51 protein-coding genes, 1 tRNA gene and 2 pseudogenes (1 of these 54 cut by a window edge) are annotated in these 55586 nt (G+C 71.4%); 20 read left to right on the plus strand and 34 right to left on the minus strand.

Features of this window, described 5'->3' with window-relative positions; translation table 11 throughout:
- Nucleotides 1–287: 287 nt before the first annotated feature.
- Nucleotides 288–1205, minus strand: coding sequence for an RNA polymerase sigma factor SigJ (sigJ, locus tag AB0E02_RS01100; RefSeq protein ID WP_362134601.1), 918 nt, complete (start codon nucleotides 1203–1205; stop codon nucleotides 288–290).
- A 100-nt stretch (nucleotides 1206–1305) separates the two neighbouring features.
- Between sigJ and AB0E02_RS01105 the strand changes: the two genes are divergently transcribed.
- Nucleotides 1306–1698, plus strand: coding sequence for a hypothetical protein (locus AB0E02_RS01105; RefSeq protein WP_362134603.1), 393 nt, complete (start codon nucleotides 1306–1308; stop codon nucleotides 1696–1698).
- Nucleotides 1699–1956: 258 nt separating this feature from the next.
- On the opposite strand, the gene AB0E02_RS01110 is transcribed toward AB0E02_RS01105, so the two are convergent.
- Both AB0E02_RS01110 and AB0E02_RS01115 read right to left on the minus strand, forming a co-directional pair.
- On the minus strand, nucleotides 1957–2430 hold the full coding sequence (locus tag AB0E02_RS01110) for a hypothetical protein (RefSeq protein WP_362134605.1): 474 nt from the start codon (nucleotides 2428–2430) through the stop codon (nucleotides 1957–1959).
- A gap of 49 nt (nucleotides 2431–2479) precedes the next feature.
- Entirely contained in the window at nucleotides 2480–3409 is a 930-nt protein-coding gene (locus AB0E02_RS01115) for a LysR family transcriptional regulator (RefSeq protein ID WP_362134607.1), read from the minus strand.
- Between the two features lie 90 nt (nucleotides 3410–3499).
- On the opposite strand from AB0E02_RS01115, the gene AB0E02_RS01120 reads away from it, so the two are divergent.
- Nucleotides 3500–4996, plus strand: coding sequence for an MFS transporter (locus AB0E02_RS01120; protein WP_362134609.1), 1497 nt, complete (start codon nucleotides 3500–3502; stop codon nucleotides 4994–4996).
- A gap of 195 nt (nucleotides 4997–5191) precedes the next feature.
- Here the strand turns inward: AB0E02_RS01120 and AB0E02_RS01125 are convergent, their stop codons facing one another.
- On the minus strand, nucleotides 5192–5725 hold the full coding sequence (locus tag AB0E02_RS01125; protein WP_362134611.1) for an AAA family ATPase: 534 nt from the start codon (nucleotides 5723–5725) through the stop codon (nucleotides 5192–5194).
- A gap of 139 nt (nucleotides 5726–5864) precedes the next feature.
- The gene (locus AB0E02_RS01130; RefSeq protein ID WP_362134613.1) at nucleotides 5865–6533 is read right to left on the minus strand and encodes a TetR/AcrR family transcriptional regulator; all 669 of its coding nucleotides are present in this window, start codon (nucleotides 6531–6533) and stop codon (nucleotides 5865–5867) included.
- Nucleotides 6534–6620: 87 nt separating this feature from the next.
- On the opposite strand from AB0E02_RS01130, the gene AB0E02_RS01135 reads away from it, so the two are divergent.
- Together AB0E02_RS01135 and AB0E02_RS01140 are read left to right on the plus strand one after the other, a co-directional pair.
- Nucleotides 6621–8042: an MFS transporter gene (locus AB0E02_RS01135; RefSeq protein WP_362134615.1), complete on the plus strand. Its 1422-nt coding sequence runs from the start codon at nucleotides 6621–6623 to the stop codon at nucleotides 8040–8042.
- A complete protein-coding gene (locus AB0E02_RS01140; RefSeq protein WP_362134618.1) occupies nucleotides 8039–8434 on the plus strand; it encodes a cupin in 396 nt (131 codons plus the stop codon). Before AB0E02_RS01135 ends, AB0E02_RS01140 begins: the two co-directional genes overlap by 4 nt.
- A 127-nt stretch (nucleotides 8435–8561) precedes the next feature.
- On the opposite strand, the gene AB0E02_RS01145 is transcribed toward AB0E02_RS01140, so the two are convergent.
- From AB0E02_RS01145 to AB0E02_RS01165, 5 genes are all read right to left on the minus strand, one after another.
- Nucleotides 8562–9194 carry a maleylpyruvate isomerase N-terminal domain-containing protein gene (locus AB0E02_RS01145; RefSeq protein ID WP_362134620.1) on the minus strand — a complete coding sequence of 211 codons (633 nt, stop codon included), beginning with the start codon at nucleotides 9192–9194 and terminating at the stop codon, nucleotides 8562–8564.
- Nucleotides 9195–9379: 185 nt separating this feature from the next.
- Complete coding sequence (locus AB0E02_RS01150) at nucleotides 9380–10153, minus strand: class I SAM-dependent methyltransferase (protein WP_362134622.1); 774 nt, start codon at nucleotides 10151–10153, stop codon at nucleotides 9380–9382.
- Nucleotides 10154–10282: 129 nt separating this feature from the next.
- A complete protein-coding gene (locus tag AB0E02_RS01155; protein ID WP_362134624.1) occupies nucleotides 10283–10615 on the minus strand; it encodes a helix-turn-helix domain-containing protein in 333 nt (110 codons plus the stop codon).
- Nucleotides 10616–10743: 128 nt separating this feature from the next.
- Nucleotides 10744–11649 (minus strand): NADP-dependent oxidoreductase, encoded by a 906-nt coding sequence (locus tag AB0E02_RS01160; protein ID WP_362134626.1) that lies wholly within the window; start codon nucleotides 11647–11649, stop codon nucleotides 10744–10746.
- Nucleotides 11650–11745: 96 nt separating this feature from the next.
- Nucleotides 11746–12816: an alkene reductase gene (locus tag AB0E02_RS01165; RefSeq protein ID WP_362134628.1), complete on the minus strand. Its 1071-nt coding sequence runs from the start codon at nucleotides 12814–12816 to the stop codon at nucleotides 11746–11748.
- A gap of 359 nt (nucleotides 12817–13175) precedes the next feature.
- Between AB0E02_RS01165 and AB0E02_RS01170 the strand changes: the two genes are divergently transcribed.
- The 5 genes from AB0E02_RS01170 to AB0E02_RS01190 all read left to right on the plus strand — a co-directional run bounded on the left by AB0E02_RS01170 (nucleotide 13176) and on the right by AB0E02_RS01190 (nucleotide 18685).
- On the plus strand, nucleotides 13176–13748 hold the full coding sequence (locus AB0E02_RS01170; RefSeq protein ID WP_362134630.1) for a MarR family winged helix-turn-helix transcriptional regulator: 573 nt from the start codon (nucleotides 13176–13178) through the stop codon (nucleotides 13746–13748).
- Between the two features lie 495 nt (nucleotides 13749–14243).
- A complete protein-coding gene (locus AB0E02_RS01175) occupies nucleotides 14244–14939 on the plus strand; it encodes a hypothetical protein (protein ID WP_362134632.1) in 696 nt (231 codons plus the stop codon).
- Nucleotides 14940–15282: 343 nt separating this feature from the next.
- Entirely contained in the window at nucleotides 15283–16074 is a 792-nt protein-coding gene (locus AB0E02_RS01180) for an IPT/TIG domain-containing protein (protein ID WP_362134634.1), read from the plus strand.
- Between the two features lie 158 nt (nucleotides 16075–16232).
- Nucleotides 16233–17747 carry an IPT/TIG domain-containing protein gene (locus tag AB0E02_RS01185; RefSeq protein WP_362134636.1) on the plus strand — a complete coding sequence of 505 codons (1515 nt, stop codon included), beginning with the start codon at nucleotides 16233–16235 and terminating at the stop codon, nucleotides 17745–17747.
- A gap of 323 nt (nucleotides 17748–18070) precedes the next feature.
- Nucleotides 18071–18685 (plus strand): DUF3995 domain-containing protein, encoded by a 615-nt coding sequence (locus AB0E02_RS01190; RefSeq protein ID WP_362134638.1) that lies wholly within the window; start codon nucleotides 18071–18073, stop codon nucleotides 18683–18685.
- A gap of 139 nt (nucleotides 18686–18824) precedes the next feature.
- Here AB0E02_RS01190 and AB0E02_RS01195 read toward each other — a convergent pair whose 3' ends face one another.
- Nucleotides 18825–19454 carry a TetR/AcrR family transcriptional regulator gene (locus AB0E02_RS01195; protein ID WP_362134640.1) on the minus strand — a complete coding sequence of 210 codons (630 nt, stop codon included), beginning with the start codon at nucleotides 19452–19454 and terminating at the stop codon, nucleotides 18825–18827.
- Between the two features lie 290 nt (nucleotides 19455–19744).
- On the opposite strand from AB0E02_RS01195, the gene AB0E02_RS01200 reads away from it, so the two are divergent.
- Nucleotides 19745–20209 carry a hypothetical protein gene (locus AB0E02_RS01200; protein WP_362134641.1) on the plus strand — a complete coding sequence of 155 codons (465 nt, stop codon included), beginning with the start codon at nucleotides 19745–19747 and terminating at the stop codon, nucleotides 20207–20209.
- Nucleotides 20210–20260: 51 nt separating this feature from the next.
- Here AB0E02_RS01200 and AB0E02_RS01205 read toward each other — a convergent pair whose 3' ends face one another.
- The 3 genes from AB0E02_RS01205 to AB0E02_RS01215 form a co-directional block, all read right to left on the minus strand.
- On the minus strand, nucleotides 20261–20533 hold the full coding sequence (locus AB0E02_RS01205) for an acyl carrier protein (RefSeq protein WP_362134643.1): 273 nt from the start codon (nucleotides 20531–20533) through the stop codon (nucleotides 20261–20263).
- Nucleotides 20526–21764, minus strand: a complete 1239-nt coding sequence (locus tag AB0E02_RS01210) for an SDR family oxidoreductase (RefSeq protein ID WP_362134645.1) — start codon at nucleotides 21762–21764, stop codon at nucleotides 20526–20528. The genes AB0E02_RS01205 and AB0E02_RS01210 overlap by 8 nt, the downstream gene beginning before the upstream one ends.
- Nucleotides 21765–21995: 231 nt before the next feature.
- Entirely contained in the window at nucleotides 21996–23222 is a 1227-nt protein-coding gene (locus AB0E02_RS01215; RefSeq protein WP_362134647.1) for a beta-ketoacyl-[acyl-carrier-protein] synthase family protein, read from the minus strand.
- A gap of 491 nt (nucleotides 23223–23713) precedes the next feature.
- Between AB0E02_RS01215 and AB0E02_RS01220 the strand changes: the two genes are divergently transcribed.
- The gene (locus tag AB0E02_RS01220) at nucleotides 23714–23878 is read left to right on the plus strand and encodes a hypothetical protein (protein ID WP_201806114.1); all 165 of its coding nucleotides are present in this window, start codon (nucleotides 23714–23716) and stop codon (nucleotides 23876–23878) included.
- A gap of 49 nt (nucleotides 23879–23927) precedes the next feature.
- On the opposite strand, the gene AB0E02_RS01225 is transcribed toward AB0E02_RS01220, so the two are convergent.
- The 3 genes from AB0E02_RS01225 to AB0E02_RS01235 all read right to left on the minus strand — a co-directional run bounded on the left by AB0E02_RS01225 (nucleotide 23928) and on the right by AB0E02_RS01235 (nucleotide 25989).
- Nucleotides 23928–24278, minus strand: a complete 351-nt coding sequence (locus AB0E02_RS01225) for an MmcQ/YjbR family DNA-binding protein (protein ID WP_362134650.1) — start codon at nucleotides 24276–24278, stop codon at nucleotides 23928–23930.
- A gap of 39 nt (nucleotides 24279–24317) precedes the next feature.
- The gene (locus AB0E02_RS01230; RefSeq protein ID WP_362134652.1) at nucleotides 24318–24716 is read right to left on the minus strand and encodes a potassium channel family protein; all 399 of its coding nucleotides are present in this window, start codon (nucleotides 24714–24716) and stop codon (nucleotides 24318–24320) included.
- Between the two features lie 229 nt (nucleotides 24717–24945).
- Nucleotides 24946–25989 carry a trypsin-like peptidase domain-containing protein gene (locus tag AB0E02_RS01235; RefSeq protein ID WP_362134654.1) on the minus strand — a complete coding sequence of 348 codons (1044 nt, stop codon included), beginning with the start codon at nucleotides 25987–25989 and terminating at the stop codon, nucleotides 24946–24948.
- Nucleotides 25990–26150: 161 nt separating this feature from the next.
- Between AB0E02_RS01235 and AB0E02_RS01240 the strand changes: the two are divergent.
- From AB0E02_RS01240 to AB0E02_RS01250, 3 genes and pseudogenes are all read left to right on the plus strand, one after another.
- Nucleotides 26151–26420: pseudogene (locus tag AB0E02_RS01240) on the plus strand (XRE family transcriptional regulator); the annotation flags it as partial.
- Between the two features lie 203 nt (nucleotides 26421–26623).
- Entirely contained in the window at nucleotides 26624–28459 is a 1836-nt protein-coding gene (locus AB0E02_RS01245; protein ID WP_362134656.1) for a glycoside hydrolase family 15 protein, read from the plus strand.
- Nucleotides 28460–28587: 128 nt separating this feature from the next.
- A pseudogene (locus AB0E02_RS01250) lies at nucleotides 28588–29977 on the plus strand (cytosine permease).
- An 18-nt stretch (nucleotides 29978–29995) separates the two neighbouring features.
- On the opposite strand, the gene AB0E02_RS01255 reads toward AB0E02_RS01250, so the two are convergent.
- Together AB0E02_RS01255 and AB0E02_RS01260 are read right to left on the minus strand one after the other, a co-directional pair.
- Nucleotides 29996–32302, minus strand: a complete 2307-nt coding sequence (locus AB0E02_RS01255) for a hypothetical protein (protein ID WP_362134658.1) — start codon at nucleotides 32300–32302, stop codon at nucleotides 29996–29998.
- A gap of 3 nt (nucleotides 32303–32305) precedes the next feature.
- Nucleotides 32306–32377 (minus strand) — tRNA-Pro (locus AB0E02_RS01260).
- Between the two features lie 177 nt (nucleotides 32378–32554).
- Here AB0E02_RS01260 and AB0E02_RS01265 point away from each other — a divergent pair.
- Nucleotides 32555–34918, plus strand: a complete 2364-nt coding sequence (locus AB0E02_RS01265; RefSeq protein ID WP_362134660.1) for a DUF4132 domain-containing protein — start codon at nucleotides 32555–32557, stop codon at nucleotides 34916–34918.
- 372 nt (nucleotides 34919–35290) lie between these two features.
- Here AB0E02_RS01265 and AB0E02_RS01270 read toward each other — a convergent pair whose 3' ends face one another.
- From AB0E02_RS01270 to AB0E02_RS01285, 4 genes are all read right to left on the minus strand, one after another.
- Nucleotides 35291–35614, minus strand: coding sequence for a hypothetical protein (locus AB0E02_RS01270; RefSeq protein ID WP_362134662.1), 324 nt, complete (start codon nucleotides 35612–35614; stop codon nucleotides 35291–35293).
- Nucleotides 35615–35756: 142 nt separating this feature from the next.
- Entirely contained in the window at nucleotides 35757–36317 is a 561-nt protein-coding gene (locus AB0E02_RS01275) for a DinB family protein (protein ID WP_362134664.1), read from the minus strand.
- 284 nt (nucleotides 36318–36601) lie between these two features.
- On the minus strand, nucleotides 36602–37981 hold the full coding sequence (locus AB0E02_RS01280) for a M64 family metallopeptidase (RefSeq protein ID WP_362134666.1): 1380 nt from the start codon (nucleotides 37979–37981) through the stop codon (nucleotides 36602–36604).
- Between the two features lie 222 nt (nucleotides 37982–38203).
- A complete protein-coding gene (locus AB0E02_RS01285; protein ID WP_362134668.1) occupies nucleotides 38204–39118 on the minus strand; it encodes an NADP-dependent oxidoreductase in 915 nt (304 codons plus the stop codon).
- A gap of 135 nt (nucleotides 39119–39253) precedes the next feature.
- On the opposite strand from AB0E02_RS01285, the gene AB0E02_RS01290 reads away from it, so the two are divergent.
- A complete protein-coding gene (locus AB0E02_RS01290) occupies nucleotides 39254–40513 on the plus strand; it encodes a LuxR C-terminal-related transcriptional regulator (protein WP_362134670.1) in 1260 nt (419 codons plus the stop codon).
- A 30-nt stretch (nucleotides 40514–40543) separates the two neighbouring features.
- Here the strand turns inward: AB0E02_RS01290 and AB0E02_RS01295 are convergent, their stop codons facing one another.
- Together AB0E02_RS01295 and AB0E02_RS01300 are read right to left on the minus strand one after the other, a co-directional pair.
- Nucleotides 40544–41260, minus strand: a complete 717-nt coding sequence (locus AB0E02_RS01295) for a hypothetical protein (protein ID WP_362134672.1) — start codon at nucleotides 41258–41260, stop codon at nucleotides 40544–40546.
- A 163-nt stretch (nucleotides 41261–41423) separates the two neighbouring features.
- Entirely contained in the window at nucleotides 41424–42611 is a 1188-nt protein-coding gene (locus tag AB0E02_RS01300) for a Xaa-Pro peptidase family protein (RefSeq protein WP_362134674.1), read from the minus strand.
- A 133-nt stretch (nucleotides 42612–42744) separates the two neighbouring features.
- Between AB0E02_RS01300 and AB0E02_RS01305 the strand changes: the two genes are divergently transcribed.
- A complete protein-coding gene (locus AB0E02_RS01305) occupies nucleotides 42745–43083 on the plus strand; it encodes a hypothetical protein (protein ID WP_030409900.1) in 339 nt (112 codons plus the stop codon).
- Nucleotides 43084–43135: 52 nt separating this feature from the next.
- Here AB0E02_RS01305 and AB0E02_RS01310 read toward each other — a convergent pair whose 3' ends face one another.
- Entirely contained in the window at nucleotides 43136–43978 is an 843-nt protein-coding gene (locus tag AB0E02_RS01310) for an endo alpha-1,4 polygalactosaminidase (RefSeq protein ID WP_362134677.1), read from the minus strand.
- A gap of 177 nt (nucleotides 43979–44155) precedes the next feature.
- Between AB0E02_RS01310 and AB0E02_RS01315 the strand changes: the two genes are divergently transcribed.
- Together AB0E02_RS01315 and AB0E02_RS01320 are read left to right on the plus strand one after the other, a co-directional pair.
- Nucleotides 44156–45217 carry a CoA ester lyase gene (locus AB0E02_RS01315; protein WP_362134679.1) on the plus strand — a complete coding sequence of 354 codons (1062 nt, stop codon included), beginning with the start codon at nucleotides 44156–44158 and terminating at the stop codon, nucleotides 45215–45217.
- A 4-nt stretch (nucleotides 45218–45221) separates the two neighbouring features.
- On the plus strand, nucleotides 45222–46097 hold the full coding sequence (locus AB0E02_RS01320; RefSeq protein WP_030409903.1) for a CoA ester lyase: 876 nt from the start codon (nucleotides 45222–45224) through the stop codon (nucleotides 46095–46097).
- Nucleotides 46098–46211: 114 nt separating this feature from the next.
- On the opposite strand, the gene AB0E02_RS01325 is transcribed toward AB0E02_RS01320, so the two are convergent.
- Nucleotides 46212–47441: an aromatic acid exporter family protein gene (locus AB0E02_RS01325; RefSeq protein WP_362134681.1), complete on the minus strand. Its 1230-nt coding sequence runs from the start codon at nucleotides 47439–47441 to the stop codon at nucleotides 46212–46214.
- 159 nt (nucleotides 47442–47600) lie between these two features.
- Here AB0E02_RS01325 and AB0E02_RS01330 point away from each other — a divergent pair, with 159 nt between their 5' ends.
- Nucleotides 47601–49214 (plus strand): N,N-dimethylformamidase beta subunit family domain-containing protein, encoded by a 1614-nt coding sequence (locus AB0E02_RS01330; RefSeq protein WP_362134683.1) that lies wholly within the window; start codon nucleotides 47601–47603, stop codon nucleotides 49212–49214.
- A 23-nt stretch (nucleotides 49215–49237) separates the two neighbouring features.
- On the opposite strand, the gene AB0E02_RS01335 is transcribed toward AB0E02_RS01330, so the two are convergent.
- From AB0E02_RS01335 to AB0E02_RS01365, 7 genes are all read right to left on the minus strand, one after another.
- Nucleotides 49238–49897 carry an NAD(P)H-dependent oxidoreductase gene (locus AB0E02_RS01335; RefSeq protein WP_362135532.1) on the minus strand — a complete coding sequence of 220 codons (660 nt, stop codon included), beginning with the start codon at nucleotides 49895–49897 and terminating at the stop codon, nucleotides 49238–49240.
- A gap of 114 nt (nucleotides 49898–50011) precedes the next feature.
- Entirely contained in the window at nucleotides 50012–50269 is a 258-nt protein-coding gene (locus tag AB0E02_RS01340) for a WhiB family transcriptional regulator (RefSeq protein ID WP_362134685.1), read from the minus strand.
- A gap of 146 nt (nucleotides 50270–50415) precedes the next feature.
- Nucleotides 50416–51510 carry a prephenate dehydrogenase gene (locus AB0E02_RS01345; RefSeq protein WP_362134687.1) on the minus strand — a complete coding sequence of 365 codons (1095 nt, stop codon included), beginning with the start codon at nucleotides 51508–51510 and terminating at the stop codon, nucleotides 50416–50418.
- A 91-nt stretch (nucleotides 51511–51601) separates the two neighbouring features.
- Nucleotides 51602–52549 carry a DMT family transporter gene (locus AB0E02_RS01350; protein ID WP_362134689.1) on the minus strand — a complete coding sequence of 316 codons (948 nt, stop codon included), beginning with the start codon at nucleotides 52547–52549 and terminating at the stop codon, nucleotides 51602–51604.
- Nucleotides 52546–53865, minus strand: coding sequence for a PLP-dependent aminotransferase family protein (locus tag AB0E02_RS01355; protein WP_362134691.1), 1320 nt, complete (start codon nucleotides 53863–53865; stop codon nucleotides 52546–52548). The genes AB0E02_RS01350 and AB0E02_RS01355 overlap by 4 nt, the downstream gene beginning before the upstream one ends.
- On the minus strand, nucleotides 53862–54779 hold the full coding sequence (locus AB0E02_RS01360) for a phytanoyl-CoA dioxygenase family protein (protein ID WP_362134693.1): 918 nt from the start codon (nucleotides 54777–54779) through the stop codon (nucleotides 53862–53864). Before AB0E02_RS01360 ends, AB0E02_RS01355 begins: the two co-directional genes overlap by 4 nt.
- Nucleotides 54776–55586 carry the 3' portion of an alpha-hydroxy acid oxidase gene (locus AB0E02_RS01365; protein WP_362134695.1) on the minus strand. 401 nt of this gene lie beyond the right edge of the window, so 811 of the gene's 1212 nt are visible here — the last part of the coding sequence; its start codon lies beyond the right edge, outside the window; its stop codon occupies nucleotides 54776–54778. The genes AB0E02_RS01360 and AB0E02_RS01365 overlap by 4 nt, the downstream gene beginning before the upstream one ends.

The raw sequence follows: 55586 nt of genomic DNA on the forward strand, positions 1-55586 counted from the left end.
AACGGCCGAAAGCTCCGAACCTGCCTCTGAGATGAGCCGCGTGCACTGCGAAATGGACCTTGAAGAGATCACCGTGCGCTTCCGCCGGCAGCTCGGCGTGCAGTGCGCGGACCCGGTCCGGTCAGCTTCGGGTAGAGGGTGGGGCCGGGGCGGCCTCGCCGCGGTGTCGGTGGAGGGCGGCCTGATCGCCATGGCCGCCTGGGCCGGCCGTGGTGCGGCAGGTGGGGCCGGAAGCGGTGCTGCTCCCAGTCGATGGTGCCGTTGAGATATGGAGGTACAGACCCCAGCTAGCCCTCCCGCGCCCACGGCCGCAGTTTCTCCGGGTTGCGGACCACCCAGATTCGGGTGACGCGCCCGTCGGAGACGTCGAACGAGGCGACGGTCACGACGACCCCGGCGCGCTGGGCCACCAGGCCCGGCACCCCGTTGACCGACCGCTCCAGGAGTTCGAGTTCCGGAGCCTTGTCGGCAATGGCGACCATGTACTGGGCGATGCGCGCGCCGCCCTCGACCGGGCGCAGGACGGAGCCGACCATGCCGCCGCCGTCGGCGGTCATGACGGCAGCGGGGTTGAGGAGACCGACGAGGGCTGTGATGTCCTTGGTCGCCCAGGCCTCTTTGACGTGCCTGACCACGTCGGCCTGGCCGGTCGCGGTCGCCGGAGCGCGGGTGGCGCTCACCCGCCGCCGGGCGGAGGACGCCAACTGCTTGCAGGCCGCGGGGGTCCGGCCGAGAACGTCGGCGATCTCGGCGAACGGGTACCGGAAGACCTCGTGCAGGACGAACGCCACCCGCTCGGCGGGCGTCATCGACTCCAGGACGACGAGGAAGGCCATGGCCACCGACTCGTCCAGAACGATCTGGTCGGCGGGGTCCGCGGGACCGGTGAGGTCGGCGCCGCCCGCGTGGTCCCACTCGTTGCGGTCGGGCAGCGGCTCGGGCAGCCACGCGCCGACATAGCGTTCCCGGCGGGCCCGCGCCGAGCCGAGCAGGTCCAGGCAGATGCGGCTGGTCACCGTCGTCAGCCAGGCGCCGGGGGACAGGATCTCCTCCTGCCGGCTTCGCGGCAGCCCGTACCAGCGTGCGTAGGCATCCTGTACGGCGTCCTCGGCCTCGGTCACCGAACCGAGCAACCGGTACGCCACATTGATCAGTTGGCGTCGCTCGCCGACTATCTCATCGGCGCCGGTCCCGACAGTCCCCATGCTTTCGGCCGCCCCTCGCCTTACCTTTTGCCGGCCCGCGTCGTCGGGCTGGTGAGACCTTATCGATCCACTGCCCGAGGGCGGAAAAGGGGACTGTGTCATGGTCACTCAGGTGACGGCGACGGTGACGGCGACAGCGGCGGGGAACACCCAGCGCAGCTTCTCGTTCCTGCAGATCGCGATCGCCCTGCAGACCCTGACCATCTTCGTCCAGGCGGTCTCCGCCGGACTGCTGCTGACCTCGTCGTACGGAGAGACGCTGCACGGTGTCGGAGCCCGGGTGATGTACGGGGCCACGATGCTGTATGTGCTCGCGGCGGTACTGGCGTGGAAGCCGGGCGGCGGCTCGGCCCGGCCTGTCTGGCACGCGTCGGGATTCCTCGTACTCGCCTCGGTCCAGGTCGTGCTGGGCATCGCGCACGTCCCTTCGGTCCATCTCCCCTTGGGTGTCTTGATGTTCGGTCTGAGTGTGCTGGCGCTGGCCCGGCGCTGAGGTCCGATCGCGCACTCAGCGTGCCTTCCAGTGAGGGGTGCGGCACGGCAGGTACGAGAGGCGCCAGCCGGCGTCTGCGTCGTCGAGAGCCCGGTCGTACTCGGCACCCCCCGTCCCGGCGCTGGGAGCACGCCCAGGTCCTCGCGGCCGGTGCCATGGGACTGCTGCGCCGCTACGAGGAGGCCCGCGCCGCCGGAGCGGTCCTGGTCATCCGTTGTCGGAGTCCGCGGCCGAAGCACGAGTCGGCGCGTCACCCCGTCACTGGTCATCGAGGGATGACTGTCGGGCGAGGAACTCCTCGAACGCCGCCTTCTGCTTCGGATCCATGAAGCCTTGGCGGACATTGCGGGCCCGCTCTTCGAGCCAGTGCGCCTCGTCGGGGTTCAGGAGCTCGGCGACCACCACGCCTCCGCGGGCGACCGCCGTGCGCCCTCCCACGCGACGACGAAAGAGCGTGAACGGGCCGAATTCCGCCGGGTGGGCCAGTTCCGGCTTTTCCGTTTCAGCCCGGTTCTCGTCCCCGGCGTCACTCGTCGGGTAGGCGGTGGGGGCCCAGTGCTCCCAGAGCGCCAGCGTGGCCGCGGGCACCAGCACGGCGTGCTCCGCCTCTTGACGCCCTTCCCACATGAACCTGACTCTGACGGGCTCGCCGACCGCCTCGGCCAGCCCGAGCACCCGCTCCATCTCATCGTTGATCGGGTAAGCCGCCACCACATCGATCTGAATTCCCATGGTGCCCGAGGCTACTGGCCGCTTCCGACATACCGGGCCCGCTGCCCGGTCACGAAGCCTTCGCCGCACGTGCCGTGTCGGTGGCCTCGGGCAGGGGGTCCGCGCGGCGGGCCACGCCGAGGAGAACGCGCAGAGTGTGTTCGGCCGGTCCCAGCCGCGGCCGCCACTGGGCGACGATGCTGACCGGGCGGATCCGCTCCGCCAGGGGCAGCGTCACCAGTTCGCCCTCCTGCAGCTCCCGGGTCACCGCCAGTTCCGGCAGGAGCGACAGCCCGTGCCCGTGCCCGGTCAGCCGCAGCAGTGCCGACAAGGACCCCTGAATCATGGTCAGTTGGGCTCCGGCCAGCAGATCCCGCCCGAAGCGGTCCACCAACATCTCCGAGGTGCAGCCCGGCTCGGCCACCAGGAAGTCGTGGCCCAGCAGCTGTTCCGGCGTGACCTCCTCCTCCCGGGCCAACGGATGACCGGGCCCCGCCACCACAACCGTCCGGTCGTGTCCCACCACCGCATGCGGTCCGAGCGCACGCATGCCGTTGTCGTACTGGAAGACCACATCCAACTCGCCCGCACCGAACGCCTGCTCCAACGCACGCCGGTTGGCAACCGTCAACTCCACGTCCGCGCCGGCCTCCGCGCCGCCTGCGCCGTACTCCCACGCGGCCAGCACCTCCGGCATCCACACGTGCGCCAGCGACTCCTGCGCCCCGATCCGCAGCCGCGGCCGACCACCGCGGGCCACCCGGCGCATCTGCTCCTCCAGCTCCAAGGCCTCGCGCGCGTACGGCAGAAGCCGGGCGCCGGCCTCGCTGAGCACCGACCCCGCGCCCTGGCGTACCAGAACGCTCACCCCGAGGTCCGCCTCCAGCCGCTTGAGCTGGGCGCTGAGGCTGGACTGGGCGTATCCCAACGCCTGGGCTGCGGAGGAGATGCCACCATGGTCGGCGACCGCGACGAAAGCGCGCAGATAGCGGGAGTCCACGACAGCAGCATAACTCCCATCGGACTTTCCGATGGGGGCATCGGAGGTACGACGTCGCAGGCCAGCGGCCCGCCGGGGGAGGCTGCCGCCATGACTACCGCCGATCCCCTTTCCCGCCCTTCCGAGCTCGCCGGGCCGGGCCAGAACCCACCGACCGCGCCGACCCCACCTACTGGACCGACCACACCGTCCGGACCGACCGCGCCGGCCCAGGCGCCTGCGCCGACCCCACCGACCGCGCCCGCCCAGGCACCCGCGCCGTCCAAGCGTCACTCCAAGCTGACGTTCGCCGGTATCGCCACCGGCAACCTGCTCGTCCTGCTCGACACCTCGATCCTCAACGTCGCGGTGCCCGACGTGCAGAAGTCGCTGCACCCGGCCACCGCCGCCCTGCCCTGGGCCGTCGACGCCTACACCGTCGTCTTCGCCGGACTGCTGCTGGCCGGTGGTGTCATCGCCGACCGTTGGGGCGCACGCCGCGTCTACGCCACCGCGCTCGGCCTTTTCGCCGCCCTGTCCGTGGTGTGCGCCTTCGCGCCGAACGTGGGCGCCCTCATCGGCGGCCGCGCACTGCTCGGTGCCGCCGGCGCCGGCCTGGTACCCGCCTCCCTGGCACTGCTGATCCACCTCAACCCCGACCCCGCGCGCCGCACCCGTGCCATCGGCGCCTGGACCGCGCTCAGCGGCCTGGGAGCCGCCGCCGGACCCGTGCTCGGCGGTGCCCTGGTCGAACTCGGCGGCTGGCGGCTGGTGTTCCTGGTCAACCCGCCGATCGCGTTGGCCGCTCTGCTGCTGGCCCGCCGACTGCCCGTGCCGCCCCTCCGTGCCACCCGGGCTCTGGACCGCCCCGGTCTGGCGCTGTCCACCGCCGGACTCGCTCTGCTCACCTTCGGCCTGGTCGAGGCCGGCATCGAGGGCTGGGGCTCACCGCGCGCCCTGATTCCGATCGTCGCCGCGCTGCTCTGCTTCGTCGCCGTGGCCGTCGTGGAACGCCGGGTGGCCGCCCCGGTCCTGCCGCCGGCGCTGCTCACCCTGCCGAAGGTCCGGGCCGCCATGGTTGCCGCCGCGGTGTCCTGCTTCGCCTACTTCGGCGGGATGTATCTGTTCGCCGTGTGGCTGCAGCACACCTATGACCTGACGCCGTTCAAGGCCGGCCTCGCCTCCTTGCCGATCGCCTTCCCGGTGTGCGTCATGCCGTTCTTCACCGGCCGGCTCGTCGCCCGCTACGGCGCGCGTCCGATCCTGCTGGCCGGCATGTCCGCCTCCGTGGTCTCCGGTGTGTTGCTTTCCTTCTGCACCGGCCATCACCCGCCGCTGCCGCTGATCCTCGCCGCCGAGCTGACGTTGGCCGCGACCGGCACGCTGTCGATCCCGGGCGCCGCCGCCGCGATGGCCGTCTCGGCACCGCCGGAGTACGCGGCAACCAGTCAGGGCGCCCTGAACGGCATCCGGCAGGCCGGCTCGGCGCTCGGCGTCGCAGTACTGGGCACCCTCGGCACCCTGACCACCTCGGGTTACGTCCTGATCTGCATCGGTCTGCTGGCGGTGCTGCTGGTGGCCAAGGCGACTGCCGGGCCGAGTGCCTGACGAGGCATCAGTAGGGAGTATCAGCAGCCGGACACGACACACAGAGCCCGACGCCCCGGGGAATCTCCGTTCCTACGGGGCGTCACGCGTGACCAGTCGCCGGGCGCCAGGCGCAGGTCGTTGGGCGCCGGTCACAGGCCGGAGTTCGCAGTCCGGAGTTCGCCAGCCGGCAGCCGACGCGGCAACTCGCCCGCCTCACGGTCGTGTCATTGCTCGGTCGAATGCCTGGCGGACCTGAGTCGCGATGCCGGACGGATCGGTCGGGCGAGTGGTGTCCACCGTGATGACCGGGCCGTAACCGAGCGGCCGATCGTACGGGGCCAAGGCCTCGGGCGACAGTTCGCGAACCACATGGACCGGGTGGGCGGTGGCCGCTCGTGCGGCGTAACGACGGGCAGCCTCGGCCGGCGGGCACCAGCAATGGACCTCGACCACGTGCGCGGACAAGGAGTCCAGGTGGGGGCGGGTATCCGGGTGGTGAGGCAGGAAGTTCGCCTCCAGGACGGCCTCCGGGCATCGCCCGGCAAGTGCCCAGAGCAGCCGCATGGCCGCGGCGCCCAGTCGGCGCGAGGACGCCAGGTCTGCGGGGGCGTCCAGCGAGTCGTGCAGGGTCTCCTTGATGTGGTCCTTGGCCAGCAAGGGGAAACCGAGTTCTTCCGACAGCGGCAGCGCCAGAGTGGTCTTGCCAGCTCCGGGAGCTCCTGAGACGAGCACGATGCGGCGGGTCACATCCCTGATGATGCCCGGTGCACGGCCACCGCGTCCCACAGAACTCCTTGACGGCTGTGACCTCCTGCTCACCGGCGACAGGCAGCGTGCCGGATGTGCTTCGTCGGCCCCACTCCGCCCAACTGCCAGGTGTGCATGGTCAGCGGCTGGCGAGAAGACCGTCCACCAGGGCCCGGAGCCCGTCCAGGTAGGTGTCCTGGGCGGTCAGCGGCGCCCAACGGTCCGCGATTTGTGCCAGGCGGGGTAGCTCGTTCGGATCGAGGTCGGCGAAGACCTGCTCCCGGTAGGTCGCACGGTCATCGTCCGCGCGCCGCCGGGCCGCTGTCGTCCTGACCACGATCTCTCCGGCGGTGTAGTACCAGATCGCGCGGTAGCCGTGGACGGCCTGTTCGGGGGAGAGGCCGCACTCGACCAGGCCGTCGACGATCTGCTCGACGAACCACAGCGCGGACGTGGACATCAAGTCATCGGCGGTCAGCACCTCGACGATCCAGGGGCAGGCGGCGAGCGCCTCGTGGATCGCGGTGGTGGCGACGACGATCCGCTCGCGAGGGTCGGCGGGCAGTTCGGGCCGGCGCAGCGTCCGTGTGGCGTAGTCGTCCAGCAGCAGGACGAGGAGTTCTTCCTTGTCGCGGACGTGGTGGTAGAGCGCCATCGGCGTACTGCCGACTTCCGTGGCCAGGCGCCGCATGGTCAGCCGGTCCACGCCTGCCTCGGTGACGATCCGGCGGGCTGTCGCGACGATCTCCTCGCGGGAGATACGGGGAGGTCGGCCCAGGTTTTTGCGCGGTGCGGACGGTTGCGGCATGCCCCCATCATCCCCCAGGTGTCGACAACGGCGACACCTGACGCTAACTTTTCTTACATGTATAGAAACTCTCGAGGGAGACCCGGCATGGTGCTGGCGGCAGCCGCCGTCGCCCAGTTCGTCGTCGCCCTGGACATGTCCGTGGTCAACGTCGCCTTGCCCGCGATCCGCATCGCGTTGGGATTCGCGCCGCTGGACCTGTCCTGGGTGGTGCACGTGTACGCGCTCACGTTCGGCGGGTTCCTGCTGCTGGGCGGCCGCGCCTGCGACCTGTACGGCCGGCGTCGGCTGTTCGTACTGGGGCTGACCGTCTTCGGACTGTGCTCGCTGGCCGGCGGGCTGGCCCAGGCACCCTGGCAACTGATCGCCGCCCGCGCCGGACAGGGGCTGGGTGCCGCCGCAGCCGCGCCGGCCGCGCTGGCGATGCTCACCACCACCTTCGCCGAAGGCCCCCGGCGCGTCCGCGCGCTCGGAGTCTGGAGCGCAGTCAATGCCGCGGGCGGCGCACTGGGCGTGCTGGCAGGTGGGCTGCTGACCGAGTACGCGGGCTGGCGTTGGGTCATGCTGATCAACCTGCCCATCGTCGCGGCAGCTCTCGCGCTGGTCCCCGCAGGGGTGCCCGCCGGAGCGCAACCCGCCCGGCACGAGAAGCTGGACGCGCTGGGCGCCGTCCTGGCGACCGGCGGAGTCGGGCTGCTGGTGCTCGGTGTCGTCCGCACCGACATGCTCGGCTGGAGCTCCCCGCTCACGTGGGCGACCCTCGCCACCGCAGCCGCGATGCTGGTCGCCTTCCTCTTCGCCGAGTCCAGGGCCAACGCACCGCTGCTGCGCCTCGGCCTGCTGCGCGGCCGCTGGATCGCCGGCGCCAACCTGCTCGTGTTCCTGGCCGCGGCCGGGCAATTCACCGCGTTCTACTTCGTGTCCCTGTACATGCAGCAGGTCCTGGGCATGGGGGCGGCAGCGACCGGCACCGCATTTCTGCCCTTCTCCCTGGGCCTGGTCGTGGGAACCGTCGTCGCGACCCGCATCACCGCGGCACGCAACCCCCGTGCGTCCCTGGTGCCGGGTGCCCTGCTGGCCGCCGCGGGCCTGGCCTGGTTCGCCTTCATCAGCCCCAACGGCAGCTTCCTCACCGACGTGCTCGGCCCGTCCCTCGTCACCAGCGTCGGCGCCGGACTGGTCCTGGCCCCGGTCGCCGCCGCCGCGACCACCGGCGTCGCCGCGCATGAGGCCGGTATGGCCTCCGGCCTGATGAACAGCTCCCGCCAACTCGGCGGCTGCATCGGCCTGGCGGCCCTGGCCACCATTGCCGCCCACCACACCGGCACGGCCACCGGCCCCGCCGCGCTCAACGACGGCTACGCCCTGGGCCTGGCCGTCACCGCCGTCCTTTTCCTGCTCGCAGTGGTCGTGGCGATCGGCGTGCTGCCGCGCCACCGCGCCGTCCCCCCTGTCCCGAAACCCACCACCACCCCTGCAGACAACCAGTTGGAAGGAACACCATCATGACGACCACCACCGTCGACCTGTTCGCCTCGGCGTTGCACTTCCACCCCGACGGCGATGTCCAAGCCGTCGAACGGCAGATGACGAGCAGCGGCTCCGGCGCCTGGCAGATCGCCACGTTCCATGTGGAGACCGACGCCGAGGTGCACGCCGACCACTGGGAGATGCACCCGGAGGCCGAGGAAGCGGTGTGCTGCCTGACCGGCGGTGTCCGCCTCTACTTCCGACCCGACAGGCCCGGCGGCGCCGAGGACATGGTGCAGCTGCAGCCAGGCAACGCCGTCATCGTCCCCCGCCGCCGCTGGCACCGCCTGGAGCTGGCCGCCCCCAGCGACCTGATGTCGATCACCCTTCGCCACGGCACCCGCCTCGAAAAGCGCACCGACACCGACTGACGGGAAGGTGGCCCGGCGGATCGCTGCCGGGCCACCACCAACCTTCCCCGAAGACTGGGCGGTGCCCGGTTCGACGTGAGATGTTCCTCGCGCTCGCAGGCGACATCACGCCCCCTTCTCAAGCCACTCAGTCAACCCGGCCGAGCGGCGCACCGTGCCAGCGCCAGTCCGTCCGGCGGGGGCGATCAGGCGTCTCCAGGCGACCGGTGGCCCACAGAAGAGTGAGCCACGGGGTGTCGACGACGGGGACGTCGGGGAACAGTCGCGCGAGGACGCGCTCACTCAGGTCCTGCGGTGGCTCCCAGGTGTGGTTCAGTCCCTGGGCGATGTCGTGGGTGTGGACCAGGGTCTCGACGATGCCCATCGCTGCGAAGCCCTCGGGGTCGGAGGCGCCGAAGACGTGGGGGGCCAAGGCGGTTGCGTCGGTGGTGTCGACGACCGCCGCGAGCAGTCCACCGCAGGCCTCCACGACGGTCAGCAGCCCTTCGGGCCCCGCCGCGTGGTCCCCGAAGATGACATTGGCCGGACCGTCCGGTCGATCACTGGAAACACGCAGGGGAACCCGCGGTACGGCGATGGGCTGCGCGAGCCCGAACCGTAGCGCGTACGTGAGCAAGTCGTCCGCGAGGTGTTCAAGGGTCTCCCAGCACGACCACTCCAAGTCGCCGGCCCGACCGTGCCATTGGCCAGCCGGAACGCCTTTCAGAACGTCGACGCAGTGGGCGACGGCCTGACGCACGTGCGCTCCGCCCACTGGCATGCGCGGCTCTCGGTCTGTGGCATGCGGAGAGCCTACAGTCGTCGGCGTCCGCGTCCTCGACCTCGATCTGCGCCGTCGGGCGGTGGCCACAAGGGTCGGCACAGACGCCTACGTCTCCCATCGTCCAACGACACCGTCATCGTCGCCTCGATCCCACTCTGGCTCCGCACACGTTCCGCGACCGGCTAGTCCTCCGAGTCCGCAGTCGACGGCGGTACTTCGAGGACGAAGAACAGGAAACAGGTTTTGGTCGCAAGGTCATGGAAGCCGTCGGGGAACAGCTCACGGGCGGCCGGGTCGGGCTGCGGCTCGCTGATGACGGAAAGGCGGAAGCCGGCGGTGGTGAACGCATCGGTCATCGCGTGCAACGGCCTGCGCCAGAACTTCATCGGGACGGACTGCCCGTTGAACGTCCAGTCGAAGGTATAGCTGGTGGTCGCGAAATAGTCGGGCCGAGGATCCTCGATGGTGTAGGCCACGAAAGGGTGCTCCACCGATGCGATCAGCCGGCCGCCGGGCCTGAGCACTCGCCGCAACTCGGCCAGCGTCGGCTCCCAGTCCTCCAGGTAGTGCAGGACCAACGACGCGACCACGTCGTCGAACGCACCGTCGGCGAAAGGCAAACGATCGCGCAGGTCAGCCACGTGCAGGGCCACATCGTCACCGAGCCGCCGCCTTGCCAACGCCAGCATCCCGGCGCTGGCGTCGATGCCGGTGACGACCGCACCGCGGTCGCGCAGGGCAGCGGTCAGGGGCCCCGAGCCGCAGCCGGCGTCCAGCACCCGACGGCCGGCCACGTCTCCGGCGAGCGCCAACATCGCGGGCCGCTCGTAGTACGCGTTCACGAGGTTGTTCTCGTTCTCCGCCGCGTACGGCTCGGCGAAGCTGTCGTAGTCATTCGCCTGGGCCGGCTTTGCAGACCGGGCGGGATTCTCGGGCACGTCGGTTAAGTGTTCCATCGTCGCAGCCTAGTGGTCACCCGACCCGCCGGACAGAACGCGGGCGTGCGCGGGGCCGTGCCGCTGTTGCTGGTGCGGCCCCACGCATGTCTGTGTTCAGGCGTTGTGCTGGGCGAGGAGCGGGCGGGGTCAGGTGGTGCGGTGGGTGCGGTGCTGTGACCACGAGCAGATCTGCTCCAGGGCCGGGAGGAGGGCTCGACCGTCGGTGGTGAGGGTGTAGCTGGCCGGCCCGGGCGGGAGTTGGTCGTGGGTGACGAGCCCGGCCTCCACGAGTTCGCGCAGCCGGTCGGCGAGCATCTTGGTGCTGATCGAGCCGATGGCGGTGGGCAGTTCGCCGTAGCGGGCGGGGCGCGGCGCCAGGGTGTGGAGGATGATTCCGTTCCATTTCTGGCCGAGGACCTCGAACGCGGCGAGCAGGTCCGCATCGGCGGTCAGCGGCACGCGAGCGGGCCAGGCAGCCAACGGGCCTTGATCCTCCGTCCTTGGTGACGCGGCAATGGGGGGCGGGCCGCAGCCGGCCGGGGGTTCCGGCTGCGGCCCGATGCCGCCTTGCCCGGTCCAAGAACAGGACGAGGCGGCAACATCGCGGGTCAGGGAAGGAGAACGACCTTGCCCTGGTTGCGCCTTGCCTCAACGTCGGCGTGGGCGGTGGCTGCCTGATCGAGCGGGTAGCCGCGCCAGACAGGCAGGACGAGCTTGCCGGCGGCGGCCAGTTGCACCAGCTCCGACAGGGCTTCGCCGCCCTGGTCGGGACTTCCGGCGCTGAAGCGGACACCGTGCTGCGCGGCGGACATGTCGGCGATGGTGATGGCGTGTGCGCTGTCGCCGGTCAGGGCGACGGAGTCGGCGAGCACGCCGGCGCCGGAGGCGTCGAAGACGAGGTCGACTCCCCGGTGAGCCACCGCCTTCACCCGCCCCACCCAGCCGTCGCCGTAGGGGACCGCAGTGGCTCCCAGTGCGGTGATGCGCTCGATGTCGTGCTCGCCGGCCGTTCCGATGACGGTGACGCCACGGGCGACGGCCAACTGCACCGCGATGGTGCCCACGCTGCCACCGGCGCCGTGGATGAGGAGGGTCTGTTCTGCCTGCACCCCCAGCTGCCCGAGGACACGGAACGCGGTCCGGCCGACCGTGACCAGTGAGGCGGCGACCTCCCACGACAGGGCCTCGGGCTTGGCCATCGGTCGATCGAGCAGGGCGTACTCGCCGTAGCTGCCGCCGGCGGCGGCACCGAGAACCCCGTCCCCCACCGCCGCATCGGCTCCCTCGCCGACCGCATCGACGACACCGGCCGCATCCAGGCCGGGGATCACGGGGAAACGGGCGGGGACGGTGCCGGCCATCAGATCCGACCGGATCTTGATGTCGAGGGGGTTCACGGAGGCGGCCCGCACCCGGATGCGTACCTGGCCAGGGCCGGGCTCCGGAGCTGCGACCTCTGACAGGTGCAGCACCTCGGGCGGACCGTACTCGGAGAAAGTGATCGCTCTGGACATGGGAAACTCCCAAAGAGAGGCGGGTGCAGAGACCGGGGGACCGCACGCGCGGTGACTCACTGCGCACGGTGCGGCCACACCGGTGGGATCGGACGCTCAGGCGCTGAGGGCGGGATAGTCGGTGTAGCCGCGGTGGTCACCGCCGTAGAAGGTGGCCTGGTCAGGGGTGTTGAACGGACCACCGGCGGCCAGGCGGCGCGGCAGGTCGGGGTTGGCCAGGAACAGTGCGCCGTAGGCCACCATGTCCGCGCTGCCGTCCTCGATCAGCTTCAGCGCGTCGGGACCGGTGACGTCGGGGTAGGTGAACGGGTTGAGGACGAACGTGCCGGGCCAGGCCTTGCGCAGCCGCGCGGTCAGCTCGCGGTCCGGGCCCTCCATCAGGTGCAGATAGGCCAGGTCCAGGCCGGTGATCCGCTCCAGCAGCGCTCCGTAGACCTCGCCCGGGTTGTCCTCGGACATGTCGTTGTACTGGTTCCCGGGCGAGATCCGCAGGCCGACCCGGTCGCTGCCGATCGTCTCGGCCGAGGCCGTGACGACCTCGACGGCGAAGCGGATCCGGCCCTCCGTGCCGCCGCCCCAGGCATCGGTGCGGTGGTTGGAGTTGTCCGCGAGGAACTGGTGGATCAGGTAGCCGTTCGCGCCGTGGATCTCCACGCCGTCGAATCCGGCCTCCACGGCGTTGCGGGCCGCGTCGGCGAAGTCGGCGATGGTCTGGCGGATCTCCGCCTCGCTCAGCTCGTTCGGCGTGACGTACTCCTTCGGCCCCTCGTGCGTGTAGACCTGCCCGCTGGCGGCCACCGCCGACGGTCCCACCGGCACGAGGCCATCGGGCAGCAGGCTGGGGTGGCCGATCCGTCCGGTGTGCATCAGCTGGGCGAAGATCACGCCGCCCTCGCGGTGCACGGCATCGGTCACCGTCCGCCAGGCCCGCACCTGCCCGGACGTGTGCAGGCCGGGGGTGTCGGGGTAGCCCTGGCCGACCGGTGAGGGCTGGATGCCCTCGGTGACGATCAGCCCGGCACTGGCCCGCTGCGCGTAGTACGTCGCCATCAGCTCCGTCGGCTCGGCACCGGGCCCGTAGGCGCGGCTGCGGGTCATCGGCGCCATCACGAGGCGGTTCGACAGGGGCTTGCCGCCCAGGACGATCGGGTCGAAAGCAGTGGTCATGACTTTTCCTCGGGGTGAGTGGGTTCCGCGGTGCGGGCGCTCTGGTGCTGGCCGCACCAGCCGGTTGCCTGTCTGAACAAGTAAATCACCTGTCCGAACAAGTAAATGCCGCTCATTCATTCCCGGGGGAGGGGTGTGAGGGGCGTCACGGGCTCAGAGGGTGGGGCTGAGGGGTGAGGGTGGCGGCCGAGGCGGGCGGTGCAGGAGTGCACCTCACGGGGGCTGTCGTAGCCAGCAGCGGGCTGGTCAGCCACCTGAGCCCTCTTCTCTTCACGGAGGCGTGGGAGTACGGGCAGAGGCGGTTATCCTGATTACTGTCCGGCCAACTTCAGAGCCGGCCGGGAGAGGGGAAGATCCTGATGAGCCGGGCAGCCAACCCGAAGAAACAAGGCCGACCGAGCCGGCCGCCCAAGGAGACGCCGGTCAGCTCCACCGTGCCGGTGCCCGACTCCGCCCAGGCTGGGCCCGTCAGTCACGCGATCTTCCGCGTGGCCCGCCTGCACCGCATGATCGCCGGACAGCTCCTGCGCCGGGTCGGCCTCCACCTCGGCCAGGAGTTGGTCATGATGCATCTGTGGGAACTGGGCCCCCAGCGGCAGACCGATCTGGTGCGTTTGATCGACTCCGACGCCGCAACCATGACCCGCAGCATCAAACGTCTGGAGAACGCCGGCTTCGTCCGCCGTCGTCCCTGCCCCGACGACAGGCGCGCCACCATCATCGAGCCGACCGCCGCCAGTCAGGCGCTGCGCCGAGAAGTCGAACGCATCTGGGCCGAGCTCGAAGACGCCTCGACCGGCGACCTCACCCTCGATCAAGTCACCGAAACGCTGGAAAGCCTGCGACGCGTCGAAACCAGCCTCGCCCGCGCTGCCGCACGCGCCACCGAGTCTGCCGCGCATGACGACAGCGCAACCGACAACCTGCCGTAGCCGTGCGCCGGTTGAACGCGTAATTCGTCGCAGTGCACCGGCTACCTCAGACAGCCGGACACTTACGAAGCCGGCAGCCGCTGCTTTCTGCATACCCGCCGCGCAGAAGTCCGGAGACGACGCTGCTCGCCGAGCTACGGCCCATGCTCCTGTCCCACCAGCACCTAGCCACAATCCGCCGAGACCTGCGCGAAGGCATCTCTATGGATGGGGCGACAAGGAGTGCGGCTCCAATCGTGCCCCCGGGTGGTGCGCCCGCCGTATGGGTGGCAGGTCGTCGAATCTCTTGTCGATAAGGCATCTCAGATGCTTACTGGTGGTGTCCGACCAGGTGGGCTGCCCATCCCTCCGTTGGGGAACGCAGCTCAGTGGCATCGGCCTGCGCATGCCGCCGCAGGTTCGCGAGGGCGCCCACCGGAGGAAGCCGTCGGCCGACGCGCTCTCACGCTGCATCGGCTGATGACGGTGGCTCATACGTACGTCGAAGGAGACGTTGTGCGAGCCATCAACTTTTTTCGATTACTGGCTGGGGTCGGCGCGGCCGGTGGGCTCTTGCTCACCGTCCCGGCGGCGCACGCGGAGGCCGCGGGCTCGGCGCAGGTGGTGGTTGTGCCGTGCAGCGAGACGGCGTTGGTCAGTGCCGTCGACGGAGCCAACGCCGCCGGCGGCGCTGACCTGATCCTCGCGCCGTTCTGCACCTACACCCTGACCGGCGCCCACAGCACGGGTGGCAGCGGAGGGCCGGCGGGCTTGCCGAACATCACCACGCCGATCACCATGTCCGGGCTGGCCACCGAGATCACCCGCGCGTCGGACGCGCCCGCCTTCCGCATCATCGAGGTGGACGGCCCCTCACAATTCCCGGCCGCCCAGGGCCAGCTCACCTTGGCCACGGTCACCATCAGCAACGGTGACGCCGGCCTCGGCGTGGGCGGCGGCATCGCCAACCTCGGCGGATCGGTGACCATGACCGCGGGCGGTGTCCGGGGCAGCCGCGCCTCGTACGGCGGCGGCATCTACACCGACACCGCGCTGACGATGACCGCCAGCAGCGTCACCGGTTCCACCGCCACCGTCAACGGAGGCGGCATCTACCGGAACGCGGGCTCCGTCACGCTGCTCGTCAGCAATGTGTCCGGCAACGCCCCCAACAACTGCGCCGCCACCGCCCCTTTGACTGCCCCCTGCTGAGATCGCAGGGCACCTAACTTGCCTGTCTTGGCGGTGAGTTGGCGGTGCAGTAGGCAAAGGCGCCCCTGCCTGCTCCGTACCGTGCTGCAACCGCCGGGCAGGCGAGATTGCCGGCGCGCCTCGATGTGGTGCCGCATCGCTTCACACAGGAAGACCCGCCCAGGGGACGACCAGGAGGACCCGCCCAGGGGACGACCCGCCCGGTCGCCCGGTGGCAACGGTTCTTCCCAGGTCTTCCCTCCCCATTGCCCATTGGGACATCGCCATGCGGTTGCGGGCCGCGTCACCCATCCGCCTGTTCGTGCTACGCGCGGCAGAGCGGCACGTTCGAAGGAGAAAGATCATGGCAGTCATCACTTCGTTAGTGGACACCACGACCACGACCAACCAGGGCAAGGCCGGGGACACCGTCCAGATCAACGGCACCGCTCTGTCCACCACCACGAGGGTGAACTTCGGTTCGGCGGCGGTCACCCCGACAAGCGTCACCGCCACCCAAGTCACCTTCGTGGTGCCCACCTCGGCGCCGTGCTCCGGCCAGGTCTCGGTCAGCGTCACCAGCAGCACCGGCGCCACCAGCAACGCGCTGCCGTTCTTCGTCATCGCCGCGCCGACCACCTCGGGGACGAGCGTCACCTGTGTGTCGGCCGCCACCGGCGGCCCGGTCACGTTGTTCGGCACCAACTTCCTCACCGGGACGCAGGTCGGGGTGGGCACCGTCGGTACCGTAGCGGTCACGCCCACGCAGGCGGGCCAAGTCACCTTCGCCGCTCCGGCCAACCCGGGCCAGGTCGCCACGGTGTCGACCCAGCCGTTGACCATCACCACCGCCGGCGGCATCAGCTCCTCGGGCACCACCCTGATCGACTACTACCTCGCGCCGGCCATCACCTCGGTGCTGCCCGCATCGGGTACCGCGGGGGACGAAATCACCGTCAACGGAACCGGTTTCGTCAGCGTCGACACGGTCACCTTCACCGACAGCGCCGCCGCCACCGCCACCGCGGTCTTCACCCCCGTGAGCGACACCCAGCTCGTCGTCACCGTGCCTGGCGGACTCGCCGCCGGCGCCGGAAGCATCACCGTCCACACCTGCGGCGGCAACTCCAACGCCGAGCCCTTCACCCTCACCTGACCGTCGGTGGTGGCCGGGCACGGACCGCACGACCACCAAGTCGCCGCCCGTCCGCAGAGCGTGACGTGGACGGGCGACGACGTCCGCCCCCGTGCCCGGGTCGACCACCACTGGCCAGGGGACACCGGCCCAGGCATCAGGAGAAGGAGAAGAGCCCCATGGCCCCCGTAGTGACCAGCGTCAGCCCCGCCCAAGGTGCTCCAGCGGGCGGAACCAGCGTCATCATCACCGGCTCCGGCTTCACCGGCGCCACCCAGGTCAGGTTCGGCCCCAACGGCACCACCTTCGTCATCGTGAGCGACACCCTGATCACGGCCAAGACCCCCGCAGGAACCGGCACGGTGCAGGTCACGGTCACGGCGCCGACGGGCACCAGCAACCAGAACGTGCTCTTCACCTATACCTCAGCCCAAGCCCCAGCCCTCAGCAGTCTCAGCCCCGCCTCGGGCTTCACGTCGGGCGGCAACACGGTGACCCTCAACGGCACCAATCTGTCCGGCGCGACGGTGGTGCTCTTCGGGCCCGACCCGGCCACCATTCTCACCAATACCGCTCCGCAGATCACGGTCCTCGCCCCGGCCGGGTCGCCGTCCTCGGTCGCGGTCACAGTCACTACGGCCGGTGGCACCAGCAACGCCCTGACCTACACCTACGTTGCTGCTCCCGCTCCGGTTCTCAGCAGTCTCAGCCCCCCATCGGGTCCTACATCGGGGGGTAACACGGTGACTCTCAACGGCACCAATGTTTCCGGCGCCACCGTGGTGAAGTTCGGTGCCAACCCGGCCACGATCCTCACCAACAGTGCCACGCAGATCACGGTCCTTGCGCCGGCCGGGTCGCCGTCCGCGGTCGCGGTCACCGTCACTACGGCCGGGGGCACCAGCAACGCCCTTACCTACACCTACACCTCCACGCCCGTCCCATCACTCAGCAGCCTCAACCCCACCTCCGGCCCTACCTCCGGCGGCAACACCGTCACCCTCAACGGCACCAACCTCACCGGCGCCACCTCCGTGAAGTTCGGCGCCAACCCGGCCACCACCCTCACCAACACCGCGACCCAGGTCACCGTCATCGCCCCGGCCGGGCCACCGTCCTCGGTCAATGTCACCGTGACCACAGCGAGCGGCACCAGCAATCCGCTGCCCTACTTCTACATCGCGGCACCCACCGTCAGCGATCTGTCCACCCACCTCGGCCCGGCCATCGGAGGCAACACCGTCACCGTATTCGGCAGCAACCTGACGCTCACCAGCGCCGTGAACTTCGGCGGGAACCCGGCCACCGGCATCAACGTGGTCTCCGACAACCAGTTGACCGTGACCGCTCCGGCCGGGTCCGGCACGGTCGTCGTCACCGTCACCACACCGGGCGGGACCAGCACCGCAGCCACCGGAAACCCGTACTACACGTACCTGGGGGCACCCGTCCTGACCAGCCTCACCCCCTCCCACGGCTCCGACCTCGGCGGCGACGCGATCGTGCTGGGCGGCGGCAACCTCACCTACACCGACGCGGTGACCTTCGGCGGCGTCCCGGCCTCGTTCGCGACGATCTCCGACAGCCAGGTCGTCGCGACCAGCCCGGGCGGGGCACCCGGCACGGTGAACGTCGTGGCGCACACCCCGGCCGGGAACAGCAACGCCCTGCCCTATGTCTACGACCCGTCCTGAGCCCCGGGGCGACGGCCCGTCAGCATGGCTGACCGCCGGGGCCGGCCGCCGGCTGTCGGACCCGCGGACCGTCCTACGGAGCGTGGTGCGGTCCGAGCGGGCGTCTGCCGGTTGCGCCAAGGCCAGGCCCCATCGCACCGCACATCCGGTCACCGGACCGGAGGTTGAGCCAGTTGAGGCACTGTGTCTGCGTCACAGCCTCCGTCGCAGTCTCCGTCCGTCGCAGTCTCCGTCACACGGATGTCGCGCGCTAGCTCCTGCGGCGGAGTCGATCACCCGCGCGGATGACATCTCGTCGTCGACGATCCGGCCACGATGAAGTCATGGCGGTCAAGCTTTCTGTGGACGATGCTGCGCGTCCGGCCCCGTGCCGGGCACCTCGCCTTCGGCCAGGCGCATGGCCGGGGCTGGCTGTTGCGCTATGGGGGCTCCTGTTTGCGGTACCCAGTTTCGCCTGGGCGATGGGATTGACCTTCGGCGCGCGCACGACGGTGTCGCCGTCCCTGGTGAAGCTCGCTGATGATCGGGTGGCGTGGTTCGTGGCCGTCCTGTGGGTGACCGGTCTGCTGAAGGTCGTTGGGGCCCTGATCGGTATCGGCCTGACCCGCCGGCGTGGCAGACGGATGGGCCCTCTCATGGTGTTCTGCGGCGGCGGCGCGGCGGTGCTGCTTGTCTGGCACGGTTCTCTCTTCGTCGCCCATGGAGTGCTGGTTGAGCTCGGGATCCGCTCGGTCGCGCCTGACTTGGCCGGGCTGACCTGCTGGTACCTCTGCCTGTGGGGACCGTGGTTCCTCGTCGGCGGTCTGGCTTTCGCCGCCGCCACCACGCGGTATGTCCGCCGACTGGATGCCCGCGGCGAGCTGCGACGTTACGGTGCTGTGGGGGCGCTGGGTGCGTTGCTTCTGTCGTTGGCATCGATGATCACCGGGGTCGGCTGATGACTGTGGCGCGGCTGCTGACGCCTCGTGCGTTCGCCTCTGCAGCCCGCTGACGGGGCCGCCGCAAGCGATCAGACAGACAGACAGTTAGTGAGCCGCCCCTGCCGCTCGTCTTTGAGGACCGTCCTTACGTCACGACCTAACTGCTGGGAACGTCTGCGGCGCGGGGAGTTGCGGAACTGGTGAGGGCGAGTATCGCGTCGAGAAGGGCGGAGGTCAGGGCGGGGAGTTGGCCGGGGGATTCGGACAGCAGGAACAGCCAGGCGAAGACGGGGCCGACCAGGAGGGCGTTGAGGGTGGCTGGGTCGGGGCGGGTGGTGAGTTCGCCGCGTGCGGTCGCGCGGTCCAGGATCTCCGTGAGGGTCTGACGCTGGGCTCCGAGGTATTTCTGGTCGAACCGGTCACGTAGTGCGGGGTCGGCGTGGATATCGGCCAACAGGCCCGGGATCGTCCCCTGCGGCGGGACGGCCATGCTGTCCGCGATCTCGGCGAGCACGGCGGCCAGGTCGGCGCGGAGCGATCCGCGGTCGGGTGCCACGGCCAGGAACTGATCCGGCAGAAGCACGTCAAAGATCATTTCTTGTTTGGTGGCGTGCCGCCGGTAGATCGCCGCCTTGCCCACGCCCGCTCGCGCGGCCACCTCGGCCATCGTGAGCTGCATATATCCCACCTCGGTCAGCAGCTCTCGAACGGCGGAGGCGATGGCGTCGTCGACGCGGTTGTCCCGGGGGCGACCCCCCTGGTTGCGGGCTTGCTTTCGCACAGGCATGGGTGCACTATACGAGACCAAGAGTATCGAAACCAGTGGTTTCGGAACTGCGTACCTTCGCTTCCCTGTCCTTCGGTACAGCTGTCCACCCGGCGCTGACCTTCCCAGGGGAACGTGCCTGGCGCGACAGCGACCACGGCGGTCCGCGGCGGCGGCCGAGACGCCGTACCGACGAGAAGCTGCCGGCTCGGATTGACCCGCATCCGGACCACGCCCGAACGACAACCGTGTGAAAACGACAGCCGTGTGAAGTCGCGCGGCTCCACACTCACCACAGTTGGGGGATTCGCATGATCAAATGTGCCGGCTGGCTCTTTGTGCTCTTCGGAGCCGCGCACACGCTCCTCGCCCTCACGATGGAGGGGGCAGCACGCCACGCGGGGGAGTGGTTCAGCGGGGCACTGTGGGGCGAAGACTTCTCCGATATGAGCCCGGCCAACAGCGCGCTGTGGCTGTCTCTGGAGAGCTTCGGCCCGCCACTCGTCGTGGTCGGTCTGGTCATCCTGTGGCTGGATCAACGCGGCATCACCCCACCGTCGTTCATCGCGTGGCCACTGGGGATCTTGAGCGTGGTGGATGCCGTCATCCTCATCACTACGCCCTGGCCGATCCTCCTGCTCGCCAACATCCTGCTGCTGGTCGGAGGCCGCCGTGATCCTCACCCGCGTCATGGACACCCGCACCATGACGGCCCGTCAGTCACGTCCGGTCACGCCGACGTGCCTGACCTGACCTCGCCCTCCAGCCGAGCCTGAGTCCGACCGCGGTCGCCTGTGAGGCGGGAACGGGTGAGATGCGGGCGCCGATCACGACCGCACGGATGACGTGTCGACCAGCGCTGTCGCCTCCGCGAGCGTCATGCCCGGACGCAGCTCGGTCTCCCCGGTCACCCCGAGGCGTTCGCCCATGACGAGGGCGAATTCCAGGAGTGCGAGGGAATCGACGTCGAGTTCCTCGAACGTCGCGTCAGGACGCAGCTCGGCCGTGTCGATGCCGAAGGTCTCGTTCAGGGCCGCGCAGATGACGGCGTAGCTGGGGGAGGAAGCTGGGGGAGTGTGCGTCGGGCAGGGGTCAGACACGAGCCGTCACGGCTCCCTTCTGTGGGGAGGGGGAAGAGGAGGGAGGGGCGGAAAGGCGCGGCGACGAGGGCATGCTCATGCCCGCGCGGACGTACTCCCCGGACAGTTCCGGCGGTGGTGCCAGGCCGGCCGTCGCGGCCTCCAGGCGGGTCCGGTCGTAGTGGCGGCGGGACCACCAGTGCGGAGTCAGCCCGGCGGCCAGGCGGATGAGGAACCGCTCCAGCGGCCGCATGTCTTCGGCCATCACGTCCGGGTCGAGCGTGACATCGAGCCAGTCGCATCCGCTCAACGCGATCCGCACCAGCTCCTGCACCGAGCAGTCCTGAGGGTGTGTCACGTGATAGGTCTCGACCGGTGGCTCCAGCTCGGCCGTCGTCCTCTCGGGGCGGGCGGCGGCGCAGCGCAGCATGGCCGTCACCGCCCAGTCGACCTGCAGCAGGTTGACGACGGCATCCGGCCGTCCCGGTACCCGCGCCGTATAGGGGAAGCTGATGTCGTCGCCGCCCAGACCGGCGGCGCGCAGGACGAAAGCCGGATCCTGTCGCTCCAGCATGCTGATCCGGGCCGCCTGGACCGCCAGCCAGTGCCGCGGCTCACCTGCCTGGGACGGCCGGTCGGTCACCAGCAGACTCGGGCGGAAGACCACCGCCGGCCGGCCCTCGGCCCGTGCCCATGCGCGCACCAGGCCCTCGGCGCGGAACTTCGACTCCTCGTACAGGGTGGCAAATCCGTACTGCTCGTCCAGCGTGTCCTCGTACACCAGGCCCGTGCGGCGCCTGCCCGCGACGAACGCGGTGCTGATGTGGAACAGCCGCCCGGTACGTCCGCCGGCGCTCAGCAGCTCCAGGACGCGGCGGGTGCCCGCCACATTGGTGCGGTGCAGCGCCGCCGCCTGGCCCAGCGGGCTGGTGTCGGCGGCGCAGTGCCACAACTCCTGCGTGCGCTGCGCCAGCGCCGCGTGTTCCGCCTCGGAGAGTCCCAGCCGCGGGGCGGCCAGTTCGATCCGCACCGGGGTGACCCGCCGGTGGAACTCGTCGGCGTCCCACAGGGCCCGGGACCCGGCCTCGGTCCCAGGCCCGGCGGTTGTGCTGCGTACGGCCCGGAGCAGTCGTTCGCGGGCGGAGACCGGATCACCCCGTACGAGGGCGCAGACGGGACGGTCGTCCCTGCGCAGCAGCGCGGCGAGGAGCTGTGCGCCGAGAAAGCCGGTGGCACCGGTGATCGTGATCAACGACTCACTCCTTCGACCGCGCACCGCCCGCGGCGCGGCTGCGTGCGCACCGCAGGCCCGCGCTGTGGCATGGGCACTGACATTATTCCTATTTATTAGGAATGTGTTGCAGTATGTCGAAGTGTCAGGGATCAGCAGCCCCGGCGCACCGGCGCACCGTTGCAATACGAGCATTCGCGTGATCTCCGGCCGCGTCCGTGCGCCCCCATCGGCCCCACGGCTGAAGTGGTTCTACGACGCCGCGCGGAAGACCAGTACGGCGTTCTGGCCCCCGAAACCGAACGCATTGCTCACCGCCGCCGCCATCGGCAACGGCCGTGGCACCTTCGCTACCACATCGAGCTCGATCTCGGGATCCTGCCGCTGCAGATTCGCCGTCGGCGGGATCACCTGCTCCGCCAGCGTCAGGACCGTGCAGGCCGCCTCGATCGCCCCGGCGCCACCGGCCGAGTGCCCCAGGGCCCCCTTCACCGCGGTCACCGGCGGCGGCCGCCGGAAGACCTGCCGCAGTGCCAGCGCCTCCGCCCGGTCGTTGAGGACCGTCGACGTGCCGTGCGCATTGACGTGGTCGACATCGCCCGGCTCGATCCCCGCGTCGCCCAGCGCGGCCGACAACGCCTCGGCCGCCCCGCGTCCTTCCGGGTGCGGCGCCGTGAAGTGGTACGCATCGCACGACGCCCCGTAGCCGGACAGGTAGGCGTGCGGGCGGGCGCCGCGCGACCGGGCGTGTTCCAGCCGCTCCAGTACGAGCACCCCGGCCCCCTCCGCCAGGACGAACCCGTCACGATCCGCGTCAAAGGGGCGGGAGGCGCCCGCGGGATCCTCCGCCCGCCGGGACAGCGCGCCCATCTGGTGGAAGCAGGCGGCCGGAACCCGGCTGCACAGCGATTCGCTGCCGCCCGCCACCACCACGTCGCAGGCGCCCGTGAGCAGCAGCTGGCGGGCGGTGCCCAAGGCCGTCGCCCCGGACGCGCACGCCGTACTGACCGTCAAGTTCGGCCCCCGCACCTGGAGGTCCATCCCTACTTCGCCGGCCACCATGTTCGGCACACTGCGCGGAATGGCCAACGGGGAGATGTCCGTGGCCCGTCCCTCGGTGAGCTTGGTGAACTCCGCCTCGTAGCGCTCCATGCTCGCCGTACCCACCCCGAGGACCACCCCCACCCGTACGGGATCCCAGCTGCCGGCGCCCAGCCCGGCGTCCTTCACCGCCTCGCGGGCGGCCACCAGAGCCATGGCCGCGCACCGGTCCAGACGCCAGGAGAGCCGGCGTCCGAGCTGCGCGGCAGCGTCGAAGTGGGGCACCCGGCAGCAGAAGCCCACCGGGAGGCCGGCGAGTGACGGCTCGGTCGCCGCGGTGGATTCGCCCCTCAGCAGGCCCTGCCAGGTGGCGGCGACCCCCACCCCTGCGGGCGTCACCAGCCCCAGGCCTGTGACGGCCACCTCTCGCGCGCTCATTCGGCCGCCACCCTCCGCACCCGCGCCTCAGCGATTTCCGGCATGCGCTCAGTATTGGCAGCCGCCCGCCCACCCCGGGCGCGCCAAGCCGCAGCGTCCCCCGACCAGCCGCAGCCTTCCCGGGCCTGGGCGGCGAGCGGGAGCCGTGGGTGCTCCGGAGGGGCGGGGGCGTGCCCCGCCGCCGCCCCTGTCGGCCCTTCGCGTGTACCGTTCGCGCGTACGTATCGTGCGCACAAACCGTGCGTTCGATCAGCAACGGTGATCAACAGTCTCAGGCTCTGGGATGATCTTTGCATGCTCGCCAGGCACATGACACGATGGCCAGCGCCGCACGGGGGAGCGGTGTATCAGTGGGGACAACCTCCCTTTGCGCACCAAGGTTTCAGTCGACCCGCGGTCGGCTGACCCCACCGGTGCTCCCTTCTTCCCGGGGCGGCGAATACCTACCGAGCCGAACCAGTGTCAGCACATGGAAAGAAGGAACCACCGAGATGAACACCGCCACGCACTCCTCCGGCACCACGCCCATCTACGAAGAGCTCGTCGAAGAGCACGGTGACGTCCTCGCCGCAACCCGTGAGGCGGCGGAGCATTCCCAACTCAAAGCGTCCCAGGCACTCGACTGGAGCGATCTGCGCCGCCGTCACCACCAGTAGTGGTAGTACTCGTTCTCGACTGCGCCTTCTCCTGATTGCGCCTTCTCGATTACGCGTTCTCGCTCGGGCGGAAGCTGTCCAACAATCGTGCCGGGGCGGCCTGCTTCCAGGAATCCACGAGGATGTCCCGGAGTTCGTCCAAGTCCTCCAACGCGGCCAGCCGGACGCGCACCCAGTGAGAACCTGCCTCATGCGGCGGCACCCAGAATTTGTGCGGTTCCGCGGCGATCAGTTCGTGCCGCTCGTGGATGGGGCAGCGCACGGCACATGAGGTCTCGTCGTCGGGAACGGTGATGAACATCTTCCCCGCCACCCGGAACGTGGGCATCTCCCAGGCTTCCTTCTCCACCGTTTCCGGGAGGGACAGGGCGATACGGCGGACGTCGGAAGAATCGATCACGTCACCACTTTAGCCCCGCCGACCACGCTCCTGAAGCGTTCAGGAAGGCGCGGTGGGACCGCGGCCCCGGATCAGATTCTCGACGTGGTCGAAACGCGCGTGCAGCGTCCGCAACTCCGCCCGCAGCGCCTCCGCATCCTCGCGCGCATGGCCGCCGATCGCCTTACCCAGCCGGATCGCGTCCTGCTCCGCACGGCCGACGAACCACGTGGCGAGGGCGGCCGTGATGACGCCGAACGCGGCAATGGCGCCGAGCATCAAAAGGGACGCGATGACCCTGCCCCACACCGTCACCGGGTAGAAGTCCCCGTACCCCACCGTGGTCGCCGTCTCGATCGACCACCACACCGCTTTCGGGTACGACGTGATATTCGCCCGTGGTGCGCCTGATTCGGCGACGACCACCAGAGCGGCGCCGGCGAGCAGCAGCGCGCTCATACCCACGGTCACCCAGAAAGCGGCCCGTGCGTGCAGCCGACGCCATGACTCGTTCCGGAAGAGGCGATTCAGGGCGGACACGAGAAACGACGGCACCAACGCGGGTCATCACCTTCCACTGCCGGCCTGACCGGAATTCAGATCTGCCGTGCGAAAACCGGCTCTCCGATGGAAAGCCGGTTTTCTCACGGCATTGCCGACATTAACAGGGCGTGCTGCCGAGGCCTTGTCAGGAGGAGGGAATGCGGGGTGCGGCCGGAGTGTCGCCGCGTACGGCGTGCAGGTAGAGAGCCAGCGTGTCGAGGGTGAAATACGAGCTGTAGGAGACGTCGGGGAAGTCCCCGCCGGTGTGGTAGCCGCCGATGACCCCGATCAGGGCGTAACCGGTGAAGTCCCGTACCAGGAACGGCCCGCCGGAGGTGCCGCCGATGTAGCCGGCGCAGGCGATCTCCAGGAAGTCGCCGGGGGCGGCCGGGTCGGTGCTGGTGTAGCGGTGAGTGGACGAGGTGCAGTCCAGCGGCTTGGGATGGGTGGTGTCACTGTTGCCCGGGTAACCGATGAGCCGTACGTCCCGGTGGTCGTACCCGGGATAGGGGACCAGGTCGAAGCCGCCGGTGACGTCCTCCACCTCGGCCCCGTCGGCCCGCGCGCCGAGCCGTACGACCGCGTAGTCCCAGCGTGCGCCCCCGTTCGTACCGAGGTCGTAGTAACGCTGGTCGAGGTAGATGCGGTCGACGGGGTAGATCCCGTGGGGTTTCAGGCCGTCGTGGTACTGCGGCACGAACGACAGGTGGCGCTTCGGATCGGGCGCGCGCAGACAGTGCGCGGCGGTGACGACGAGGTTGCGGAGCGGGCTGCGGACGACCGTTCCACCGCAGAAGCGGCCGACGTTGGTGCCGTCCGTCCAGAAGAAGGTGCCGACCTGCGGGAGGCCGTCGAACGGGTGGCTGGGCGGCACCGGGTCCGCCTCCGCCGATGGCCGCGCCGCGCGGAGGCTGCTGTTCCCCTTCGCTGGGCCACTCCTGTCGGCCGCGACCGGCACCGCGGCCGCCATCCGCTGCGGGGTCCAGTACGCGTCGTCGTCCGAGGCGGAGAGGGATGCCGATGTCGAGGCGGGTGACGGTCTTGCCGGCGTTGGACGAGGAGCGCCGGTTGCGTGCGCGACGGTGGTGAAGGGGACCGGCGGCACGGCGAGTGCCAGTCCGGCGAGGCCGAGGAAACCGGCGGTGAGGAGGAGGGAGCGGAGGCCGCGTACGGCGATCGGTCTGTGCATGATCGGGGTCCTCCCGAGGGATGCTGGCCGAGCGTGGAGAGCCGAGGGTGCGTGGTGGGTCCGAGCGGGCGAGCCATGGTCCTACGGGATGGTCCTACGGCTGGGGCGGTGTGGCGAGAGGGCGTGTCGAGGGGTTTGAAGGGCACCCGGGACTTCTCGGCGGCATCGTCATCGAGACCCGCGCCCGCTTCGGCTTCACCGCCGTCCCGGGCAGCACCGACGACAGCCGCATCCGGCGCATCACCCAGGCCCTGCCCCCGGCCTGCGCCGCCCGCCTCTTCGACGCCCGGGCCGCCGGGGCAACGGAACGGCAACTGCGCGAGATCGCGGCCGAGGGGCTCCAGGAGATCTACTTCAAGGACCACGGCCGCCGCGCCGACGGGCTGCAGGTGGAGTTCACCGACATCGAGTACGTGGAGATGGAGTTTTAGGAGCGAGCCAGAGTTTTAAGGCGCGAGCCGGGTGCCTGGCGTTCGTTGCTCTCGGCAACATTTGCTCCCCGTCCCGCTCTCGCTCGCCGTCCCTGTCCCGCCCCCCGCCTGCGCCACGGCCCCGCCCGTCAACGTTCGCGGTGCGTCACGGCCCGGAGGTAACCTGAACGGAGCCCTCCTGCCCCCGGAGCCGGGGAGGTCACATGGTCGCCGGTGAGAGCCTGCGTCCCAGTAGGGCGGACGCGCCGCGCTACATCCCCATCGCCGAGCACGGTCTGATCGGCGATATGCGGACGGCCGCGCTCGTCGGCACGAACGGGACCATCGACTGGTACTGCTGCACCCGTTTCGACGCGCCGAGTGTGTTCGCGTCGATCCTGGACGCCGACCGTGGCGGGTCGTTCGAGCTGGCGCCGGACGTGCCCACGCGGACCAAGCAGTTCTACTTCCCTGACACCAACATCCTGATCACGCGCTTCTTCGCGGACAACGGTGTCGGCGAGGTCCAGGACTTCATGCCGATCGTCGACGACTCACGCGAGGCGGACCGGCACCGGCTGATCCGCCGGGTGCTGTGCGTCCGTGGCACGCTGCCGTTCATCGCCCGGGTGGCTCCCCGGTTCGACTACGGCCGGTGTACGCACACCGTGAGCAGCCACGGGTGCCATACGGTCTTCGAGTCGCCGGGGCTGACGCTGTCGCTGACGTCCAGCGTTCCGGTCGAGATCGACGGTCCGGATGCCTGGTCCTCGTTCAAGCTGCACGAGGGTGACGCCGCGGTGTTCGCGCTCGACCGTATTGGCGGGGGGCTGGAGCCGCGGGCCTGTCCGGCGATGGAGGCCGAGGAGCTGTTCGGCGCCACGGTGCGCTACTGGCGGAGCTGGCTTTCCCACTCCCGGTACCGGGGACGCTGGCGGGAGATGGTGCACCGCTCCGCGCTCACCCTCAAGCTCCTCATCTACGCGCCGACCGGCGCCATCGTGGCCGCGCCCACGACCAGCCTGCCCGAGCAGATCGGTGGCGAGCGGAACTGGGACTACCGGTATGCCTGGGTGCGGGATGCCGCCTTCTGTATTTATGCGCTGCTCAGGCTGGGCTTCACCGATGAGGCCAAGGCGTTCGTGCACTTCCTGTCCGGCATTGTCCGCCCCGAAGCCTGCGCGGCCGGGCCGCTGCAGATCATGTACGGCATCGACGGCCGCAGCGAACTCCCCGAGGAGGAGCTGTCCCACCTGGAGGGGCATCTGGGTTCGGCGCCCGTCCGGATCGGCAACAACGCCGTCAAGCAGCTCCAACTGGATATCTACGGCGCGCTTATCGATTCGCTCTACCTCTATGACAAATGGGGCGAGCCGCTGTCCAGTGAACACTGGGACACCATCGGCAACCTGGTCAACTGGGTCTGTGAGAACTGGGACCAGCCCGACGAGGGGATCTGGGAGACCCGCGGCAAGACACAGAGCTTCCTGTATTCCCAGCTGATGTGCTGGGTCGCCATCGAGCGGGCGATGCGGATCGCCACCCACCGCGGTCTGCCGGCGGACATGCTCCGGTGGGGGCGGGCCCGCGACGCGATCTACCGGCGGATCATGGACCGGGGCTGGTCCGCGGAGCGGAAGGCGTTCGTCCAGCACGAGGGCGACACCGTCCTGGACGCCGCCGTGCTGATGATGCCGCTGGCCAAGTTCATCTCACCCACCGACCCGAAGTGGCTCTCCACGCTCGATGTGCTGGGCGAGGACCTGGTCTCCGACTCGCTGGTCTACCGCTACGACCCGCGCAGCAGCCCGGACGGCCTGCGCGGTGAGGAGGGCACCTTCTCGATCTGCTCGTTCTGGTACGTCGAGGCGCTCTCCCGCGCCGGCCGCGTCGACGAGGCCCGGCTCGCCTTCGAGAAGATGCTCACCTACGGCAACCACCTGGGCCTGTACGCCGAGGAGATCGGCCGCACCGGCGAACAGATCGGCAACTTCCCCCAAGCCTTCACCCACCTGGCACTGATCAGCGCCGCCTTCAACCTCGACCGGGCTCTGGGCTGACGACCGTCCTGGAGGGGCCTCCCCGGTGGGCCTTCCCGGTGGGGCCTTCCCGGGGGCGGCATCCCCGGTGACGGCACCGCCGACGGCTCCGCCTACCGTAGGGCGCTGCCGTTGATGCCGGGAGAGGTATGACCATCGAAGATGCCGTGTTCCGTGGGCGGATGCCCGGGCGGGCCGGGGACCTGGCGGTTGAGGGGCACGGCATCGAGCCGGTGCCCGAGGGCAACCGTTACGGGACGCCGGCGCGGCTGTTCACCGTCTGGTGTGCGCCGAACCTGACCATGACCGGGGTCTTCACCGGCACGGTGGGCGTCTCGCTGGGGCTGGATTTCTGGACGGCGCTCGTCGCCATGGTGCTCGGCACGGTCGTCGGCGCGCTGCCCGCCGCCTACCTGTGCACCTGGGGCAGCCGGACCGGTACCGGGCAGCTCCCGTTGGCGCGGCTGGCGTTCGGCGGTGGGGTGGTGCTGCCCGGCGTCATGCAGTGGCTCACCTCCGTCGCCTGGGACGCCCTCATCGGGCTCTTCGGCGGGGAGGCGCTGGCCCAGCTGCTCGGCTGGCCGTTCTGGCCGGGCGCGCTGGCGGTGCTGCTCCTGCAGGGGCTCGTGGGGGTCTTCGGGTACGAGGTCCTGCACCGGCTCCAGACCGTGATGACCTTCGTGCTGGGCGCGGCGTTCCTGGTCATCGGCGCCAAGCTGCTGACCGGTGTGCCGCTCCCCGTGCCGGGCACCGCGCACGGCGCCGACCGGGCCGGCGCATTCGTGCTGACCAGTACCGTGGCGCTCAGCCTGGCCGTCTCCTGGGCGCCGTACGCCTCCGACTTCAGCCGCTATCTTCCGCGCCGCACCTCCCGGCCGCGGATGTTCTGGTACTCGCTGCTCGGCATGGTGCTCTCCTTCGTCTGGGTGCAGACGCTGGGCCTGTGGGGAGCCGGGCTGTTCACCGACCAGACCGCCGCCGCGGTGCACGGCCTGCTGGGCGGCGGGGCTCTCGGCGCCTTCGGCCTGCTCGCCCTCGCGGCCGCGGCCGTGTGCAGCAACGCGATGAACGACTACAGCGGCTCGCTGGCCCTCCAGGCGGCCGGCCTACGGGTGCCCAGGCCGCTCGCCGCGGCGGCCGCCGCGGTCCTCGGTTTCCTGCTCGTCCTGTGGCTGCACGCCGCCCACACCACCGTCCGCTTCCAGAACCTGCTGCTGTTCGTCGGCTACTGGATTCCCGGCTTCGTGGGCATCGTGCTCGTGGACGCGCGGGTGCGGGCCAGGGCCCGGGGCGGCGCGCCGATCGACGTCGCGGCCGAGTTCGCCCGGCCGCAGCCGTGGTGGCCGGGCTGCGTCGCCTTCCTCGCCGCGTTCGCCGCCGCCGTGCCCTTCATGAACACCTCCCTCTTCACCGGCCCGGTCGCGGCCGCCGTACTACGTGGCCTTCGCCGTGTCGGTGGCGGTGTACGCGCCGCTGCGGTGGATGGTGCGGAAGCGGGACGCAGGGGCGCCGGAGCCTGTCGCGGCGGCACGCGGCTGAGCCCGCCCGCCGGGTGCCTTACACGGCGGGCGGGGCGCTCAGCCAGTGGCGGCCCCGCGCGCTCCACCCCAGGAAACGGCGGGCCGCGCCGCCCCGGGCCGTACCGTCGGGTCCGAAGCCGCCACCCCCGGCGACCAGGCGCAGGCCGGCAACGGCGGGCGCCAGCCGGGCGGCCACATGCCATGGATGGCGGGCCGTCTCCTCGTCCAACCGGGCCAGCACCCGGGCCTGCTCGCCCGGGTCGCACAGCGCCAGATGGAACACCAGGTGGCGCCAGGCGTACGCCGCGTCCTTGATCGTCGCCAGCGGCCGCGGGTGGTCGTGCACCCGGGCCGTCAGCCGGCACACCGTTCGGAAGCAGCGCCGTGCCAGATCGGCCGGGCCCGGCTCCGGGGCGATGCCGATCCGGCCGACCAGCGTGGCCAGATTGTGCGTGGTCAGGATCTGCGCCTGCTCGATCACCGCACCGCACTCCGCCACCGAGCCATGCCTGGGGGCCCCGGCCCGCTCGCCGCACAACCGGGCGAAACCCGGCGACGTCCGCGGCTGGTGGCCGAGGACCAGTGCGGTGCTCGTCTCGACGATCGCCAGATTGCGCAGCGCCGCATAGTCGATGCCGTAGTACCGCTCGTAGAGCGTGCCGCCCAGCAGCTCGCCGGCGATCCGCGCCGCCGTGAGGAACTTGCGGGAGAACGTGCCCATGAAGATGTCCGCGGCGAGTTCCTCCACCAGAGGGACGTCGAGGTCGGCCTGGCGGGCCAGCGAACCGAGTTCACGGATCAGCGGGTTGGGCAGGAGCGTGCCCGGGAAACCCTGGACGGCCAGCTCGCCGAGGTGCCGCAGCGTGCTGAGCGCGTCGTCCTGGGCGGTGTCGGCCGCCCGCTGCCCGGCCACCGCCCGCACCCACGGCAGTTCCTCGACCCGCACCTGACGTTCCAGGTTGAGCAGCAGCAGCGAACGGCGGCGCGTGAACGCCCGGTAATGCGCCGCCATCAGGCGCCGCAGCGCCGCGTCCGCGTAAGCTCGCGCGGTCGTCGTCGCCACCAACTGGGGCACCAGCTCGGCCAGTACCTCCGCCGACGGCACCACACCGCGCTCGATGAGCGTGCCGACCGGGGCGCTCAGCGTGGACTCGACGACCTGCCGGATCGCCGCCGGAACCGCGGCTCCCACGGGCAGTCCGGTTTCCCGGTGCTCCTCCTCCGTCACCGCGACGACCAGCGACTCGACATCGGCCGCCCCCACGTCCTGGGGCAGATCGCCGAGCCGGCGGAGCACCAGCTGCGCCAGAGCGTGATGGGACGGCAGCGCCGCCTGGGCCGCCTGCCGCGCCCGCAGCGCCGAATGCGGAACGGAACCGGGGGCTCCGCGTCGTCGCACCATGGAGGACACGGCGTGCCGCAGCAGACCGAGCCGGCGGGCATCGAGGGGCCGCCCGGCGACGGTGGTCTCCAGAGAGGCACGCAGGATGGCGAGGTTCTCCTTGGGCTTGCGGTGCTTGCCGCAACGGGTGTGGACCGCGGCCAGCCGACGGTAGCGGTCCAGCAGTGCCGCGCCGCGCGCGAGCCAGTCCTCGCCGGGGGTGCGGACCAACACCCGGCCGCCCTCGGCGGTCTCCAGCCAGTGGGCCAGCAGCTCATCGGCGAACGGCTGCCAGACCATGAGCGCCTCGCGCTGCGCCTCGACGGCCGCATGCGGCCGACGGCGTGCCAGGGCCTGCCCGGCCTCGCCCACCGTCCGGCGGTGCACGGTGGAGGCGTCCGGCGCGGGCGCCGCGGTCGGCCGCGGCAAGAACCGCAACTGCCCGGCGAACGGCTCCAGTACGTCGACGAGTTCCAGCGCTTCGGCCACCTGCCCGGAGCGCACCAACCAGGCCACGGTGAGCAGCGCGGCCTCCTCGGGCACCGCGACCTCGTAGCACCCGTCGTCCAGCAGCCGGCACAGTCCGGCCAGCCCGGCCTCGGTCAGGGAGTACGCGAAGAGCGCCCGGCGCTCGGCCGGAACGCCCGACCGGCGCGCCGCGTCCCGCTCGTACGGCAGCAGCGGACCGCCGGCGCTCGCCGCACCGGTCGCGAAGCCGCCGCGGACGACCTCCGGGGTCACCCAGGCCGGCAGGCCCGCCACCGGGGTCCGCGACCCCACGGACAGGCGGCCGCCGGCGATTCCGTCGAGCACGCTCCGCCAGCGGCGGATCCGCTCCTCGGCGCGTCGGCGGGTGGCGGCGTCCTCATGGGTGAGCGCGGTGCCGAAGGCCCTGGCCAACTGCGCCTGGGCGTAGGGAGGTCCACCGGCGAAGGGAAGCTGCTGCTCAGCGTCGTCGTTCATAAGCCGACGTGGCGGGTGCTGCCCCCGCGCCCTCCGGGTCCCGAGCCCGGTGCTCTGCTGTTGAGCTACACGTCGATGATCGGGGAGCGTAGGCGGCCCGGAAGTCGTCGGGCAAACACATTTCCGGGGGAGCGGGGAATGCACCGCGCGGGGCGCCCGAACCGGCCGGCAAAGGCGGCCGGTGCGGCCGGGTTCGCCGGCTGCGCTGCAGGTCAGGGGGTATTGTCAGACCCTGCGGTTACGGTCGTCGACATGAACGAACTGTCACCGCACGCGGCCCAGTTGCGCGCCGCGATGACCGGGCCGCCGCAGGACGCCGCGTGGTCCGGAGGCCTCTGGGCCGCTTGTGCGCAGCTGACGTCGGCGGAGCTGGGCATGCTGCTGCCGGTCGCGTACCGCACCCTCGCCGCCGAGGACGCGCCCGACCACGCCCGCCAGGTCGCCCGCGAGGTCACCTGGACGAAGGTGCAGCCCTCGTTCACCTCCCGCACGCTCACCGAACTCTTCCTGGCGCTGGCCGAGTCCCCGCGGCCCCGCGATGTGCGGTTCGCGGCCGGTGGCCTGCTGCGCTGCACCGAAGCCTGGGACGAGGAGGCGCTGAGGAAGCCCGCGGCCGTCCTGGTGGAGGTCGCCGGGCGCAGGGCCGACGAAACCGCCGATGCCGCCCTGGCGGTGGCCCCGCTGGCCGGCCCGGATGCCGAACGGGAGCTGGCCGGGCGTCTGCGGGAGCTGTACGCCGACAGTCCGTTGCGCTCCGCGGAGATCGAGATCCTGCTCGCGACGGGCCCCCGCGAACGGGCCCTGGTCGCCGAGGACCGGCGGTACGCACCACTGACCGGCGAGTGGCCACTGCTGACGGACGCCGCGCTCGGGCCGTCCGCCGAGGAACTGCACACCGAGCTGGCCCGCCAGGTGCTGAGCACCGCAGCTGACCACCTCGCCGCCCTGCACGCCGGCCGGATCCCGTACGCCGCCGACAAGGCCTTCACCGCCTCCGACACCGACACCCTGTGGCGGGCGGCCCGGCGCGCCCTGCGGCGTGACGAACCATGGGCCGGGCAGCTCCTCGCGACCTTGTTGCCGCACAGCGCCGTGGCCCCGACCACCGCCAAGACCCTGCCGTCGCAGGCCGCCTGTATCGGTCTGGCGCAGGCCGTCGAGGCCCACCCGACCCCCGAGGCCGTCGCCGCACTGCGCGAGGCCCGACGCGTCGTCCGGCACGCGGGCGTCACCAAGAAGCTCGACCGCACACTGCGGCGCGCCGAGCGTCATCTCGCCCGGCGTCCCGAACTCGCCCTCCGCCTGACCGACTTGGGCCTCGATGCGGACGGTGTCCGGCGCCTCCCCTGCGGCCCGTACACCGCCGTGCTCACGGTCGGCGAGGAGGCCACCCTGACCTGGGAGAGTGCCGAGGGCCGCGCCCTGAAGTCCCTGCCGGCCGCCGCCCGGCGGGACCACCCCGACGAGGTCGCGGCCGCCCGTGACCTCCTGGCCAAGGCACGCGCCCAGATACGCACGCTGATCCGCGGAGTGGAAGGCGGCTATCTGGAGGGCACCGTCCATCGGTACGACCGCTGGCGCGATGCCCTCGACCAGAGTGCCGTGGTCCGTGGCACCGCTCACCGCCTCATCTGGGAGGTCGAGCACGCGCCGGGGGAGTGGCGGGCCGTCCTGCCCGCGGCCGGACCGGCCGACGACGCCCCCGAGCCGGCCGGGTCCGCCGCGGTCCGGCTCTGGCATCCGGCCCGCGCCACCGCCGTCGAACGGCACTATTGGCGCGACCGCATCGCGGAGCTGGGGCTGCGCCAGCCGTTCCGCCAGGCCTACCGGGAGCACTACCGCCCCGGGGCCACCGGAGAGTCCGCCACCGGAGACGGCGATACCGGACACGAGGCCATCGGACACGAGGCCACCGGACACGAGGCCATCGGAGACGGCGCCCCCGGATGCGGCACCACCGGTGACGGCGGCGGCACGGGCTCCGCCCACTCCACGATCATGTTCCACGGACATCTGCTGCGGATCGAGGCGGTCCTGGGGCTGGCCGTGCGGCAGGGCTGGAACATCGAGGACGAGGTACTCGTCCTGCCGGTGGGCGAGTTGACCGCTTGCTTCGTGATCGCCGGGTCTCTCTATCCCGGGGCCAGTGGCTGGGCGGAGGCCATGGAGGTCAAGCTCTATCGCGCCGACGGAAGTCCCCAACCACTGGCGGAGGTCGATGCCGTACGGCTCTCGGAGGTCCTGCGCGCCGTCGATCTGCTCGTCAGCGCCGGCAGCTTCGGCTGGTGCGAGACCCACGCCCATGAACCAGGCGCCTGGCAGCAGCTGAACCGCCTCTACGACCAGCCGCTGGGCGAGGGCGCACGGATGCGCAAGGAGGCGCTGCGCCGCATCCTGGCCGCACAGATAGCGTCCGGCCGGGTCGAACTCGGCGCCCGGCAGCTGCTGTTGGACGGGCGTTATGCCATTCACCTGGCCACCGGACGGGTCACCCGCGACGGCGATCCGGTGGAGATCACCCTGCCGACGGGGCGACGGGCCGTCCCCCTGCCGTTCCTGCCGTACGACGAGACGTTGCTGGAACGCGTGGTACGCACGGTGGAACACCTCATGTGAGGCAGTGGCCCCCGAGACACGGCGGGCTTCGGCCGTGGTCCACGAGGCACGAGAGGGCTTCGGCCGTGGTCCACGAGATACGGGAGGGGCTTCGGTCGTGGCCCACGAGATGCTGGCGGCTTCGACCGTGGCCGGAAGGGCGACGTCCCCGCGCAGCCGCGATCTGCGCGGGGACGGCCGTTGATGCGGATGGTCCGCTGGGGACCGCAGTGGCCTACCGGTTGCCTGTCAACTGCCCACCGTGGCCTACCAGTGGCCCACCGGTGGCCTACCAGTGGCCTACCGCTGTCTTGAGCGACTCCAGAGCGACCCCAGAGCCACTCCGGAACGACCCGGAGCGACTCAGAGCGACTCGGAGCGGCTAGGAGCGGCCTAGAGCGGACGGGCCCACAGGTCCCACATGAGGCCCGAGCCGTCGCAGAAGGGGTCGGCCCACTTGCCGCTGGCGACCAGGTCCGTGCCGGCCGCCTGGCAGCCGCTGAGGGTCCAGAACTTCTTGCCGGTCCACACGGTGCCGGGCGGACCGTCCATCGGCCGGACCTGCTGCCGCACGGCGGCGGGCTTGGCCGCGGTGGCGTGGGACAGCGTGGCCGTCCGGGCGCCGGTGGTGGCGTGGGCCTGGGCCGCACCGCCCAGACCGGCAACCGTGAGCGCGGCGGCCGCCAGCGCGGTGGTGAGAACTCGCCTGTTACGCATGTTACGCACGTGATGTCCTTTCCCCGTAGGTCCGGCCCCCGTGCGGGGCCCGTCACCCCGTACACGGAGAAGGGCTCTTCGACGTATGACACCCCTCTGTGTGACCTGAGTCACACGTGAGGGGTGCTCTCCATGATCGGGCTCATCGGCCGATGGTGCCGTCGAGGCGTTCGCGCAGCAGATCGGCGTGGCCGTTGTGCCGGGCGTACTCGGCGATCATGTCCACCAGGATGCTGCGCAGTGAGACCGGTTCGCCGGTTCTCTTGTGGATGCCGGTCTCCTCCAGCGACGTTGCCGAGGTGACGATCTGCCGTGACCGCTCGCACTCCGCCCGCCAGACGGCGAAGGCTTCGTCGACATCACCGTCGAGCGAGGTGAAGTCCTGGTCGGGGTCGTCGTCGGAGTAGTACAGCAACGGCACCTCCTCGCCGGCGAACTGGATCCGGAACCACCAGCGTTCGCAGCCGGCCAGATGCCGGACCAAGCCGTGCAGGGAGAGTCCGGAGGGCGGCACCGCCTGCCGGGAGAGCTGCTCCGCCGACAGGCCGGCGCACTTCAGCGCGAAGGTCGCGCGGTGCCAGTCCAGCACCGCACTCAGCGTCTCCCGCTCCCCACCCGTCGCGGGTGTCGGGCGGCGGGTGTCGCTGTCCAGCTGGGGGGAGTAGTGCGCAGGGCTCTGCGTGGTGGTCGGTCGGGCGGTCATCGTGCGGCTCCCGTCGTCGTGCTCCCGGTGCCGGTCTCCCGGCATCGGGGCCCGCTTCGCGGTCGTGCCCTCTCGGACGCGAACAGTTCCGGATGTGGATACCGCCGAGTGTGCCAGGGGGTACTGACAATCGCCGCTGACCTGCGCATTTACCGGCCCACCGCCCCTCCCCCGCTCCGAGTTCCGGAGCCGGCAGGGAGGGACGGTTTCTGCCGCCGGGGCTCCCCGGGGTCAACCGCCGCCCAGCGGACGGTGGTTGATCCCGGAGGCGGCCCCGGAGGCCGTTACGGGGCGATCTTCCAGCTCAGTGCGCCCGACATCAGCCGGCGCACAGCCGGGTCGCGGACCGCGGCGGTCCGGTCGGCGGCACGGGCGGTGACGGTGTGCCGGCGGCCGTCGGCCGGGACGCCCAGGGCGCGCGGGACGACCGTGGTCCGGCCGCGCGCGGACTTCCGCTCCCGGCCGTCGACGTACCACTTGAGCTGCGCGGACGCGGGCACGGTGACATGGATGCGGGTGCCGCGGGTGAGCGTCCGGTCGGTGGCCAGCGGGCTGCTGAGCACGCTCCCGAACCGGTAGAAGCCCGCGATCATCGCCTCCCGGCCGGGGAGGTTGAACTCCCGGCCCAGGCTCCGCATGATCGAGTTCTCGGTGGGGCGGTTGAGCCCGTACTGGTAGTAGCCGCCGCCCTCGTAGGCACCCACGGCGCCGCCGTCCGGGGATTGCCGGCCGAGCCAGCGGTACCACTTCTGGCGCTGTGCGGCCATCTGGTCGGCGGAGAGCGTGGAGAGGTTGGACTGCTGGGGTTCGGGCCCGGAGTAGGTGCCGGACTGGCCGTAGTCGTACTCGTCGGCGAGCTTCCCGAGCGAATGGCCGGTCTCGTGCACCGCGATCTGGTCGGACCGGTCGTTGTCCGAGGAGGCGGTGGCGATCCCGTCGTAGCCGACCTGTGAGGAGATGTCGTTGTAGCCGGCGCCGCCGTATTTGGTGGAGTTGGAGAGGACGACGACCAGGTCGGCGGCGGGGGCCTTGGCGGCGTACGCCTCGACCTTCCCGGTGTCGACGCAGAGCAGCCGCTCGGTCCCGTCGCAGAAGAACGCGGAGCCGAGGGCGGTGTCCCGGACCACGTCCTGGGTCGGGTCACCGGAGACACCGGAGTCGTGGGAGACGGCGTCCACCGCCCAGACGTTGAACTGGCCGGTGTAGGACGCGTACGGCTCCACGGCACTGATCTTCGCCCACTTGGCGCGGACGTCGGCGTGGAAGTCCTCCTGCTGGGCGGAGGTGTAGCCGTCGCCGACGAAGACGACGTCCAGTTTGCTGCCGATCGGGCCGTTCTGGACGATCGGCGTGACATCGCCGTCGCCCGCGGCGATCGCCGACTTCTGCGAGCGGGACAGCGGCTTCGGGGCCGCTACGGAGGTGTGCCGGGGGTGGCCGCCCGGGCCGGTGAAGTACTCGACCTGCTGGGTGGGTTGGGCCTTCGGGGAGGAGGGGGCCGTGGTGGCGCCCTGGGCCGTGCTCGCCGCGGCCGTCGTGGCGGCCAGCGCGGCGACGGCCAGTGCGCCGGAGAGGGAGGTGCGCAGCGACGGGCGGCGCGGGCCGTGTCCGGTGGCACCACGGTGCCGACCGGTGCCGGGTATGGAGGGGGAACGTCTGAGCATGGGGGGTTATTCCTTCCGAACGTCACCACCAAAGCGGTGAGTTGAGCCTTGTTCAGGCGCCGCTCAACGTAGAGGGTCGGAAGGACAAGAGCAACGGGAATGCGCAGGGACCACAGGAGAGCGCAGGAATAACGGAAATCCCCACGGGCAACGGGAAAGCCGCCACGGCCTCGCGGACCGTGACGGCACCCAGGTCACCCGGTACGGGCGGACGCGCCCGGCTCAGACCTCGATGACCAGCTTCCCCCGTACATGGCCCGCCTCGCTCAGCTCCTGGGCCTTGACGGCCTCGGCGAGCGGGAAGGTCTCGACGACCGGTACGGACAGCCGGCCCTCGACGGCCAGCCGGCCGTGCCGGACCAGGCCCGAGCGCACCTGCTCGGACGGCGTACCGCCCGCGGAGAACGGCACGCCGTGCTCGGCCGAGTTCGGGTCGGCGATGGTGACGATGCGGTCCGTCGTCCCGCCGCGCAGGGCGATGGAGAGCGGCAGCACGTCCTGGCCGGCCGCGTCGAAGACGGCGTCCACACCATGCGGGGCCGCGGCCCGGACCCGGTCCGCGAGCCCCTCGCCGTACGCCACCGGTGTCGCGCCGAGCGCCCGCAGGAAGTCGTGGTTGGCCGGCGACGCCGTGCCCACCACCGTGGCGCCCAGGGCCACCGCCAACTGGACGGCCACCTGGCCGACCGCCCCCGCGGCCCCGTGCAGCAGCAGCGTCTCACCCTCGGCCAGGCCCAGTTGGTCGAGCACCCGCTGCGCGGTCTCCCCGGCGACGGGCAGCGCGGCCGCGGCCCGGAAGGACAGTTCGGCGGGCTTGGGCACGATGTCGCCGGCGAGGGCGTACTCGGCGTAGGCGCCGGTGCTGGTCCAGCCGAAGACCTCGTCCCCGACGGACACCTCCTGGTCGCCCGGTCCGAGCGCGTCCACGATCCCGGCGAACTCCAGACCGGGCACCGCGGGGAACGTGGTCGGGTAGTGCTGCTCCACCCAGCCGTAACGCCGCTTGTGGTCCAGTGGATTGACGCCGACCGTCACCACCTTCACCCGGACCTGTCCCGGGCCCGGTTCGGGCTTCTCGGTCTCCCCGAACGTGAGCACTTCCGGGCCGCCGAAGCTGTGGTAAATGATCGCCTTCATGGTGTATCTCCCCGCTGGTGGTGTGAGGGCTCCAGCCTCGCCCCCGGGGGAGCGTCCGGTCCCCGGCCATCGGGCCAGTCCCCCCTGGCCAAAAGTCCAGCGCCCGTCCCGCCGCGGCTGGCTAGGCTGACGACCATGGAGCTGACCGGAGCCGTCCCCGCCCTGACCGCCGCCTACGAGGTGATCCGCCGGCCGCTGGGCGAGATCCTGCCGCGGCTCTCCGAGGTGCTGTCCGAGGCGGTCCCGCACCTGGCGGCGGCCGAACTCTCCACGCACTGCGCGCACTCACCGTTCAAGACGGCCGGCGACCCGGAGATCACCGGACGGCTCTCCACCGCCGACCTGGCCCCGCTGCTCGCTGCCGGCACCCCGGGCCGGCCGTGGCAGGGGACGCTCGACCTGGCCGGGGCCGAGCGGCCGGTGCTCGCCGTGACCAGCCATGCGACGCCCCGCGGCGCGGTCCTGCTGCTGGTGCGGGACACCGCGGCCACTCCGGTCGACGGACGCGTCACCGCGCTCGCCCAAGCCCTGTGGGACATCGTCACCAGCCACTTCGAACGGCTGGCGGCGGAGGCCATGCCCGGTGCGCTGGCCCGTTCGCGGACCGCCGCGGGCACCCGCGCGCGGGTGATCGCCGAGCTGGGGGAGGCGTACTCGGCCGCGCTCACCGGCGTGCTGGGTGTCCTGCGCAGCCGCACCCTGGACGATGCGGCCGCCCGCGCCACCGCAACGGACCTGGCGGTCTCCGCCCTGGTCGAACTGCGCGCCGAGGCCGAACGGGACCAGCAGATCGCCGAGGAGCCGGCCGACCAGGCCTTCGCCCGGCTCGCCGAATCCCTCCGGCCGCTGGTGCGCTACAGCCCCGTACGGCTCGAACTGGGCGCGCCCGACTCCGTGCGGACCCTGGCGGCCGACGTCGCCCACACCGCGCGGGCGGTCGTCCGGGCCGTGCTGATGAAGGCACTGGAGCAGGAGGCGGTGACCCGGGTGCATGTCTGCTGGCAGATCAACGACGACGAACTGCGCGCGACCGTACGGGACGACGGGCCCGGCACCCTCACCCCCGACGCCCTGGCTCCCGGCCGGGTCCGGGACCGGCTCGACGTCCTCAAGGGGCGCCTGGACGTCGACGCGGTGCCGGGCTGGGGCACGACGGTCTCGGCGACGATCCCGCTGCGGGTCTCCCAGGACCCCGCGCCCGACCCCCTCATCGCCCTGGGTGAACGGGAGTTGGAGGTGCTGGCGCGGCTCGCGCTCGGGCACCGCAACCGGGCGATCGCCCAGGAACTCCACATCAGCGAGTCGACGGTGAAGTTCCACGTCGCCAAGATCCTCACCAAACTGGGTGTCGAGTCGCGGGGCGCGGCGGCGGCGCTCTTCCACGCCGTGGCGTGAGGGGCCCGGGCGCGGCTGCCGCTGCGCCCGCTACGCGAGGTGCTTGCCGTTGCCCACGTGCCGGGCCTTGGGCACGCCGCTGAACCGCGCCGCCTGGCCGGCCGGTGCCGCGCGCATCGCCCGTTCGGCGTGGGCCCGGCGCTCCTCGTTCTCGTCCACCGGGGTCACCTCGCTCCAGTAGATGTCGAGCATCGTGCGCAGCGAGGTCGGTTCGTTCGCCGGCCCTATCGGGACGGTGATCCGGTCCAGGGTGCGCCAGAGTTCGTAGTCGGCCTGGTCGGCGATGCCGCCGGACCGGGCGTGCGCGGCCTGGTGGCGGTGCACCGCGCAGGCCAGGTCGCGCAGCCGGTCGCGGTGGTTCTGGGCGACCTGGTGGTTCATGGAGCGGTTGAGCTCCTTCTTCGCCTTGTTGATCTCTGACAGGGCGTTCTGCACTGTCCGGCTGAAGTTCGCCGCGCGGTGCCGCCAGGCGTCGTACTCCCGCTTCGAGGCGAACCACTCCTGTTTGCCGGCCGGCCCGCGGGCGAAGCATTCCAGGCGGAACCGCTCGCGCTCCTCGCGCCGCTTGCGCAGCACCGACGAACTGCGCTGGAAGAGGGCGTTGAGGGCGTCGCGGGTGCGGTCTATGAGCGCCGGGTCGATCAGGGCCGCCCACACTTCGGGGTCCCGTGCGGGCGGGTGGGCGTTGTCGAGGACGAGTTGTTCGTAAACGGCGTCGTCGAGACGGGACAGGCGGCCTGCGTCCATCAGTCGGCCTCCAAGCCGGTTGTGGGCTGCACCGCCCCATGGTGGCGGCTGGGTGCGACCGCCCGACAGGGCGCACTCAGGACGCCGGGAATGCGCCCGTGGCACAGTCCGGGCGCACGGTTCGGACGCTCGGGGGCGGGGCGCGCGGTGGTGACGCGCCGGCTCAGTTCGGATACGGCGTACGGGTGAGCACCTCGCAGCCGTCGTCGGTGACCAGCGCCGTGTCGGAGCACGCGTACGTGCCCAGCCGCTCGTCCAGTACCCAGGACTGGACGTGGAACGTCATGCCGGCGCGCAGCCGCAGCGGGTTGCCGGGCCGCAGGGTGCGGGTGCCGCCCATCCAGCTCGGCGGGAAGCCGATGCCGACGAGATACCCGCAGTGGTGGCGGCGGTACGGCCGGCCGGTCGCCTCCTCGACGGCCGCGCGCCAGGTGCCGAAGACCTGCTCGGCGGTGCGGTCCGGGCGCAGCGCCGCGCACAGGGCCCGCATCGCCGCCCGTGATGCCTCGGCCGCCGGGCGGTGCCGGGCCGCTTCCCGGGGGTCGAGGTGGTGCAGCCGGGCGAGGGGTGCGTGGTAGCGCCCGTAGGCGGCGGACAGCTCCAGGAAGACGCCGTCCCGGGGCCCGAACTCCCGCCGGGTCCAGGTCAGATGCTCCTGGTCGAGCCGGTCGGTGCTGCGCACCAGCGGGGCGAAGCCAGGCAGGTCACCGCCCGCCCGGAACATGGCGTCGTGCACCGCGGCGGCCACCTCGTTCTCCCGTGCCCCGGCGGTGGCGGCGGCGAGACCGGCGGCCATGGCCGTGTCGGAGAGCCGGGCCGCGGTGCGGAGGTGGCCGATCTCGCGGGCGGTGTGCACCGACCGCCGGAGGACGAGCAGATCGCCGCAGTCCGTCCAGGTCACCGGGACGTCGCGGCGCAGCCGGTCCCACACGGCGGGTGGCAGGGTGAGGGCCTCCGCCTGGTATCCCACCCGCTGTGCGGGCCGGGCCAGTTGGGCGAGCGCGTCGACCAGCGCCTCGGCCGGAGCGGTGCCGTCCCCGTAACCGTGGTGCGCCACGTCATGGGTCTGGGCGCGGGCCGTGGGGCCCTCCATGGCCCGTTCGACGAGGACGGGCGTCCCGTCGAGGGGCAGCAGGAGGGCGGTGACGGCGAAGTGCCCCTGGTGGTTGAGGCCGCAGTGGTAGTGGATGTCCTCGGGGGCCGTGACGAGCAGCAGATCCAGTCCGTCGCGCGCCATCGCCTCCCGGGTACCGGCCAGCCGCTGGGCGTATTCCTCGGGCGGGAAACCGGGTTCGGGCAGGCCGTGGGACGGGTCGGGCTGCTGGGGCGGTTGGGGAGGAAGATGCGGCATACGTCCAGTCTGCCCCGGGTGGTGCCCTGCCTCTCACCGGATCTGACGGGAAGTGAACGCCCGCGGGCCGTCGTCCGTATCTTCCGGCAACCGTGCCCCACGGGGGCATGGGCCGACGAAGTGAGGAGCGCCCATGACCGACGCCGGTAGCCCGCAGCTCCAGGCCCTGCCGGAAGGTGATGCCCAACTGTCGCTGGTGGTCCGCCTCCAGTGGGAGGACGTCGCCGCCCTCGGCCAGGAGGCCACCCGGCTCGCCGCCCGGTTCAAACGCCCGGTGACGCTGGACGAGGCGGCGGCCCACCGGCTGCGGATCCGGCCGCCGGCCGCGCCCGTCAAGACCGTGCCCCAGGAGCGGACGCCCCCCGCGGTCACCTCCACCACGGTGTCCCCGCTGCCCGCCCGCTCCCCCCAGGAGCAGGCCCGGCAGGCGATCGAGCGGATCAACGGCACGGCCGGACATGAGACGGCGTAGGAGTGGCCACCGGCCGGGCGCGGAGGCTCGCGGGTAGCCGCCCGACCCGCCGTCAGCAGTGGCGGTCGACATACCCCTTGGTGCCGGCCGGCCGGAGGTCCCGGTCGCGCAGGGTGACGGAGAGCCTCGGGCCCCAGGTGCGGCAGGCGGCGGCGAAGTCCTGCCCGCGGTACTCGATGACGAAGATCCGGTCGTCGTAGGCGTCCGCGAAATCGCCGCACTCCTTGTAGCGGGCGCATTCCTCGACGACGGCGAAGTCGAAGCCGATGGACCGGCGGCGGGGCAGCAGGTCGGCGGTGTTCTTCTGGGCGACGGCCAGACCTCGCTGGTGGGCGCGGCGGGCCAGCAGCCGGGCGAAGGCCGCCGCGTCCCCGGCGGTGAGCCGGCCGTCCGAGCGCTCGTAGGAATCGAGGTTGTCCGGTTCCACCGCGTCGTAACCCGCCGTGGCGCAGCCGTCGATCCATGGGCCGACGACGTCCATGAGTGCCGTGCGCTTGGCGGCCGTGGAGATGTCCAACAGCGGCTCGTCCCAGTCCTCGTCGACGACGGGCCTGCCGTCCGCGTCCCGGAGCAGCAGGTCGGGGTGGCGCTGCTGCCAGTTGCGGGTCTCGTCCGGCTGGGCCTGGAAGGCGTTGACGTAACAGACGTTGTAGCGGCCGGGGGCGGGCTTCGCCGTGCGGTCGCGGGAGACCGCACGGACGCCGCCGGGCGGCGGATAGGGGCCGCCGAGCTGGTAGTCGAACTCCGCGTCCGCGGCCGGCGGTCGCACCGCGCGGGGCGTCGCCGCGCCGGTGTCCTGCGGGCCGCGGCCGGTGGAGCACGCCGCGCCGAACGGCAGCAGCAGGGACAGCGCCAGGAGCAGGGCGCGGGTGGGGCGGGAAGGGCGAAGCTGCACGAAGTGGATCTTAGGTGCGAAGGCGATGTTCCTTACCGCCGCGCTGCGTTCGGTGACCAACAGCACAGGTACTGACCAGTAGCGTTACCGTTCCGCGGGCCTAGAGTGAGGGCCCGATGGCGCCGCCGGACAGCCGGCGGCGGCCCGCACCCCTCTTTATCCGACCAGGGAGACTGCATGCGCTCTCCGAAGGACTTCTTCCGCCCGCTGGCCGTCGGTGCACCGGCACCGGTGCGCGAAGTACCCTTCCGGCCGTCCCGGATGATCCACTTCTTCGATCCGGGCAACGAGAAGATGGCGGCCAAGGTGCCGGACATCGCGCCGACCGTGGACGTACTGCTCGGCAATCTGGAGGACGCCGTCGCCGCCGACCGCAAGGAGGCGGCCCGGTCCGGCCTGGTGAAGGTCGCCAAGGCGACGGACCTCGGCGACACCCAGCTCTGGACCCGGATCAACAGCCTGGACTCGCCCTGGGCGCTGGACGACCTCCTGACGCTGGTCACCGAGATCGGCGACAAGCTGGACGTCATCATGGTGCCGAAGGTGGAGGGCGCCGAGGACATCCACTACGTCGACCGGCTGCTCGCCCAGCTGGAGGCGAAGGCCCGGATCCAGCGGCCGATCCTGGTGCACGCCATCCTGGAGACCGCCACCGGCGTCGCCAACGTCGAGGAGATCGCCGGCGCCAGCCCCCGTATGCAGGGCATCTCGCTCGGCCCGGCCGACCTGGCCGCCAGCCGCCGGATGAAGACCACCCGGGTGGGCGGCGGCCACCCCGGATACCTCGTACGGGAGGACCCGCACGGGGCGGACGGCAGCGCGCCGCGGGCCACCTTCCAGCAGGACCTGTGGCACTACACCCTCGCGCGGATGGTCGACGCCTGCGCGGCGCACGGCATCCTGCCGTACTACGGGCCGTTCGGTGACATCAAGGACACCACCGCCTGCGAGGACCAGTTCCGCAACGCCTTCCTGCTCGGCTGCGTCGGCGCCTGGAGCCTGCACCCGGTGCAGATCGCCATCGCCAAGCGGGTGTTCTCCCCGTCCCCCGCCGACGTCGCCTGGGCCCGCAAGGTCATCGACGCCATGGGCGACGGCACCGGAGCGGTGATGATCGACGGCAAGATGCAGGACGACGCCACCTACAAGCAGTGCCAGGTCGTCGCCCAGCTCGCCGACGCCCTCGCCGCCCGCGACCCCGAGCTGCGCGACGCCTACGCCGCGGCAGAGAAGGAGTAGGTCCGTGTCCGACGCGATCCTGCGGCCGCGCCGCTCCGTGCTCTACATGCCGGGCGCCAACGAACGCGCCCTGGAGAAGGCCAAGTCGCTCCCCGCCGACGCCCTCATCCTCGACCTGGAGGACGCGGTCGCCCCCGACGCGAAGACCGACGCCCGCAAGCGGGTCGCGGCCGCCGCGGCCTCGGGCGAGTACGGCTACCGCGAGGTGACGATCCGGGTCAACGGACCGGGCACCGAATGGCACGCCGACGATCTGCGGGCCGCCGCCGAGGCCGGCCCGGACGCGGTCGTCGTCCCCAAGGTCGAGTCCGCGGCGACCGTACGGGAGGTCGAGCGTGCACTGGAGGCGGCCGGCGCTCCGGACCGTACGGCCATCTGGGCCATGGTCGAGACCCCGCGCGCGATGCTGGACGCCCGCGCGGTGGCCGCCGCCAGCGAACGGCTCACCGTCCTGGTCATGGGCACCAACGACCTGGCCAAGGAACTGCACGCCGAGCACGTCCCCGGCCGGGCCCCGCTGCTGACCGGGCTGTCCCTGGCGCTGCTGGCCGCCCGGGAGTCCGGCAAGGTGATCCTGGACGGGGTCTACAACGACGTGAAGGACGCCGCCGGGTTCGAAGCGGAGTGCGTCCAGGGGCGGCAGTTCGGCTTCGACGGAAAGACCCTGATCCACCCCTCGCAGCTGGAGCCGTGCAACCGGGTCTTCGCCCCCTCGGCCGAGCAGATCGACCGCTCCCGGAAGATCATCGACGCCTTCGACGAGGCCACCCGCGAGGGCCGCGGCGTGGTCACCGTCGACGGCCGGCTGATCGAGAACCTGCACGTCGAGGACGCCCGCCGGATCCTGGCCCTCGCCGAGGCGGTCGCCGGCCGCGACTGACCGGCACCGGCCGGGACGTACGTCGAGCGCCCGCCCGTGGACGGCCGGAAACGGCCCCACGCGGCGGGCGTCGGCGCCCGGTCACCTCCCGCGTCCCACGGTGCGGCGGCCCCTTCAGAGCACCGGTGCCCGGCGCGACCGGCCCAGCCGCAGCCGGCCCCGCAACTTGTCCGCCAGCGGATACCTCTCCCGCTGCTCACGGGACTGCCGGTCCAGCTCCTCCACCAGCCGCTGGGAGCGCTTCTCCACATCGAGCTCGTCCAGGATGCGGTCGATCTCGGCCAGCAGCGCGCCGTGCAGTTGCCACTGCCGCGGATGCTCCTGCACCTCGTCGAGCAGCAGATGCGCCACCGTCTCGCGGCTCTCCCGGCTGGCGGCCAGCTCCTTGACCAGCCGGTCCTCCGCCTTGTCGGCGTTCGCGCTGACCTGCGTCGTGATCAGTACGGCGAAGCTGTCCACCGCCCTGGCCATGTGCCGGAACAGCTCGCTCAGGGACGTGCCGATCCGCGAGGAGAACAGCGACTCCTCGGTCCGGGCCTTGGCCAGGTCGGTCAACGTACGGCAGACCGTGCGCAGCACCACCGCGGAGATCTCCAGGGTGTCCAGACCGGTCCGCAGCACCACCCGGGAGAGCAGCCCCTCCTTGACCCGGGGATTGAGCCGCAGACTGTCCTCGGCCTGCCGCAGCGCCGCGTCCACCTGCACGATGTCGTGGTCCAGCCGCCGCGCCTCGTGCAGCCGGGCGGCGGCCTCCGCGACCGGCGTATGGCCCACCACCTCGTCGCTGAGGCTCAGCAGCAGCACCCGCATCCGGCCGGCCAGCCCCTCGATCGCCTCACTGGCGGGCTGCACCAGCACCGGCGGCACGAACAGCACATTGAACAGCAGCCCGACCACCGCCCCGATCAGCGTCTCCAGCACCCGGTCCCAGGCCGTCGCCGCCACCCGCGTCGTCGTCACCCCCAGCACCAGCATCGCGCTGATCGCCACCTCGGGGACGAACTCGCCGGCCTTCACGAACCGGCCGATCACCAGCGAGGCCAGGATGATCAGCCCCAGACTCCACCAGGTCAGCCCCACCAGCGAGCTGAAACCGATGGCGATGACCACCCCGACCACCACCGAGTTCACCCGGCGCATGCTGGTGGTCAGCGTGGTGTAGAGGGTGACCTGGACGACGAGGAGGGCCGTCAGGGGGGCGGTCAGCGGCGCAGGTTCGCTGCTGACCATCAGCGCGACGACGTACGAGATCACGGCGGCGATGGTCGAGCGGAGCGTCTGCGCGACCACGGGCTCGCTGTGCCGCCGGACGAGATCCAACAGCGGATCGGTTACTTCACGCACTCTTCTCCCCCTTCCCGCTTTCCGCACCGAGAGCAACATGCGCGGCCGCCCTACCCGCATTCGGCCCCCTGCGGTCGTCCGGCCGGCCGTCGCCACGGATGATCGTCCGGAGAGGACGGACCGGACCTGTCAGGAACGGCGGCGCACGGGAGTGGTGCGATGAGCGGCGACGACGCGGACCAGGAGGCGCGGCCCCGCGCCCCGCGCGACGGTCACGGCGACCGCGCCGACGGGTCCGGCGGCCTCGTCCGGCGGCACTTCCTCGGGGCCGCGGCGGCCGGCGCCGCCGGTCTCGCCCTCCCCACAGCCACTGGCTGCGACGCCCCCGCCGGCAAGACCCCCGGCCCGGCCCCCGGCACCGGCCCCGACGACCTCGCCGCGGAACGGGCCCGGGCCGGCAGCCCCGACTGGCGGCTGCGCGCGCCCGGCCCGCCCGAGGCGGTCGAGGGCTACACCGACACGGTCAGCGTCCGGCCGGGTGAGGACTTCGGCCTGTACGTCTCCACCACCGCGCCGGGCTTCCGGGTCTCGGCCTACCGCGTCGGCTGGTACGGCGGCGCCCAGGCCCGGCTCGTCTGGCGCTCGCCGCGGATCGCGGGACACCACCAGCGCCGCCCGCGGCTGCTGCCCGGCACCCGGACCGTCCGCGCGGACTGGCGGCGCACCCTCGCCGTCCGCACCACCGGCTGGCCACCGGGCGCGTATCTGCTCCGGCTGGACGCGGACCACGGCCACCAGCGGTACGTCCCGCTGATCGTCCGCTCCGCGACCGCCGCCGGCCGGACCGTGCTGATGCACGCCGTGACGACCTGGCAGGCGTACAACCGCTGGGGCGGCTACAGCCTCTACGCCGGCCAGGACGGCGCCTACCGAACACGGTCGCTGGCCGTCAGCTTCGACCGGCCCTACGACGCGAACGGCGCCGAGAAGTTCCTGGTCTACGAGCGCGCCGTGGTCGTCCTCGCCGAACGGCTCGGCCTGCCGCTGGCCTACACCACGTCCGTGGACGTCCACCGTTCCCCGTCGGAGCTGCGGGGCGCCACCGCCGTCCTCTCGCTCGGCCACGACGAGTACTGGACCCCGCAGCAGCGCGCGCACGTCACCCGGGCCCGCGACACCGGCGCCAACCTGGCCTTCCTCGGCGCCAACGCCTGCTTCCGCCGGGTCCGGCTGGACCCCGGCCCCTCCGCCGCGCTGCGCACCGTGACCTGCTACAAGACCGCCTACCGTGACGACCCGTCCTTCGCAGCCCGGCACGGACCGCCCACCCAGGACTTCCGCCTGCCACCCGCCGCCGACCCCGAGTCGTCCCTCACCGGTGTCTTCTACGAGGGCTATCCCACCGACGCCCCCTACGTCGTCCACCAGCCGGACCACTGGCTCTTCGCGGGGACCGGCGCTCGCCGCGGCGCGTCGTTCGACCACCTCGTAGGGGTGGAGTACGACCGGGTCACCCCCGAAGCGCCCACCCCGGAGAAGCTGGAGATCATCGCCCACTCACCGCTGGTCTGCGCGGGCCGCAGCAGCCACGCGGACTCCGCGTACTACACCGCGGCGAGCGGCGCCGGGGTCTTCGCCACCGGCACGATGCGCTGGGTCGAGGCGCTGATGGCCGGTACCGGCGACGACGGCCGCGACCACGGGATGGACGCCCGGACCAGGGCGTTCGTCACCCGGACCACCGAGAACCTGCTCCGCGCCTTCGCCTCGGGGCCAGCCGCCAGGACCCGGCCCGCACCGCGGAACAACGTGGCCGCGGTGTACGGCACCTGAGGGCCCGGGCGCGCCGGGTGCGCTCAGTCCTCGGCGCGCTGGGTGACCGGCGCCCCGGTGCGGTCCCCGAGGAACTCGTACCACCGGCGCTGCAGACAGACATAGCGGGCGTCGGCCTCGACCAGGCTGAGGAAGGCCGTCACGGTCTCGGCCAGCCGCTGCTGCAAACCGGAGTCGGCCAACTGCCCGTCCTCCGTGAAGCCTTGGTGCGCGGCGGCGAGACTGAACATGTCCGGATAGACCCGGGTGCCGAGGTGCTCCAGAGGCACCCGCAGCGCCCACAGCCCCCGGTTGCCGCCGACCAGCGAGGGGGAGGCGGAGAGCAGCAGTGCGTGCTTGGTCTTGAACGGCTGCGGCCGGATCCGTGAGACCCAGTCGATCGCGTTCTTCACCACGCCCGGGACGGAGGCGTTGTACTCGGGCGAGGCGATGACGAAGGCGTCGGACCGCTCGATCCGGTCCCGCAGCGCCAGCGCGCCGGCCGGCAGCCCCTCCGCGACCTCCAGGTCCCCGTCGTACAGCGGCATGCCGAAGTCCCGCATCCCCGCGAGGTCGACCGTGGCGCCGGCCTCGGTCATCATCCGGGCCACGAGGGCGGCCAGCCGGGCGTTGGCCGACGCGGCCCGCAGCGAAGCACCGAGGACCAGTACGCGCAGCGGACCGGGGTGGGCGTCGGCGGGCAGGGCCATGGCATTCGTCCTTTCCGCACCCCGGCCGGGTCGCCCGGTGCGGGGGCAGCGTATCCGCGGCACGGCCGGAAACCCGGCATCCACCGGGCCCGCCGTGCCACGTCACCGTCACGAGGAGTTGCTGCGGGCCCGCCGACGGGCCATCCGGCGCCGCTCTGCGCGCCGCTCCTCCTCGTCCAGGCCGCCCCAGATGCCGTTGTCCTGGCCGGAGGCGAGGGCCCAGTCCCGGCACTCGGCGATCACCGGGCACTGCCGGCAGACGGCCTTGGCCTCCTGGATCTGCAGCAGCGAGGGGCCGGTGCTGCCGACCGGGAAGAAGAGTTCCGGGTCCTCGTCCCGACACCGGGCACGATGACGCCAGTCCATGGGAGTACCTCCGTTCCGCGCCACGAGCGCGGTCGATGTCCGCTGTGGGGGCGGGCGGGCCTGGCCGCACACCGGTCGGCAATTTCCGTACCGGGACGCCCCGTTGTGGTCGGGTGCCCCGTCCCGCCCCGGCAATGCGCCGGAACTCAGCGGACCACCCAGCCCCGGTCGCGCAGCGCATCGGTGAGCGGGCGCGCCACGTCCGGGGCCACCCACAACTCGACCGCGCCGTCCGTCGCGTCCGGTACGGCCGGGGCGTCCGGCAGCACCATGCCTTCGAGGTCCACCCGGGCCTCGGCCACGTCGCCGAGCAGCCGCTCCAGCTGCCGTTGCGGACCGCCGACGGCTATCGAGAGCACCCGGTGCCGGTCGGCGCCCGCCGGCCCGTGCGGGGCGGCGATCCGTGCCCGGCCCGTGCTGCCGCGCCGCAGCACCCCGGTCAGTTCCGCCAGGGCGGCCGGGTGCTCCTGCGGAACGTCCTCGGTCAGTCGGGCGAGCGCCCGGGCCGCCGTCGTCAGGTCCCGGCCCAGCTCGGCCAGCAGCGGGCCGAGGGCGGCCGCGTTCGCCGCGAGGATGTCCGTCCACAGTCCGGCGTCGCCGGCCGCGGTCCGGGTGACGTCCCGCATGCCACGGCCGGCCAGCCGCACCGCGTACTCCTCGCCGTCCACCAGCCGGGCGGCGGTGAGGCTCGCCATCAGGTGCGGCAGATGGGACACCAGCGCCACGGCCCGGTCGTGGTCGGCCGGCGGCAGCAGGACCGGCACCGCACCGCACAACGAGACCAGCTCCAGCACCCGGTTGAGCGCGCTCTCCCGGGACTCCGGGGTCGGCGTCAGTATCCAGTGGCGGTCCTGGAAGAGATCGGCGCGGGCCGCCAGCGGACCCGAGCGCTCCCCGCCGGCCATCGGATGTCCGCCGACCAGACCGGTGGTGTCACAGCCGAGGGCCAGGCACTCGGCGTGCACCAGCGCCTTCACGCTCGACACGTCCGTGTACACCTGGGCCAGTTCGGCCTTCTGGTGGTCCGCGATGGTCCGGGCGACCTCCGACGGGGGGACCGCGATGACCGCGACGTCCACCGGGTCCGGCGGGGGACCGGGGACGCCCGCCCCGAGCGCGGCAGCGATCCGCACGCTGTCCGGGTCGCGGTCGAGCAGATAGGTGGTCACGCCCCGGCCGGTCAGTGCCAGGGCGATGGAAGTACCGATGAGACCCGTGCCGACGACGCAAGCGGTATGCAAGAGAACGCTCCTGGGCCATGAAGGGGGAAGGCGGACGCGTCCGGGCCCGCCCGGCAGGGGAACGGGCGGGCCCGGAGGTCCTGGGCAGGTACTACCGGTCGGCCGGTGCCTGGGCCGGGGCTGCCTGCTCCGCCGCCTCGGCCGGCCTGCCGAACAATCGACGCACCAGCGCCGGATTGGTCAGCATCACCGCGTTGCCGATCAGGATCAGGGCGACACCCACCAGGTCCCGCACCGTCCAGTGGAAGCTCTCGAAGACCGTGGACAGCAACAGCGCCACGATCGGGAAGAGCACCATGGCGTACGCGGCGCGCTCACCACCGATCCGGCCGAGCAGGGTGAGGTACGCGCCGAAGCCGAGCACGGAGCCGAAGACGGCCAGATAGACCAGCGAACCGGTGTACTTCAAAGACGGGTCGAAGGCCGCCCCGCCACCACCGAAGGCGAGCGCGAACGGGGCCGTGAGCAGCGCCCCGTAGGCCATCGCGAAGCCGGTGCCCTGCACCACCGGAATGCCGGCGGCCTGGGTCTTGCCGGAGACGACGTTGCCCAGACAGAAGACCAAGGTGCCGAGGGCGGAGAGCACGATGCCCTGGCCCGATCCGGACGACAGCCCGAAGTTCTGGAACTCCGGCCAGAACACGGTGACGATCCCCAGCAGTCCGATCGCCCCGCCGAGCAGCATCTTCGCGGTGATCGTCCGCCGGAAGAAGACGCGGGCGAAGACCATGTTCACCAGCAGCGACATCGCGAAGATGATCGAGACGAGGCCGGTGGTCAGATGCTGTTCGGCGAAGTAGAAGCAGACGAAGTTGGTGGAGAACATCAGCCCGCCCATCAGGACGAACTGCCCGTGCACCCGCAGGGGATAGCGCAGCGGCAGTCCCCGCAGCCGGGCCCAGGCCAGCAGGATCACCGCGGCCAGCGCGAACCGGTAGGCCACGGACACCGTGGGGTGCACATCGCCCAGCTGGCCCTTGATGGCCAGCCAGGTCGAACCCCAGATCAGCACCGTCACCACATAGAGAACGGCGTTCACAGGCAGCTCCGTTCCAGCAGGCCCACCAGCCGGCGGGCCCCTTCGGCGACCTGTTGGGGTGTCAGATAGCTGAGGGAGAGCCGGATCTGGCACCGGCCCCCCTCGTCGTCCGGGTAGAAGTAGTTCATCGGTGTCCAGATCACTCCGTGCTCGCGGGCGGACTCTTCCAGCAGCGCATTGTCCGCCGGCACGGGGAGGGTGAGGGTCAGGAAGAACCCTCCGTCCGGCACGTTCCAGTCGATGCCGGCCGCCTCCCGCCGCTCGGGTGGCAGCAGCCGTTCCAGGCTCTCCAGCAGGACCGCCAGGTTCTCCTGGTAGAAGTCGGCGGCCGGCTTGTTGGCCTCGCGCAGCCGGAAGTCATGGGTGAGCAGCATCCCCCCGATGACCGCCTGGCTGAGCGCCGGGGTGTTCACCGTCACCATGCCCTTGATCTTGGACAGTTCGTCCGCCAGCAGGGTGCGGCGGCCGTCCGCGGCCTCGACCTCCTGGTCGGCGACGACATAGCCGACCCGGGCGCCCGGGAAGCAGGTCTTGGCGAACGAACCGAGGTAGACCACCCGCCGCCGCTCGTCCAGCGCCTTGAGCGTGGGCAGCCCGCTGCCGGTACGGGTGAAGAACCCGTAGGGGTTGTCCTCCAGGAGGAGCAGGTCCTCCTCCTCGGCCAGCTCCAGCAGCCGCCGGCGGGCCTCGACCGGCATACAGGTCCCGGTCGGATTGGCGAAGTCCGGCACGACGTAGAACGCCCGCGGCCGCTTCCCGGCCGCCCGCAGTTCGGCGACCGTACGGCGCAGCACCTCCGGGTCCGTCCCGTGCGGGCCCTCCGGGACGTGCGCGACGGACAGGTCCAGCAGCCGGGCCGCCCCGGTGATCCCGACGTAGCACGGCGACGGCACCAGCAGCACGTCCGACGGCTCGGCGAACAGCGCCCGCAGGACCAGGAACATGCCCTCCTGACAGCCGACGGTCACCACCAGCGACTCCGGTGCCGCCTCGATGCCCTCGTCGTTGCGCAGCGCCCGGGCCACCAGCTCGTGGATCTGGCCGTTGGTGCGCCCGTACTGGAACAGCAGCGTGCGGACCTCGTCCGGGGTGCGGCCCAGGTCTTCCACGAGGTGGCGCTGGTAGGCCGCGAGGTACTCACCGATCCGCTCGACCTCGAAGAGCCCTTCGTACGGGCGTCCCGGGCCGAAGGAGATCGCCTCCGGATAGCGGGAGGTGACCTCGTTGAGGAAATTCATCACCTCCATGAGGGGGTCGCCGAGCGAGCCGTGCAGCTCGCCGGCCGGAAGTACGGTGGGGGTGGAGCCATTGGTCACCGGGGGTCCTCCCAGAGGACGGGGCAGAAGTCCGGGTCGGTGTAGTCGGGGTTGCCGTGCGCGTCGGTGCGCACCAGCACGTCATTGTTGTAGACGACGAGGTCGCCGGACGACAGCTCGTAGGGCCGCCACTGGTTGGTGCGGTCCTGGAGGTGCAGCGAAATGGCGCGCCGCGGACGGTCGCTGACGTTGTACCCGCTGCCGTGGTAGGTGCGGCAGTGGTGGAAGCTGATGTGGCCCTTGGGGATGTTCACCGGGACCTTGACCACCTCGGAGTTGTTGAACGCGGCGTTCTCCGCGAGCATGTCCTCCAGCTCCGACCGGTCCCGCTCGGCGAAGTGCCGGCTGGTGGTGTCGTCCCCACCGGTCTCCTTCCAGCGGTGGCTGCCGTCGACCATCGTGATGGTGCCCATCTCCTCGTCACAGTCGTGGAACGGGATGAACGCGGTCAGCATCTCGTCGGAGGAGCAGGTCTGCCAGTAGTGCCGGTCGAAGTGCCAGGGCACGATGTTGCGCTCGTCGTCCGCGCGCTGCGGCTTGTGGATCAGGGTGCTGTTCCACAGGCGTATCTGGCTGGTCTCCGCTATTCGCGCGGCGACCGCGGCGATGAGCGGCTTGGACAGGATGCTCCGGACCGTGTCGTCCTCGTAGAAGATGTAGTCGTTGTGCCGGTGGACGTCGCCCTTCTCCGGCTCCCAGTACGCCAGCCGAGGCGGCCGGACCGGGAGGGTCCGGTCCCGGTGACCGCCGTAGAAGCGGTCGGCCGCGGCATCGAGCGCGTCGACCTCGTCGTCGGTCAGCAGCTTCTTCGACAGATACCAGCCGTGCTCCTGGTAGAACTGCACCTCGTCATCGGTGGGCAGCAACGCCTCTTCGGCGGCGGTCAGCGGGCGCGGGGTGTCATTGCGAGTCATGCCATATCCCTGTCGTTGGTGAGAAGGGGCTGGGAAAGGGGATCGGGGGAGAGCTGGGGCAGGCCGGCGGCGGGTGCCGCCGCCGCGGGGGCGAGGTGCAGCAGGTCCGGGGCGATCGCGTCGAGGACCGGGCGGCCGGTCAGGGCCATCGCCTCCGTCAGCTCCGCGCGGAGGGTGGCCAGCACCCGTTCGGCGCCGGCCGCCCCGTCGACGGCCAGGCCCCACAGGACCGGGCGGCCGACCAGCACCGCACGGGCCCCCAGCGCCAGCGCCTTGAGCACGTCCGTGCCGCGCCGGATGCCGCCGTCGACCAGCACCTCACAGGTGTCGGGTACCGCCGCGACGACCTCCGGCAGGGCGTCCAGCGCCGCGATCGCACCGTCGAGCTGCCGGCCGCCGTGGGTGGAGACGATCAGGCCCTCGACGCCCAACTCGGCCGCCTGCCGCGCGTCCTGCCCGGTCAGTACGCCCTTGAGGACCAGCGGCAGATTGGTCAGCGAGCGCAGCCACGCCAGGTCCTGCCAGGTGAACGCGGCGTCGTGGTGCCGGGCGGCGTGCTCGGCCAGGGTGGAGCTGCCGGCCCGGCTGCCGTGCAGACCGCCGGCCTGGCCCTCGTCGAGGTTCACCGGCCGGATGTGCGGGGGAAGGCTGAAACCGTTCCGCAGATCGCGCTCCCGGCGCGCCATCCGCGGCGCGTCGACGGTGATCACCAGCGCCCGGTAGCCGGCCGCCTCGGCCCGGCGCACCAGCGACTCGGTCACCGCGCGCTCGCGCAGCACGTACAGCTGCAGCCAGAGCGGTCCGGTC

It is taken from the genome of Streptomyces sp. NPDC048196 (assembly GCF_040652715.1).
GTDB lineage: Bacteria > Actinomycetota > Actinomycetes > Streptomycetales > Streptomycetaceae > Streptomyces > Streptomyces siderophoricus.

Excerpts from the sequence above, each read along its gene's own strand:
- sigJ (WP_362134601.1), bottom strand. The coding sequence starts at position 1,205 with ATGGGGACTGTCGGGACCGGCGCCGATGAGATAGTCGGCGAGCGACGC.
- AB0E02_RS01105 (WP_362134603.1), top strand. The coding sequence starts at position 1,306 with ATGGTCACTCAGGTGACGGCGACGGTGACGGCGACAGCGGCGGGGAAC.
- AB0E02_RS01110 (WP_362134605.1), bottom strand. The coding sequence starts at position 2,430 with ATGGGAATTCAGATCGATGTGGTGGCGGCTTACCCGATCAACGATGAG.
- AB0E02_RS01120 (WP_362134609.1), top strand. The coding sequence starts at position 3,500 with ATGACTACCGCCGATCCCCTTTCCCGCCCTTCCGAGCTCGCCGGGCCG.
- AB0E02_RS01130 (WP_362134613.1), bottom strand. The coding sequence starts at position 6,533 with ATGCCGCAACCGTCCGCACCGCGCAAAAACCTGGGCCGACCTCCCCGT.
- AB0E02_RS01135 (WP_362134615.1), top strand. The coding sequence starts at position 6,621 with ATGGTGCTGGCGGCAGCCGCCGTCGCCCAGTTCGTCGTCGCCCTGGAC.
- AB0E02_RS01140 (WP_362134618.1), top strand. The coding sequence starts at position 8,039 with ATGACGACCACCACCGTCGACCTGTTCGCCTCGGCGTTGCACTTCCAC.
- AB0E02_RS01145 (WP_362134620.1), bottom strand. The coding sequence starts at position 9,194 with ATGCCAGTGGGCGGAGCGCACGTGCGTCAGGCCGTCGCCCACTGCGTC.
- AB0E02_RS01150 (WP_362134622.1), bottom strand. The coding sequence starts at position 10,153 with ATGGAACACTTAACCGACGTGCCCGAGAATCCCGCCCGGTCTGCAAAG.
- AB0E02_RS01160 (WP_362134626.1), bottom strand. The coding sequence starts at position 11,649 with ATGTCCAGAGCGATCACTTTCTCCGAGTACGGTCCGCCCGAGGTGCTG.
- AB0E02_RS01165 (WP_362134628.1), bottom strand. The coding sequence starts at position 12,816 with ATGACCACTGCTTTCGACCCGATCGTCCTGGGCGGCAAGCCCCTGTCG.
- AB0E02_RS01170 (WP_362134630.1), top strand. The coding sequence starts at position 13,176 with ATGAGCCGGGCAGCCAACCCGAAGAAACAAGGCCGACCGAGCCGGCCG.
- AB0E02_RS01180 (WP_362134634.1), top strand. The coding sequence starts at position 15,283 with ATGGCAGTCATCACTTCGTTAGTGGACACCACGACCACGACCAACCAG.
- AB0E02_RS01185 (WP_362134636.1), top strand. The coding sequence starts at position 16,233 with ATGGCCCCCGTAGTGACCAGCGTCAGCCCCGCCCAAGGTGCTCCAGCG.
- AB0E02_RS01190 (WP_362134638.1), top strand. The coding sequence starts at position 18,071 with ATGGCGGTCAAGCTTTCTGTGGACGATGCTGCGCGTCCGGCCCCGTGC.
- AB0E02_RS01195 (WP_362134640.1), bottom strand. The coding sequence starts at position 19,454 with ATGCCTGTGCGAAAGCAAGCCCGCAACCAGGGGGGTCGCCCCCGGGAC.
- AB0E02_RS01200 (WP_362134641.1), top strand. The coding sequence starts at position 19,745 with ATGATCAAATGTGCCGGCTGGCTCTTTGTGCTCTTCGGAGCCGCGCAC.
- AB0E02_RS01215 (WP_362134647.1), bottom strand. The coding sequence starts at position 23,222 with ATGAGCGCGCGAGAGGTGGCCGTCACAGGCCTGGGGCTGGTGACGCCC.
- AB0E02_RS01220 (WP_201806114.1), top strand. The coding sequence starts at position 23,714 with ATGAACACCGCCACGCACTCCTCCGGCACCACGCCCATCTACGAAGAG.
- AB0E02_RS01230 (WP_362134652.1), bottom strand. The coding sequence starts at position 24,716 with ATGAGCGCGCTGCTGCTCGCCGGCGCCGCTCTGGTGGTCGTCGCCGAA.
- AB0E02_RS01235 (WP_362134654.1), bottom strand. The coding sequence starts at position 25,989 with ATGCACAGACCGATCGCCGTACGCGGCCTCCGCTCCCTCCTCCTCACC.
- AB0E02_RS01245 (WP_362134656.1), top strand. The coding sequence starts at position 26,624 with ATGGTCGCCGGTGAGAGCCTGCGTCCCAGTAGGGCGGACGCGCCGCGC.
- AB0E02_RS01255 (WP_362134658.1), bottom strand. The coding sequence starts at position 32,302 with ATGAACGACGACGCTGAGCAGCAGCTTCCCTTCGCCGGTGGACCTCCC.
- AB0E02_RS01265 (WP_362134660.1), top strand. The coding sequence starts at position 32,555 with ATGAACGAACTGTCACCGCACGCGGCCCAGTTGCGCGCCGCGATGACC.
- AB0E02_RS01270 (WP_362134662.1), bottom strand. The coding sequence starts at position 35,614 with ATGCGTAACAGGCGAGTTCTCACCACCGCGCTGGCGGCCGCCGCGCTC.
- AB0E02_RS01275 (WP_362134664.1), bottom strand. The coding sequence starts at position 36,317 with ATGACCGCCCGACCGACCACCACGCAGAGCCCTGCGCACTACTCCCCC.
- AB0E02_RS01280 (WP_362134666.1), bottom strand. The coding sequence starts at position 37,981 with ATGCTCAGACGTTCCCCCTCCATACCCGGCACCGGTCGGCACCGTGGT.
- AB0E02_RS01285 (WP_362134668.1), bottom strand. The coding sequence starts at position 39,118 with ATGAAGGCGATCATTTACCACAGCTTCGGCGGCCCGGAAGTGCTCACG.
- AB0E02_RS01290 (WP_362134670.1), top strand. The coding sequence starts at position 39,254 with ATGGAGCTGACCGGAGCCGTCCCCGCCCTGACCGCCGCCTACGAGGTG.
- AB0E02_RS01295 (WP_362134672.1), bottom strand. The coding sequence starts at position 41,260 with ATGGACGCAGGCCGCCTGTCCCGTCTCGACGACGCCGTTTACGAACAA.
- AB0E02_RS01300 (WP_362134674.1), bottom strand. The coding sequence starts at position 42,611 with ATGCCGCATCTTCCTCCCCAACCGCCCCAGCAGCCCGACCCGTCCCAC.
- AB0E02_RS01305 (WP_030409900.1), top strand. The coding sequence starts at position 42,745 with ATGACCGACGCCGGTAGCCCGCAGCTCCAGGCCCTGCCGGAAGGTGAT.
- AB0E02_RS01315 (WP_362134679.1), top strand. The coding sequence starts at position 44,156 with ATGCGCTCTCCGAAGGACTTCTTCCGCCCGCTGGCCGTCGGTGCACCG.
- AB0E02_RS01330 (WP_362134683.1), top strand. The coding sequence starts at position 47,601 with ATGAGCGGCGACGACGCGGACCAGGAGGCGCGGCCCCGCGCCCCGCGC.
- AB0E02_RS01340 (WP_362134685.1), bottom strand. The coding sequence starts at position 50,269 with ATGGACTGGCGTCATCGTGCCCGGTGTCGGGACGAGGACCCGGAACTC.
- AB0E02_RS01360 (WP_362134693.1), bottom strand. The coding sequence starts at position 54,779 with ATGACTCGCAATGACACCCCGCGCCCGCTGACCGCCGCCGAAGAGGCG.